This is a genomic window from Streptomyces griseiscabiei, from assembly GCF_020010925.1.
Taxonomy (GTDB): Bacteria; Actinomycetota; Actinomycetes; order Streptomycetales; family Streptomycetaceae; genus Streptomyces; species Streptomyces griseiscabiei.
In genome coordinates this window covers 1,079,133-1,136,018 of record NZ_JAGJBZ010000003.1, presented here as the reverse complement: position 1 = coordinate 1,136,018, position 56,886 = coordinate 1,079,133, and the positions used below count along the sequence as shown (strand labels likewise).

Sequence of the window (56,886 nt, the reverse complement as noted above, 5' to 3'; positions counted from 1 at the left end):
TACGTGTCCACCTTGCCCAGGCCGGTCTGCCCGGCTCGGGCCGCCTTCGTCGTCACCGAGTCGAGGCGGAGCTGCGTCCAGAAGGACGGGAAGGCGGGACACAGCTTCGACGTCGACTTGCAGTTGAGGTTGCCGGGGGTGTCCCACCAGGGGCGGTAGGCGCCCGGGTCGGAGGTCTTGGCGAAGTTCGCCGCGTCGCAGGCCGTGGCCGACTTGAGGCAGCGCTGTGCCACACCGAACTCGACGGTCGCGGAAGGCTTGGTCAGGTCCGTGCGCATGCCGTACTCGATGGTCTTCGGGTAGGCGTAACGGTCGTACTGCTCCGGGGACTTGAACTTCTTCTTCACGGCGTAGTGGTTCGTCTCCTGCTTCCAGGTGACGACCAGGGTGTTGCCGTGCACGTCGACGACCTTGTCGAGACCCCAGCGCCAGGCCTGCTTCTTGCCGGAGCCGCAGCGGGAGTCGGCGAAGGACGTGGCGCGGCAGGGCTCGCCCGGGTGGTTGCCGAACACCGGGACGGTGGAGACCGAGTCGGTGTCGGCGTGACCGCCGCCGACCTGGTTGAGGCCGTAGTAGTACTTCGTGCCGTCGGTGGTCGTGACGATCCAGTACTCGCCGTTGTTGTCGCCGTTGGTGCCACCGACGCGGTGTTCGATCCGGGTGCCGTCGTCGCTCTCGGGGCGGTAGATCTCGGTGTCGGTCTCGGGGTTGCTGCCGGAGGCGGCGTCCCGCACCAGTTCCGTGGTCTTGCCGCCCAGGGACATCACGGCGTTGTACGACACCCAGCACAGGTCGGACGTCTTGTCCTTCTTGGCGGTGTTGTTGGCGGTGCCGGACTTCATCTTCTTGCGGTCGTCCTGGCAGGCGCGGTACCGGCGCTCGATGTGGCCGGCGTCGTAGTCCCAGCCCTCGCCGATCCAGGAGGACTGGGGGGACGCCACGGCTGTACGGCCGTCCACGCTCTGGGAGTTGTAGTTGAACTCGATGTTCGGGGCCGGGCCGGCGGGTGCGGCGGGGACCGTCAGCGGATACGACCAGGTGAACGCGCCGGACGAACCGCCCGCCGACCACTTGCCGCTGGAGGCCAGCGGTGTGGCCTTGAACGTGCCGCCGGCGCCGCCGCCGGAGTCGACCGCGCCGACGACGGCCGCGTCGCCGGTCGCCGCGACCGGGGTGACGCCGGTGGCCGAAGCCCGGTAAGCCGCCTGGGCGATCGACGGCCCGTCACTCGATGACGTGCGCGCCGAGGCCGGGGTGACCGTTCCGTCCGCCGCCGTGTCGACCGTGGCGGTGATCGACTGGTCCTGGATGTCGTTGCTGGTCTCCAGTTCCTCGTACTCCTGGCACGCCTCTTCGTCGGGCGTGGTCAGGTAGCACTCGGGGAACTGGACGAAGCGCAGTCGGGAGGCCCAGTCGGCGCCGTACAGGTTCTTGAACTTCGCGTAGTCGAGTCTGACCGAGATCGGCACGGAGCCGGTCGAGGGCGCCTGGACCTTCATCACCGTGCCGTCGACGCCCTGGGACACGGCGGCCGCGCGGTCGTAGACCTGGACCTGCCAGGTGCCGGTGGGTGCCGTCTGGTCCGGAGCCTGGCCGAGGCTGATCGGGAGACCCTCGACGGGGGTCAGGGCGACCTGCCCGGCGGTCGCGCCCGCACGTGCCGAAGCGGGAGTCGTGGTCGCGGCGGAGCCGAAGTCGACCGACCTGGTGACGGCGGCCGGTACCACGACCGTGTTCGTCGGGGCCTGCTGCAGATCCGGTGGGACGTCGACCTTCAGCGTCTTCAGGTCGGGCTCGGAGACCTCTCCCGCGACCGTCTCGCCCTGGTCGAGCGCCTCCAGGGTGAGAGTCTCGCGGCCCTTCTCCGCGGTCGCCGGGTCGGGCGGCAGCGCGAGCGACTGCGCGGGCAGAAGGCCCACGAGCAGAGCCGCTCCGACGGCGGGCACGACGGCCGCGCGGACGCGGCGCAGCCGACGAGTGCGGACAGGCGACAAGCGACCGAACACGGCGAGGTCCCCCCGGACCATTCGAGGCGGGACCAGGAACGGACCACGCGTGATGGCGTATCAGATGCGGGAGATTCTGTGTCGCTCTTGTGGAGTTTCGCTAGATCGTCTGTGCGAATGTGATGATCACCACGGTACGTAGCGCAACGTAACGGTAGGTGAAGTCCGAATCTTCGTTTACCTGAGGTTTCGGATTCCTTCATCCCTCCGCGATCAAGCGCGCAATCCACCAGTTACCTTCGCAAATGCGCAGCTAAGCACGGCAGTTGTGGCACGATCTGCTGCCCTATCGACCAAAAAAGTCTACTCGCAAGGCAGTTGGCATCCTGAGTCGCCAACCACTTTTACGCACCACTCCGCTGCCCGACTCAATCGGTTCCCGTCGCTTGCGAAGCGTGACGGCAGCCCTCTCTTGGGCCATCATCGGCTGGCCCGGCCGGGCTCTGTCCCGCGCCGGTTCCATGGGGGAAGGGGAACTCGCCCGATGACGCGCAAGGAGCGCAGCCGGCGTCGCGTGCCCGGCGGACGGACGACCGCCGCCGTACTCACCACGGTGCTCGCGGCCACCGGCATCACGTTCGTCGGACTCGGCCTGGACGAACCCGGTTCACGCGGAAGGTCGAGTGACGGCCGCAAGGCGAAGCCGGTCACCGAAACCACCGCGCTCGCGCGGGCCTCGAAGACCGGAAAGTCCGTCGAGGTCACGGCGCTGCGCACCACGCGGTCCACCACCTGGGCGCGGCCCGACGGCAAGATGGCCAAGAAGCTCTACTCCTCCCCCGTCCGGGCCAAGGTGGACGGTGCGTGGAAGGACATCGACTACGACCTCCGCCGCACCGAGAAGGGCTGGGAGCCGAAGGCCACCAACACCAGGATGGTGTTCTCGGCCGGCTCGGAGGCGACGCGCGACGGCAAGCAGCGCGCCTCCCGGTCCGCGGTGCACCGGGTCTCCCTGCTCAAGGGACGCAAGACGGCTGCCGCCGAGTCGAACACCCTCGTCACTCTCACCGTCGACGGCCACGACATCCATCTCACCTGGCCCGGCGCGGTCCCCGCACCGATCATCGACGGTTCCCGGGCCCTGTACCCGGAGATCTTCCCGGGTGCCGATCTGGTCCTCACCGCCGACGACGACGGCTTCGCGCAGTTGCTCGTCCTCAAGAACCGACAGGCCGCGGCCGACCCTCGCGCCGAGCAGCTCAGTTACGGGATCACGTCGGCGGACCTGTCGTTCCGGCTGAATCCGATCACCGGCGTCCTCGCCGCCGAGGACGCGGACGGCGAAGAGGTCGCGCTGTCGCCGACGCCCCTGATGTGGGACAGCAGCGGCGCTCCGGCGGTCACCGACGGTTCGGTCGGCGCCTCCGCCCAGCCGACCGACTCCGAGAGCCCGGACCCCGTCGACTCCTCCGCACCCTCACCGAGCGACGACGCGACCGCCGGTGAAGAAGAACTCGTGGAGACCGACGAGCAGTTCGACCCGGACCCCGAGGAACTCCCGGTGGCCACCGACGGCCCCGCCCCCACTCCCTCTGACTCTCCCCCACCGACCGCCCCCGCCGAGCCGACGCCCGAGCCCTCGCAGACCGGCTCGGCCGCCACCCTCGGCCTGCCAGGTCTCGACGGTCCTTCCCCCGACTCCCGGGGGGAACTCGTCGAGACCGACCTCCGCGGGTCGAACTGGCTCCTCACACCCGACCAGGACTTCCTCGACGACCCGGCCACCACGTACCCGGTCTTCGTCGACCCGTCGGTGACGAAGCACATCCAGGACTGGACCACCGCGTACAGCCGGCACCCCAACGCGACGTTCTACAACGGCAAGGGCTTCAACAAGGGCGGTACGCACGAGGCCCGGGTCGGCTTCGAGTCGGACACCTGGGGCACCTCGCGCTCCTACTTCAACATCGACTTCGACAAGGACCTCAAGGGCACGAAGATCGAGTCGGCGAAGCTGTACATGCTGGAGACGTACTCCTGGTCGTGCAGCGCCCGCTCGATGAGCGTGCACCTCACCGGCAAGGTCAACGGGCGCACGAACTGGAAGAACGCGCCCAAGCTGCACGACGGCAACAAGATCACGACCAAGAGCTTCGCACACGGCTACAAGTCCGGTTGCCGGGATGCCTGGGAGGCCTTCAACGTGCGGTCGGCCGCACAGAAGAAGGCGGACGAAGGCCGGGACAGCATCACGTTCGGCATGCGCGCCCGGGATGAGAACTCGCAGTACGCATGGAAGAAGTTCCAGGCCAACGGCGAGTATCCGCCTGTGCTCGAACTCGTCTACAACCGCAAGCCGAGCGCTCCCACCTCACTCGACCTCGGCCCCGACGCGAAATGCACCACCACCCAGCCGTACGCCCGGATGGGATCGGGAAGTCTGACGTTCACCGCGAAGGCGTCCGACAAGGACAAGAACCTCGAGTACCTCGACTTCGACCTGTGGCCGCACGGCAAGTGGGCGACGACGGGTGACCTCCTCGGCGCGACCGGCAAAGTGTCCGTGGGATCGGACAAAGACACGGCGCTCAGGACGACGAAGGAGTTCGCCACCAGCAAGCTGACCAACGGCACGCTCTACTCCTGGCGGGTGCGAGCCTGGGACGACGCGGGATCGTCCTCCCCCTACTCCCCGGCCAAGACACCGTGCCGCTTCGTCCTCGACACGGCCGCTCCGAAATCACCCAAGGTCAGCTCCACGGACTTCCCCAACGCCGACACCGACGAGAACGGCTTCGGCAGTGGCGCCGACGACGCGAAGTGGAGCACCAAGAAGTTCGGCACGGCAGGAGCCTTCACCGTGCGTGCGCTCAACACGGATGTCGTGCGGTACGAATACGGGTTCAACGCGCCCAGCTATCCCTTCCAGCTGGAACGGAAGGCCGGTACCGCGACCACCGTCAGTGCGACCCTGGCCAACGCCAAACCGCCCACCGCCGGTCCCAACGTCCTGTACGTACGGACCGTGGACGGCGCGGGCAACGTATCGCAACCCACCAAGTACTTCTTCTACGTCAGCCCCCGTGACCAGGCCGACTCCCCCGGTGACTTCACCGGGGACAAGCTCCCGGACCTGATGGTCGTCACCGAGGCCGGCAACCTGGCCCTCTACCCCTCCCAGGCCACCAACGACCTCACCAAGGGCTCCGGCGACCTGGACTATTCGATGACCGGTGCCTATCGGTCCAATCCCGCCAAGGATCCGAACGGCGACGACCTGCCACCGTATGTCGCCGCGCCCTCCGGCCACTTCAAGGGCGCTCTGATCACCCACAACGGGGACATCTACGGCGGTGACGGCCTCCAGGACCTGGTGGTGCGCGTCGGCGGCAAGCTGTGGGTGTATCCCGGCGACGGCTACGGCGCCGTCAACATCGACAAGCGCGTGGAGATCCTGCTGCCCGAGGGGGCGCCCAGCCCGTCCTCGCTGACGCAGATCGTGTCCACGGGCGACGCCACCGGCGACGGCCGTACCGACTTCTTCGCCACCTCGGGCGACGAACTCTGGGCTTTCACCGGCTACCACGGCGCCACCATCGACCAGGCGACACGCCTGTCGGCATCCGCCTGGACCGAGCGCGACATCGTCACCGTCCTGGACATCACCGGCGACGGTGTGACGGACATGGTGTACCGCACGGACGTCCACGCCCAGCTCATGCTCCGCAAGGGCAAGGCGGCGAGCGGTGGCGGCACCGACCTGGACTCCCTGTCCTCCGGCGCCGACTCCTCCGGCGGCACCGACCTCGAGTACGGTTCCGCCGGCTGGTCCAACGCCAACATCCCGCTGCTGATCGGGACCCCGGACGCGAACGGGGACACCGTTCCCGATGTCTGGACGGTGCGTTCGGACGGTTCGGTCCGCTTCTACGCCGGTGGCAAGGCTGTCCTGGCGGGCTCGGGTACGGAGATCGTGGCTCCCGCGAGCTACTGGAAGACCCGCATCGCCATCGGCTGACCACAGCGAGCACAGGGAAAGGGGCCGAACCGCGGAAAGCCGCGGTTCGGCCCCTTTCTCGTACCCCTCCCCCGACCGCGCAGGCGCGCTGTCGCTCCCGCAGTCACGCCGACCGACGCTCTAATCTGACGACATGTCAGACAAAGAGTCATATCCGTCACACATGTCGCACGCGTCACGCGAGCCGCACGAGTCGTACGAGCTGCTCGGCTTCGACAACATCCTCCTCCCCGTCGGCGATCTAGGTGAGGCCGTCTCCTTCTACGAGCGGGCCGGTTTCGACGTGGGGTTCCGGTTGGACGAGGCCGGGATCGCGGGGCTGAAGGTGGGCAAGGAGACGCCGGGGCTACTGCTGCGGGTGGAGGAGGAGCTGCGGCAGCGGCCGCCGGCGTGGGCGTCCGCGCGGGTGTGGCTGGAGGTACCCGACGCGCGGGCCGCCGCGCGGGCCCTCACGGCGGCCGGGGTGGCGCCGCTCGACGCGCCGTTCTCCGTCGCCACCGGGTGGACCGTCGAGTTCGCCGACCCCTGGGGGAACGTCATCGGGCTCACGGACTACAGCAAGCGGCCGGAGCTGGCCCGTACCGGATGATCTCCGTTCCGCAAGGGACACCCCCCGCTTGAACACGTTCAAAAACAGGGATACAGTCTCACCCAGAGCATTTGAACGTGTTCAGGAATCCCGGAAGGGGTGGGGGCATGGACCTCACGGTCGTCGCGTATGTCATCTATCTGCTGGTCGGCGTGGGGCTGACGGTGTGGGTGGCGCGGACGTTGAGCAAGAACGGGCGGATCTTTCTCGCGGATGTGCTGCGGGGGAACGAGCAGCTCGCGGACGCGGTGAACCACCTGCTCGTGGTCGGGTTCTATCTCGTGAACCTGGGCTTCGTGGCGCTGTATCTGAACGCGGACGGCGCCGTCAGCAGCCCGCGCGAGGTGTTCGAGGAGGTCGCGGCGAAGCTCGGTGTGGTGCTGCTCGTGCTCGGGGCGCTGCACCTGGGGAACGTGTTCGTGCTGAACAAGTTCCGGCGGCGGGGCGTCATGGAACGGGAGCAGCTGCCGCCGGTCCCGCCGCAGGGCTGGGTCGCTCCGGCGGGGCGGGTGTGACCACCACGGCCGGGGCGGCCACCGAGGACCGGGGCGCCGAGCGCGTCCCGGTCCTCGGGCTCACGGTGTTGTACGACGCCGGGTGCGGGCTGTGCGCCTTCCTGCGGCAGTGGCTGGGCCGGCAGCGGCAGTTGGTGCCGCTGGGGTTCGTGGCGGCGGGGTCCGAGGAGGCGCGGCGGCTGTTTCCCTCGCTCGACCACGGGGCGACGCTGGAGGAGATCACCATCGTGGGGGACGGCGGGCAGGTGTACCGGGGGTCCGCCGCCTGGATCGTGTGTCTGTGGGCGCTGCGTGAGCACCGCCCGCTCGCGCACCGGCTGAGCACCCCGGCGGGGGCCAGGCTCGCGCGCACCGCCGTACTCACCGCCGCGAAGTGGCGGGGCGCCCACCGGCAGCCCGGCTCGGGCTGCGGGAGCGGTGGGGCCGAGTTGACGGGATGGGCGTACGACCGGCGGTACGGGTGGGTGTACCGGCCTCCCGGCGGCTGCGACACCGGTACCTGCGCGACTCGTTAGGCTCTGCCCGTGGCCGCACTGAACGACAACCCCAGCCCAGAGCCCGGCGCCGACCTGCCCGACGCGGGGGCGGCCCGCCCCCGGGACGACGCGGAGCAGCCCGGGCCCAAGGGCACCGCCAAGTCCGAGCAGACCCGCGCGCTGATCCTTCAGACCGCGCTGCGGCTCTTCCAGGAGCGCGGGTACGACAAGACGACGATGCGGGCCATCGCCAAGGAGGCCGGGGTCTCCGTCGGGAACGCGTACTACTACTTCGCCGGCAAGGAACACCTGATCCAGGGGTTCTACGACCGGATCGGCGCCGAGCACCTCGCGGCGGTGCGGCCCGTGCTGGAGCGGGAGAAGGATCTGGAGGCGCGGATCGCCGGGGTGCTGAAGGCGTGGCTGGACGTGGCGGAGCCGTACCACGAGTTCGCGGCGCAGTTCTTCAAGAACGCGGCCGATCCGGAGAGCCCGCTCAGCCCCTTCTCCCCCGAGTCGGAGGGGCCGCGCGCGGAGTCCATCGCCATCCACCGCGAGATCCTCGCCGGGTCCAAGGCCAAGGTCCCCGAGGAACTCCGGGAGATCCTCCCGGAGTTGATGTGGCTCTCCCTGATGGGGCTCGTCCTGTACTGGGTCTTCGACCGCAGCGAGGGGCGCGCCCGCAGCTACCGGCTGGCCGAGCGCGGCGCCCGGCTGACGACCCGGGGGGTCTCGCTGGCCCGGTTCCGGGCCCTGCGCCCGCTGGTCCGCGAGGTGCACGAGCTGTTCACGGACTTCCTGCCGGGGATGACGAAGGTGCTGCCGGATCCGGGGGACAGGGGGCGGGCGGCGGAATGATCACTTTCGGGTGAACGGGATCGAACGGGACATCCCTCACCGCGCCTGCTTACCATGATGGTCTCGACACCAGCCCATGGGAGGCACCTGATGTCCGCAGCAGCTGTCGAGCGGTCGCACGAGGAGCGGGCGCTGATCGCCGAGGCGAACCACATCATGGAGAGCGTTCCGGGCCTCCGCGTCGAGATCATCGGAGACCAGATCCTCGTGAGCCCAGCACCGGACGGCCCTCACTCCGAGGCGCTGATGCTGTTCGCAGCCCCCTTCATGAGTCTGGGCCTCGTACGTGCGCTCCCCGGCATCGGTCTCTGGCTGCCCAGCGGCCCGGAGGACTACGCCATCCCCGATCTGTCGGTGGTCGACGACGACTACCGTGATCACCTGGTGGAGAACAGCTGCTACGACCCGATGTGCTTCCGCCTGGTCATGGAGGTCACCTCCAGCAACTGGAAGACGGACCTTCAGACCAAGGTCACGCACTACGCCAAAGCCCGCGTCCCCGTCTACGTGATCATCGACCGCAAGCACCAGCGCCTCCACGTGCTCACCGAGCCGGCGCGCGGAAGCTACGCGAAGCACGGCATCCACATCCCCGGGGAGCTGGTCACGCTCCCCGAGTCCGTGGGTGGCAAGGTCGTACTCGACGTCGAGCGTCTACTCAAGGCCGGTCTGTCGTGAGCTGGCCGACCACGTCCACCTCCCCCTCGGCCACCCCCGCCACCTCCACGTCGTACACCAGCGGCTCCTCCCCCACGGTCACCTGACGGGCGCGCGAGGCGGACATCGGTGCGGTCGTCGCCAGCAGATACGGCCCCGGGCCCGGTACCGCGACGATGTACGAGCCGTCCGCCAGTGAGGTCACCCGGTCGAGCTCCCGCCCACCCCGCGACAGCAGCGTCACCTCCGCGCCCTCGACCGCCTCGCCCTCCGCCGTGCGGACGAAACCGTGGATCACGGAAGCCGGACCGTGCCAGCCGACCGGCGGCGCGACCGCCGCAAGCTCCTCCCCCGGCTCCACCGCCAGATGCGGCAACCGCCGCTCCAGCCCGGCCGGCAGCCACCAGTTCGCCTTCCCCAGCAGATGCATCACGGCCGGGACGAGGGCCGTACGGAGGACGAACGCGTCCAGGGCGACCGCGGCGGCCAGGCCGATGCCGGCCATCGCGGCCTCCAGTTCCCCGCTCAGCACGAACGCGCCGAAGACACACATCATGATCAGGGCCGCGCAGTTGATGACCCGGCTGGTCTCGGCGAGACCGACGCGGACGGCGCGGGCGTTGTCCTTGGTGTGGACCCACTCCTCGTGCATCCGGCTGACCAGGAAGACCTGGTAGTCCATGGAGAGGCCGAAGAGGAGCGAGAGCATGATGACCGGGAGGAAGGCCGCGATCGGGCCCTCCTTGCCGATGCCGAGCAACTCCGTCCCCCAGCCCCACTGGAAGATCGCCACCAGCACACCGAAGGACGCGGCGGCGGCCACCAGGTTCATCACCGCGGCCGTCAGCGGCACGAGCAGCGAGCGGAAGGCGACCAGCAGGAGCAGGAAGCCCAGGGCGATGATCGTCGCGATGAAGTAGGGCAGGCGCTCCCCCGTCACCGAGGCGAAGTCCTTCGACACCGCCGTCACCCCGCCCACATGCGCTTCCAACCCCGACTCCGGGATGACGTCCTCGCGCAGCCGGTCGATGAGCCGGTCCGTCGCCTCCGCCTGCGGGGACGTCGTCGGGACCACCTGGATCACCGTGACACCGTTCGCGGGTGGTACGGCGGCCACCTGGGCGACGCCCCGCGTGGACGCGATGCGCGCGACCAGCGCGTCGGTGTCGGTGCCGTCCACGACCACCTGGAGGGGGCCGTTGAAGCCGGGGCCGAAGCCCTCCGCGAGGAGGTCGTAGGCCTCGCGGGTGGTCGTGGTGTCGCGGTGGTTGCCCTGGTCGGAGGTGCCGAGGCGGATCGACAGGACCGGGATCGCCAGGACCAGCATGACGACGAGGGCGAGGACGGCGGTGGAGCGCGGGCGGCGCTCGACGTAGGCCGACCAGCGCGCCGCGAGGCCGGTCGTCGACTCCGGTTCGGGGCCGGTGGCCGCGAGACGGCGGCGCTGGCGGCGGCTGAGGACGCGCGGGCCGAGGACGCCGAGGAGGGCCGGCAGCAGGGTGACGGCGGCCAGCACGCTGAGCACCACCGTCAGCGAGGTCGCGATGACGACGCCGTCGAGGAAGCGGAGGTTCATCACCAGCATCCCGGCCAGCGCGATACAGACCGTGCCGCCCGCGAACAGCACCGCGCGCCCGGAGGTGTTGAGCGCGGTGACGGCCGCCTCCTCCGGCTTCATGCCGCGCAGGATGCCGCGCCGGTGCCGGGTGACGATGAACAGGGCGTAGTCGATGCCCACGCCGAGGCCGATGAGGGAGCCGAGCAGCGGGGCCACGTCCGGGATGTTCGTGACATGGCTGAGCAGGGCCGTGGCCATCATGCCGGTGCCGACCCCGGCGACCGCCACGACGATCGGCAGCACCATCGCGAAGAGCGAACCGAACGCGAGGAAGAGGACGACGGCCGCCGCGAGAATGCCGACCGCCTCGGAGGTGCCCTGCGAGGCCTCCTGCGCCCGCGCGATCGCCTGCCCGCCCAACTCGACCTGGAGACCGTCCCGTTCGGCGCCCTGGGCGGTCTCGATGACGTCGTCGAGGAGCCCCTTCGGCACGGAGTTCGCCTGCTCGGTGAAGGTCACCTGGGCGTAGGCGATCGTCCCGTCCCGGCCGACCCCGGCGCCGCCGCCCGCCCGGTCCCCCTCGTCGTAGGGGCTGGTCACGTCCCCGACGCCCGCCATCCGGCCGATCTCCGCCAGCGCGGGCTCGATCCGGGAGCGTACGGAGTCGTCGTCCACCGACCCCTCGGCCACCTTCCACACCACCGTGTCGGTGTCGCCCGCGCGCTCCGGGAAGGCCCTGTCCATCAGGTCGTACGCGTGCTTGGAGTCCGTGTCGGGGAGGGAGAAGACATTCGCGTAGTCCGTGCCCGCGCTCGTGCCGGCGAAGCCGACGCCGAACACGGTCCCCACCCACAGCAACAGGACCACCAGCCGGTGCCCGTAGCACCACCGTGCCAAGGTCGCCACGATCAACTCTCCTTGTCCTACGGTTCGTTCACGGATCGGTCGGTCCCCCAGGTCCTGGGATCACCTTTGACCGCGGCACGTGGACGGCGACATGGCCGGGCCATGACTCTCAAGGAACTCCAAGGCGGGATCGGCTGCCCCCGGACAACCCCGCGCGGATACTGAGGACATGACCGCAACCGAGGGCACGACAGCGGGCGACGGCACGACCACCGGCCGCGCGGGCGCCACCGTGCTCGTCGTCGAGGACGAGCCGAGCATCGCGGACGTCCTCACCATCGCCCTGCGCTACCACCGCTTCGAGGTGATGACGGCCGGTACGGTCCGCGAGGCGCTCGCGCTCGCCGAGCGCACCCGGCCCGACGCGGCCCTGCTGGACGTGATGCTCCCGGACGGCGACGGCCGCGCCCTGGGCCGCGAACTGCGCGCCCGGCGGCCGGAGTTGGCGGTGGTCTTCCTGACCGCCCGGGACGCGCCCGCCGAGATCGTGGGCGCCCTCGGCTTCGGCGACGACTACATCACCAAGCCGTTCGACATCGAGGTGGTCGTCGCCCGCCTCACCGCCGTGCTGCGCCGCACCCGGCGCGCCGACGTCCTCCCGCAGCGCCCGCCGCTGCGCTACGGCGACCTGGAGCTGGACGAGACGACGTACTCGGTGCGCCGGGCGGGCCGCACGGTGGAGCTGACGCCCACCGAGTACGCGCTGCTGCGGTTCCTGGTGCGCAACGGCGGCCGGATCGTGCCCAAGGACCAACTGCTGCGCCACGTATGGCAGTACGAGCACGCGCCGGCCGAGTCGACCGTCGTCGAGACCTACATCAGCTATCTGCGGCGCAAGCTGGACGCGCTCGGCCCGCCGGTGATCACCACACGCCGGGGTGTCGGATACGGGCTGGCATGAGGCGTCCGCGTCGGCTCGTGGCACGGCGTCCGCGTCGTTTCGTGGCGCGGCCTCTCCGCAAGGGCGGCCTGTACTCGCTGCGCGCCAAGCTCACGCTCGCGAACGTCGTGCTGCTCGCCGTGGGCGTGGTCGCGGCGACGGCGTTCAGCGCGATGGGCATGCGGCTGTATCTGCTCGACAGCGTCGACCGGGAGCTGATGTCGACCCGTGACTCGATCGGGGCCGCGCGGATCAGCATGGAGCAGATCGACGCGCTGAGCGCGCTGGTCGCCCTCAGCAACCGGGCCTCCGGCGGGCACGGTGCCGAGAGCGCCGACTCCCTCGTCCAGGGCGCCGTCTTCACCGCGCTCGACGACCGGGGCGAGCCGCTGACCATCGCCGGTTTCCCGCCGACCGACAGCCAGCGGGACCTCGCGGCGGCGGTGGGCGACCCGGCCGCCATGGTCACGGACGACGAGCCGTACGACGTGGACGTGGCGGGCTCCCCGCATCGCGTCACCGCGGCCCGGATGGACGACGGGACGACCGTCCTGCTCGCCACCTCGACCGAGTCGCTCCACCAGGTCATCGCCAGGGCCCTCAAGCTGGACTTCGCGGTGGGCGGGCTGCTCCTCGCGACGCTCGCCTGTCTGACCCTGTTCAGTGTGCGCCGCCGGATGCGTCCGCTGGAGGACATGGTCGAGACGTCGTCGGCGATCGCCGAGGGCGACCTCACCCGCCGTGTCCCCTCCAGCAGCGAGGCCACCCTGGAGGTCGAGCAGCTAAGGCTCGCCCTCAACTCCATGCTCCAGCAGGTCGAGACGGCCTACCGGACTCGTGAACTCAGCGCCGCCCAGCTGCGCCGCTTCGTCGGCGACGCCTCCCACGAGTTGCGTACGCCGCTGTCCGCGATCCGCGGCTACCTCCAGCTCTACGGCAAGGGCATGCTCACCGACCCCGGCGAGCGCCGGCGCGCCTGGGACCGGATGAACAACGAGGTCGACCGGATGGGCCATCTCGTCGACGAACTCCTCACCCTCGCCCGTCTCGACCAGCGCCCCGAACTCCGCCTCAGGAACGTCGACCTCACCCGTCTGGCCCGCGACGCCGCCGCCGACCTCCGCGCCCAGCAGCCCGAGCGGCCGGTCACGGTCCACGCCGACGGCACCCTCCTGGTCCGGGCCGACGAGTCGGGTCTCCGTCAGGTCCTGGGCAACCTGGTGAGCAACGTCCGTACCCACACCCCGGCGGACGTGCCGGTCCGCATCGGGGTCGAACGGGAGGACGGCGTCGTACGGCTGTACGTGTCGGACGGGGGTCCGGGCCTGTGCGAGGAGGACGCGGCCCGGGTCTTCGACCGGTTCTTCCGGGCGGGCGGCGGTGCCGGCAGCGGTCTGGGCATGGCGATCGTGCAGGGCGTGGTGGAGGCCCACGCGGGCGAGGTCACGGTGACCACGGCCCCCGGCGATGGCCTGAAAGTGACGGTCACCCTGGGGGCGTCCCCACCAGCGCCCAGACCGTCTTGCCGTGCCGTCCCCGGCTCCACACCCCCCAGGCCGCCGCGAGATGCTCCACCAGCCGCAGCCCCCGGCCCGTCTCCGCCCACTCCCCCACCTCTCTGAGCCGGGGTGCGGCCATCCCCTCGTCCGAGACCTCGATGAAACAGGACCCGTCCGCCAGCGCGGTCACCGCGACCTCGAACTCCCGCTCCAGCAGAGGGCCGTGGCGTACGACGTTGGTGGCCAGCTCGGAGACGACGAGCACGATGTCCTCCAGGGCCGGGGAGTCCTCGCCGTGCCCCCAGTCGACCAGATGTTCCCGTACGCGACGGCGGGCGAGCCCCACGGACGCCGGATGGCGGGGCAGCCGGAAGGAGTTGCGTCTCACCACGTTCGCTCCTCACCCCGATCACATCCCCGACACAGAAGATGCGGGGGGTGAGCGCGTCCTGTCACTCCCGCGAACGTCCGGCCCGCGAGTTCGCGTCAGCTGTCACGCGGCGTCTGTCATATCCAGGGCCGGACGCGCCGCCGCGATCCCCGTCAGATCCATTCCAGCCGCCACAGCCGGAAGACCCCGGTCCCGTCGGACAGATACTGGGCCCCGCCGACGTCCTCGCTGCTGAGCACGTAGTCCTTGCGCTGCCAGAGCGGGATCATCGGCACGTCCTGGGCCACGAGGTCCTGCAGCTCCTTGAAGTCCGCCACGGCCCGGCCGCGGTCCTCGTAGCGCCGGCTGTCCCTGATGAGCCGGTCGGCCTGCGCGTTGCCGTAGGCGTTGTTCAGGGGGCCGCCGGTGCCGACGAGGGGCCCGCCGAAGGTGTCGGGGTCGGGGTAGTCGGCGACCCAGCCCACCCCGTACGCGTCCAGCTTGCCCTCGGCGTACCGCTGTTGGAAGGCGGTCCACTCGTACGCCTTGGTCGTCACGTAGAACAGCCCGCTCGCCTCCAGCTGTTCCTTCAGCTCGGCGGCCTCGGCGGCGGACGAGCCCCGGCCCTCGGCGTAGCCGTAGGTGAAGCGCACGGGCATGGAGACGCCGGCCTCGTCGAGGAGCCGGCGGGCGCGCTGCGGGTCGGGCTTGGGGTTGGCGTCGAAGAACGAGGTGGTGTGGCCCGTGATGCCGGCCGGGATGAGCGAGTAGAGCGGGTCGGTGGTGCCCCGGTAGACGTCGGCGACCAGCTTCTCGCGGTTGATCAGCGCGGCCAGCGCCTGCCGTACCCGGCGGTCCTGGAAGGGCGAGTTCACCCGCACGTTGAGGACGAGGTTGCGGGTCTCGGTGCTGTCGACCTCGGTGACCCGCTGGTCGGGGTCGCTGGGCGACAGCGCGGCGAGCGTGGCGGGCGGCAGGGTGCGGGTGACGACGTCGATCCGCCGCGCCTGCCACGCCTTCCGCAGCGCCGCCGAGTCCTTGTAGTAGCGCATGAGGACAGGGTTGCCGAGGTTGCGGACGGCGCCCCGGTAGCCGCTGTTCGGGGTCAGCCGGGCCTGTCCGGCCGTGTACGAGGCCAGGGTGTAGGGCCCGCTGCCGTCGGCGCCGCCGTCCGTGCGCAGCCCGTTCACCGGGTACTTCGTGCGGTCGACGATCGCGCCGGCGCCGGTGGCCACCTTGAACGGGAAGGTGGCGTCCGGCGAGGAGAGGCGGAAGTCGACGGACAGCCCGTCCGCGGTCACCGACTGGAGCGTGTCGAACAGCGCGGCGGGGCCGGTGTCCGCGTCGATGCGCTTGACCCGGTCGAAGGAGTACTTGACGTCCTTGCCGGTGACCTCGCGTCCGCTGGGGAACGTCAGGCCCGGGCGCAGGGTGCAGCGGTAGACGGTGAGGGCGTTGCCGGCGAACTCGCAGCTCCGCGCGGCGTCCGGCACCGGGGTGGCGCCGCCCGGCTCGAAGGTCAGCAGGGACTGGAACACATTGCTGAACAGGGCCCAGGAGCCCGTGTCGTAGGCGCCGGCCGGGTCGAGCGAGGTGACCGGGTCGGTCGTGCCGACGGTGATCGTGCGGCCCTCGTCCCGCTGGGCCGGCAGCAGCTGCCAGCCGCCGATCGCCGCGATCGCCAGCACCAGCAGCGACGCGAGAATCCGTAAGCGAACCGACCGCACCGGCGCCCCTCCCAAGGATTCCCACCCGGCCCACTACGCACAGTGGTTCCTCGGTGGCGCGGATCACCTAACCACAGTCGCCTGTGTTGACGGAAGGCAGGTTTTGTTGAGTTGAGAAAGAACTTAGTAAGCGCACCGCGCATATGTGACCGAAGGGCCCCCGCGGTCGCCGCAGGAGCCCTTCTGACGGCCTGTCACGCCTGCTTCGACGCCAGCTCCACCACGGTGATGTCCGAGGGCGCCCCGACCCGCACCGGCGGGCCCCAGGCGCCCGCGCCACGGGTGACGTAGAGCTGGGTGTCGCCGTAGCGCTCCAGGCCCGCGAGGGTGGGGTTGGCGGCCTGGGCGACATAGGTCATGGGCCACATCTGGCCACCGTGGGTGTGCCCGGAGAGCTGGAGGTCGACGCCGTGCTCGACGGCGTCGTGGATCTGCACGGGCTGATGCGCCATCAGCACCACGGCCCGCGAGGTGTCCCGGTCGCCGAGCGCCTTGGCGAAGTCGGGGCCCTGGCCCTCGTCCTCGCCCGCGATGTCGTTCACCCCGGCGAGATCGAGATACGGCAGCTCGCGGCGGGCGTTCTCCAGCGGGGTCAGGCCCAGCCGCCGCACCTCCTCGACCCACTGCTCGGCGCCGGAGATGTACTCGTGGTTGCCGGTGACGAAGAAGCTGCCGTGTCTCGCCTTCAGACCGGCGAGCGGTGCCGCCACCGGACCGAGGTCCGCCACGTCGCCGTCGACCAGGTCACCGACCACCGTGATCAGGTCGGGCTGCGTCGAGTTGATCGTGTCGACGACCTTCTGGGCGAAGCCCCGGCCCAGCATCGGCGAGAGGTGGATGTCGCTGACCACGGCGATCCGGAAACCGTGGGCCGCGCGCGGGAGTCTGGCCAGCGGCACGGTGACCCGCTTGAGCTTCGGGCCGCGTACGACGCCGTAGGTGCCGTAGCCGACGGTGCCGACGGCCGCGGCGGCGACGGCCCCGCCGACGACCCGGGAGACGAAGAGCCGGCGGGAGGGGTCGAGCGGGGACGCGGGGGCGGCCGGGGCGGTGGAGGCGGGCGGGGCCGGGGGCTCCGTCCCGGCGGGCGCGGCGGGCGCCGCCGGCTGTCCGGCACCGGTGGCCCCGGCGGTCCCGGCGGCCTCGGCGGGCGGGCCGCCCGCCGGGACCGGCTGCGGCTCGGGCTCGCGCACCACGGGCTCCTGGTCCGGCTCCGGCGCGGACGCCGGGGCGCGCCGCGCCACCAGACGGAGCACGAGGGGCCGTACGAGCTCTCCCACCAGCAGGGCCAGCAGCAGATACAGCGCGAGGGCGAGCCACATGAAGCCCGGCCAGGTGAGCGTCTGCTGGAGCCAGAAGGGGGCGTGGGCGCGCTCGGCCGCGAAGCCGCCGACCATCAGCAGCGGCCCGGCGATGAACACCACCGTTCCCACGCGTCTGGCGAGACCCGGCCCTCGTGTCGTGTCGCGCACCAGGCGGCGCCACGCGTACCAGTGCAGCGCCCCGAAGGCGCTCAGCACCAGCAGGGCGACGAGGACGAGGACAGCGGTCATCACGTCGTACTCCCGGTCACACGATCCTGGCGAAGGGCGCGCACGCCGCGCAACCCGATGACCCCGATGCCCGTCCCAAGAGCAAAGGAGACGACGGCGAGCGTCAGATGCACCCAGAAGTACGCCGTCGGATCACCCGCGTCGTCGAACGCGAGCCCGCTGCCGTCCTTCCACAGGTTTTTGATGAAAGTGGTCCAGATGACCCAGCTCCACACCCCGAAGGCGAGCAGGAACCAGGAGAGGGGGCGGCTGAGCTTCATGCGTTCAGTATCGCCGTCGGCCGCGTGGTCCTCGCGCCGGGGTGCGAGCGGGGGCGCGAGCAGAAGAGGGAAAGCCACGGTGTGCTCCGGTGGGATTTACCGGTCGGAGCCATGTACTTTCTCGATCGTGCCCGCCTCCAAGAAGACCGCCAGGCGCCCCCTGCTGGTCACCTCAGCCACCCTGCTGTCCCTGTCCCTGACATCGCTGTCGGCGCTGTCGGCCGCCCCGGCCTTCGCGGCGAAGCCGTCGCCCAGTCCGAGCACCTCGCCCTCCGCGACTCCCCCGGCGGACATGTCGACCGTCGGCGGCGAACTGCTGGGCGAGCCCGGCACCCAGGCCAGCCTCGGCAGCGACGCGCCCGTCCTGCCCAAGGGCATCAGCGCCCGCTCCTGGATCGTCGCCGACGCCGAGTCGGGCGAGGTGCTCGCCGCGCACAACGCGCACTGGCGGCTGGCCCCCGCGAGCACGCTGAAGATGCTGTTCGCGGACACGCTGCTGCCGAAGTTCAACAGGGACGACGAGCACAAGGTCGTGCCCGCCGATCTGGCGGGCGTCGGCTCGGGCTCCAGCATGGTCGGCATAAAGGAGGACGAGACGTACACCGTCCACGACCTGTGGCTCGGTGTCTTCCTTCGCTCCGGCAATGACGCGGTACACGTCCTGTCGGCCATGAACGGCGGGGTGAAGCAGACCGTCGCGGACATGAACGCGCACGCCGAGGAGCTCCAGGCCCTCGACACGAACGCGGTCAGCCCCGACGGGTACGACGCCAAGGGGCAGGTGTCCTCCGCCTACGACCTGACATTGATCGCCAGGTCGGGGCTGCAGAAGAAGGACTTCCGGGAGTACTGCTCCACCGTGCGGGCGAAATTCCCCGGCGAGACGAAGAAGGGCAAGAACGGCAAGAAGAGCCGCTCGTCCTTCGAGATCCAGAACACCAACCGGCTGCTCACCGGGGACAGCGGCCTCGACTCCTACCAGGGCATCGCGGGTGTGAAGAACGGCAACACCACGAACGCGGGCGCCACGTTCACCGGGGTCGCCGAGCGCGACGGCCGGGTCCTCCTGGTCACCGTCATGCATCCGGAGAAGCAGGAGCACAACCAGGTCTACAAGGAGACCGCGAGCCTCCTCGACTGGGGGTTCAAGGCGGCGGGCAAGGTGACGCCGGTGGGTGAGCTGGTGCCGCCCAAGGGCGCGGACACCTCCGGTGGGGGTGCCGACGAGCCGAGCGCGCAGCCGGGGGCCACGGCGTCCGCGTCGGCCTCCGGCGGGGCGGGCGGGAAGTCCGTCGCCGCGGGGGCCTCCGGCGGGGGTGGCGGGGTGGGGGTTGCCCTGGGGGTCATGGGGGGCGTGTTGGCGCTGGTGGCCGGGGCGGTGTTCCTGGTGAACCGGAAGTGGCCTCTGCGGGGGAAGAAGTAGGGCGGTCCGGGGAGGGGGTGCCTGGTCGGTGTCCGATGCGGGGCGCGGGTCTCGTCGTGGCTTGTCGCGCCGTTCCTCGCGCCCCTCAGTCGTCCGGGGTCTCCTTGGTGCCCTCCGCCGTCCAGGACGCGCAGTACAGCAGGAGCTTGGTGGTGAAGTTGATCCAGAGGAGGAGGGCGATGGGGACGCCGAAGGCTCCGTACATGCTCTTGGCGGCGATGCCCTGCATGTAGCCGCTGAGGAGGAGCTTGAGGAGTTCGAAGCCGATGGCTCCTATGAGGGCGGCGACGATCAGGCGGCGGCGGGGCGGCTGGACGCCGGGCAGCAGGGTGAGGACGTAGAGGAGCAGCAGGAAGTCGGCCAGGACGGCGACGGCGAACGCGGCGACGCGCAGCAGGATGCCGCCCCAGCCGTCGCGGTCGATGCCGAGCTGGTCGGCGAAGCGGCCGACGGCCCACGAGGCGGAGGTGGAGGCGGCCAGCGAGACGAGGACCGCGCCGCCGAGGCCGACCAGGACGCCCGTGTCCTTGGCCTTGGCGAGGAAGAAGTTCTCGTCGGGGTCCTCCTTCTCCCAGACCGCGCGCAGACAGCCGCGCATCTCGCTCACCCAGCCGATGCCGGTGAACAGCAGCAGCGCGCCGGCGATGATCCCGATCGTTCCGGCGTTGTCGACGAGGCCCGCGATGTCGAGCTGGTCGGAGATGCCGGGCACCTGCTCGGCGAGCCGGTCCTCCAGGTCCCGCTGTCCGTCCTTGCCCAGGGTGGCCGCGGTGATCGCGGCGGCCACGGTGAGCAGCGGGAACAGCGTCAGGAAGCTGATGAAGGTCATCGCCGCGGCCAGCCGGGTCCACGTCACCCGCTCCAGCCGCTCGTACGACCGCCACGCGTGCGTGGTCATCAGGTGCTCCACCAGGGGACCGATCCCGGGGAGCTTTTTCAGCCAGTCCATGATCCGAACTCTGCCCCACTCGTCGACGACCGATACACCGACGGCCGATACGCCGGCAGCCGGTACACCGATACCGGATACCCCCGGACCGGCCCGGGACCCGCTCCCCGGCGGTCGTGCGTCTCGACCGTCATACCTGTCGGCGCCCCGGCCGCGCTGTCACCAGTCCGCCACGGCTGCCGCGTACATCGTCATCCACGCCGCCACGACGAGGGTGAGGGGGCGGTCGTGCAGGACGACGTCCTCGGGCTCGCCCGCCGTGCCCCGGTCGGCGAAGACGGCGTAGCGCAGGACCCCCAGGACGAAGGCGACCATGGAGAGTTGACGCCAGGGCAGGACGCCGGTGCTCGGCACCCCGCCCTCCTCCAGGGCCCAGAGGCAGTAGCCGAGGACGGCGACCCCGGCGGCCAGCTGCCAGACGAAGCGCAGGTATCCGGCCGTGTACTCGGTGAGCAGCGCCCGGGTCGCGCCGGGCCGGTCGGCCATCTGGACGGCCTCGGAGTAGCGCTTGGCCGCGACCATGAACAGCGCGCCGAACCCGGTGGTGATCAGGAACCAGCGCGACAGCGGGATGCCCAGGGCGAGCCCGCCGATCATCGCCCGCATCAGGAACCCGGTGGTGACGACCGCCAGATCGACGACCAGGACGTGCTTGAGGCTGACGCAGTAGGCGAGTTGGAGCCCGAGGTAGGCGATCAGCAGCGCGGGGACGTACGGCGGGCAGAGCCAGGCGGCGGCCACCGGCGCGAGCACGGCCAGGACGCCGCCGACGCCGTACGCGACGGGTACGGGGACCTGTCCGGCGGCGACCGGGCGGTGGCGCTTGACCGGGTGCGCGCGGTCCGCCTCGGCGTCCCGGGCGTCGTTGACGAGGTACACGGCGGCGGAGCAGGCCGTGAAGAGGGCGAAGACGAGCGGGAGTTGGGTGAGGGCGCGGGGCGTGAGCAACTGCCCGGCGGCGGCGGGCGCGGCGACCACCAGAAGGTTCTTGATCCACTGGCGGGGGCGCGCGGCCCGGAGGAGGCCGCGGGCGAGACCGGCCTTCGGGGGCACCTGCCAGGGGAAGGCCCGGCGCTCCAGGACCACCGTGCGCTCAGCCACGACCGTTCACCACCCAGCGTGCGCCGAGCCGCGCCGTGAGCGCGCCGAGGGCCACGCCCGCCGCCACGTCCGACGGGTAGTGCACACCGGCCACCAGCCGGGAGAGGCACATCGCGGCGGCGAGCGGGGCGACCACGGGGAGCAGCAGCGGGGCGCCCAGAGCCCCGTGGGCCACGACGGCGACCGCCGCCGCGGCCGAACTCGCGTGCGAGCTGGGGAAGGAGTGCCGTCCGGCGGTGCGGACGAGGGGCGCGAGAGGGGCGAAGGGCGCGCGGGGCGCGGGAGGTGTGACGAGCGCGCGGGACGCGAGGGGTGCGGCGTGCGCGGGGCGGGGACGCCGTACGACCCGTTTGACGCCCATGCTGGCCAGGTGCGCCCCGGCGGTCAGGGCCGTGCCGCGCAGCCACACCCCGCGCCGCTCCCGGTCGACGGCGGCCCCGGCCAGCCCCGCCGCGAGCCACAGCAGACCGTGCTCCCCCACCCAGGACAGCCCCCGCGCGGCGGTCGCCACGCGTGGGTCGGCGGCACGGGAGTGGAGCACGGAGAGCAACCGCCGGTCCAGACCGCGCACACCGTCGACGACGTCACCTTCATCCATGCCACGTCACTCTTCTAGGCGGCCGTCCGAGAACTGCGGCAATCTTGAACGACATCCCCTTAATCACCCTTCGATCGCCCACGGCTCACCCATTTCGGTGAGGCGGCAGAGCGGCCGGACCGAAGCGCCCGGCTCCTCCGCATACGCGGCGATACGGTCGCGGTCATGCCAGCCGACGCCGTCCCCGCCCCTCCGGCTCCCGCGCGCCCCGCCCCCGGCCGGCCGGTCCCGGTCACCGGCTGGGGCCGCACCGCCCCGACCACCGCCCGGCTGCTCCGCCCGCGTACCTACGACGAGGCAGCGGAAGCCGTACGGGCGTGCGGGGCGCGCGGCGGGATCGCCCGGGGGCTCGGGCGGGCGTACGGGGACGCGGCGCAGAACGCGGGCGGGACCGTCCTCGACATGACGGGTCTCGACCGGATCCACGCCATCGACGCGGACGGCGGCACCGTCCTGTGCGACGCGGGGGTCTCGCTGCACCGGCTGATGGAGGTGCTGCTGCCCCTCGGCTGGTTCGTGCCGGTGACGCCCGGGACCCGGCAGGTGACCGTGGGCGGCGCCATCGCGGCCGACATCCACGGCAAGAACCACCATGTCTCCGGGTCGTTCGCCCGGCACGTCCTGTCCCTGGACCTGCTGACGGCCGACGGCGCGATCCGCACGGTGGTCCCCGGCACCCCGCTCTTCGACGCCACGGCCGGCGGCATGGGCCTGACCGGCGTCGTCCTCACCGCGACCGTCCGGCTCCTGCCCGTCGAGACGTCCTGGATGTCCGTCGACACCGAACGCGCCCGCGACCTCGACGACCTCCTCGCCCGCCTCACGGCCACCGACCACCACTACCGTTACTCCGTCGCCTGGATCGACCTCCTCGCCAGGGGCGCGTCGACCGGCCGCGCGGTGCTGACCCGAGGCGACCACGCGCCCCTGGAGGCGCCGCGCGGCCCCCTCGGACGGCCACTGGAGTTCCGCACCCCACGGCTTCCGGCCGCCCCCGCGCACCTCCCGGACGGGCTCCTCGGCCGCACGGGCGTACGCCTCTTCAACGAGCTGTGGTACCGCCGCGCGCCCCGTGCCCGCACCGGCGAACTCCAGCGGATCCCCGCGTTCTTCCACCCCCTCGACGGCGTCCCGCACTGGAACCGGATCTACGGCCGCTCCGGCTTCGTCCAGTACCAGTTCGTCGTCGGACACGGCCACGAGGAGGCCCTGCGCCGGATCGTGCAGCGGATCTCGGCGCGCCGCTGCCCCTCCTTCCTCGCCGTCCTGAAGCGGTTCGGCGAGGGCGATCCCGGCTGGCTGTCCTTCCCGATGCCCGGCTGGACCCTCGCCCTGGACATCCCGGCGGGTCTGCCCGGCCTCGGCGCCTTCCTGGACACGCTGGACGAGGAGGTCGCGTCCGCCGCCGGCCGCGTCTACCTGGCGAAGGACTCCCGGATGCACCCCGAACTGCTGGCCGCGATGTACCCCCGCCTGCCCGAATTCCGCGCGCTGCGCCGGGAGTTGGACCCGGGCGGGGTCTTCGTGTCGGACCTGGCCCGCCGTCTCGGCCTATGACGGCCCCCGGCGCCCGCGGCGGCCGGAGCAAGACCACCGGACACACCGGACACACCGCAAACCCCTGTCCCCACACCCAGGAGCTGTCATGAAGGACGCCTTCGGCACCCCCCAGTCCCTGCTGATCCTCGGCGGTACGTCGGACATCGCGCTCGCCACCGCCCGCCGGCTGATCGCCCGCCGGACCCGCACGGTGTGGCTGGCGGGGCGCCCCTCGCAGGACCTGGAGAACGCGGCCGTCCATCTGCGCGGACTGGGCGCGCAGACCCACACCATCTCGTTCGACGCGCTCGACTCCGAGTCCCACGAGGCGATCCTCGGCAAGGTCTTCGCCGAGGGCGACATCGACATGGTCCTGCTCGCCTTCGGTGTGCTCGGCGACCAGGCGAACGACGAGCGCGACCCGGTGGCCGCCGCGCGCGTCGCCCAGACCAACTACACGGGCGCCGTCTCCTCCGCCCTGGTCTGCGGGCGGGCCCTCCAGGCGCAGGGGCACGGCTCGCTCGTCGTCCTGTCGTCCGTGGCCGCCGAGCGGGCCCGCCGCTCCAACTTCATCTACGGCTCCAGCAAGGCCGGCCTCGACACCTTCACCCAGGGCCTCGGCGACGCGCTGCACGGCACCGGCGCCCACGTCATGCTGGTCCGCCCCGGCTTCGTCCGCACCGGCATGACCGCGGGCCGCCCGGAATCACCCCTGTCGACGACCCCGGAAGCGGTCGCCACCGCCATCGAGCTGGGTCTGCGCCGCCGCTCGGAGACGGTCTGGGTACCGGGGTCACTGCGGCTGGTGATGACGGCCCTGAGGCATGTCCCCCGGGCGCTCTTCCGCCGCCTGCCGCTGTAGCGGGAGGGTCACCGGGCCGGAAGGGTCGTGTCCCCGACGGGCGCCCCCGCCTGCGGCGGAACGACGGACCCGCCGAAGGTGAACTCGCGCAGCTTCCGCCAGACCCCGTCGGGCCCTTGCTCGTACAGCGCGAAGCCGGTGCAGGGCCACTGGGCCTCGTACCCGGCCAGTTCCTCGAACGCCCGGTCCATCGCCTCCTCGGCGATGCCGTGCGCCACGGTGACATGCGGGTGGTACGGGAAGTTCAGCTCGCGCGCCACCGGCCCCGAGGCGTCCCGGACCTGCTTCTGCAGCCAGGTGCAGGCCTCGGCGCCCTCCACGACCCGGACGAACACGACGGGTGACAGGGGCCGGAAGGTGCCGGTGCCGGACAGCCGCATCGGGAAGGGCCGGCCGGCCGCCGCGACCTCGGCGAGATGCGCCTCGATCGCGGGCAGATCGACGTCCGCGACCTCTGTCGGCGGGAGCAGCGTGACATGCGTGGGGATGCCGTGAGCAGCGGCGTCGCCGAAGCCCGTGCGCCGCTCCTGGAGCTGGCTGCCGTGGGGCTCCGGGACCGCGATCGACACACCGATCGTTACGGTCCCCACGTCGTCTCCTGTCGTCGTGTCATGCGCGTTGTCGTATGTCCTTGTGGGCGGCGCCCCGTCGCACCGCCGTCGACCGCACCGGTCGCGTCGACCGCACCGGCTATCGACTGTACGGCCACGGCGGTGTTCCGGGCAGGCGCAGCGGGAGTGATGTGCGGCGCTGTCGGTGGTGCGACCGGTGGTGCGATCGGGCGCTCGGGGGCAGAGGTGGTGCGGCTCAGTGCTTGGCGGGCAGGAAGCCCACCCGGTCGTACGCCTGGGAGAGCGTCTCCGCGGCGACCGCGCGCGCCTTCTCGGCCCCCTTGGCCAGGATCGAGTCGAGCGTCTCCGGGTCGTCCAGATACTGCTGGGTGCGCTCCCGGAAGGGCGTCACGAAGTCGACCATGGCCTCGGCGAGGTCCGTCTTGAGCGCACCGTAGCCCTTGCCGACGTACTTCTCCTCCAGTTCCGCGATACCCGTCCCCGTGAGGGTCGAGTAGATGGTCAGCAGATTGCTGACGCCCGGCTTCTCCGCGGTGTCGTAGCGGATCACCGTGTCGGTGTCGGTGACCGCGCTCCTGACCTTCTTCGCGGTGACCTTCGGATCGTCGAGCAGGTTGATCAACCCCTTCGGGGTCGACGCCGACTTGCTCATCTTGATCGCGGGGTCCTGGAGGTCGTAGATCTTCGCCGTCTCCTTCAGGATGTACGGCTTCGGGATCGTGAAGGTCTCGCCGAAGCGGCCGTTGAAGCGCTCGGCGAGGTCACGGGTCAGCTCGATGTGCTGGCGCTGGTCCTCGCCGACCGGCACCTCGTTCGCCTGGTACAGCAGGATGTCGGCGACCTGGAGGATCGGGTACGTGAAGAGGCCGACGCTCGCACGGTCGGCGCCCTGCTTGGCGGACTTGTCCTTGAACTGGGTCATCCGGGAGGCCTCGCCGAAGCCGGTGAGGCAGTTCATGACCCAGCCGAGCTGCGCGTGCTCGGGGACGTGGCTCTGGACGAAGAGGGTGCAGCGCTCCGGGTCGAGACCGGCGGCGAGCAGCTGCGCGACGGCGAGTCGGGTGTTGGCGCGCAGGTCCGCGGGGTCCTGGGCGACGGTGATCGCGTGCAGGTCGACGACCATGTAGAAGGCGTCGTGGGACTCCTGCAGGGCCACCCACTGGCGGACGGCGCCGAGGTAGTTGCCGAGGTGGAACGAGCCGGCGGTGGGCTGGATGCCGGAGAGCACGCGGGGTCGGTCGAGAGCCATGCTCACCATTCTCTCAGGTGTCGGGGGCCGTTCCGGAACCGACCGGAAACAGATGTGACACAGGTGGGCACCGGCCGGCCCCGGGCGGTGCACCCCTTTGGTGAGGACGCGGGAGGGGGCCGTGTCGTCGACGAGGCCGCGGTGATCGCCGCTGCTGTCGATCGTGGCCGATGAGACGAGGAACACAGTGCGGACAGCGGGGCGCCGGCGGTCGCCGTGCCGGGCACCCAGGACATCCGGATCCCCACGACGCTCACCACCGGTGAGGGGGCCTTGGGCGATCCGGGCCGAGCGGGTCCACCGGTCGCGGGCCTGCTCCCCGGCTCCGGCGGTGCCACGCTCCTCCCGCGCCGCGCGGCGGCCCGGAACGGGTCCGGGCCGCCGCGGGAGGCCTGTCAGGAACTGCTGGACGTCTCGGCGACGCCGACCGGAAGGTCAGCCGAGGTCGATCTCCGGGTACAGGGGGAAGCCGGCGACGAGGTCGGTGGCGCGGCGGGAGATCTCGTCGGCGACCTTCGTGTCGAGGACGTGCTGGGCCTTGGAGGGGGCGCCCGACTTGGTGGTGCCGGCCTCGGTGGTGGTCAGGACCCGGTCGATCAGGCCCGCGACCTCGTCCATCTCGGCGGTGCCGAGGCCACGCGTGGTGAGCGCGGGCGTGCCGATGCGGATGCCGGAGGTGTACCAGGCGCCGTTCGGGTCGGCCGGGATGGCGTTGCGGTTGGTGACGATGCCGGAGTCGAGCAGCGCGGCCTCGGCCTGGCGGCCGGTGAGACCGTAGGAGGTGGCGACGTCGATCAGGTTGAGGTGGTTGTCGGTGCCGCCGGTGACGAGGGTGGCGCCCCGGCGCATCAGGCCTTCCGCGAGCGCCCGGGAGTTGTCGACGATGCGCTGGGCGTAGTCCTGGAAGGCGGGCTGCCGGGCCTCGGCGAGGGCGACGGCCTTGGCGGCCATGACGTGCGGGAGGGGGCCGCCGAGGACCATCGGGCAGCCCCGGTCGACCTGGTCCTTGAGGGAGTCGTCGCACAGGACCATGCCGCCGCGCGGGCCGCGCAGCGACTTGTGGGTGGTCGTGGTGACGATCTGGGCGTGTGGCACCGGGTCGAAGTCGCCGGTGAGGACCTTGCCGGCGACGAGGCCCGCGAAGTGCGCCATGTCCACCATGAGCGTGGCGCCGACCTCGTCGGCGATCTCGCGCATGATCCGGAAGTTCACCAGACGGGGGTACGCGGAGTAACCGGCGACGATGATCAGCGGCTTGAAGTCACGGGCGGAGGCGCGCAGGGCCTCGTAGTCGATGAGGCCGGTGGCGGAGTCGGTGCCGTAGGAGCGCTGGTCGAACATCTTGCCGGAGATGTTCGGGCGGAAGCCGTGGGTGAGGTGGCCGCCGGCGTCCAGGGACATACCGAGCATGCGCTGGTTGCCGAAGGCCTGGCGCAGTTCCGCCCAGTCGGCCTCGGTGAGGTCGTTGACCTGGCGGGCGCCGGCCTTCGCCAGGAAGGGGACCTCGACCCGGTCGGCGAGGACGGACCAGAAGGCGACGAGGTTGGCGTCGATCCCGGAGTGCGGCTGGACGTAGGCGTGCCGGGCGCCGAAGAGCTCGCGCGCGTGCTCCGCCGCCAGCGACTCGACGGTGTCGACGTTGCGGCAGCCGGCGTAGAAGCGGCGGCCGACGGTGCCCTCGGCGTACTTGTCGCTGAACCAGTTGCCCATGGCCAGGAGCGTGGCCGGGGAGGCGTAGTTCTCGGAGGCGATCAGTTTGAGCATCTCGCGCTGGTCGGAGACCTCCTGGCCGATGGCGTCGGCCACGCGCGGCTCGACGGCGCGGATCACGTCGAGGGCGGCACGGAAGGCGGTGGACTCGTGGGAGAGGGGCTCGGCTGACATGGGGACCTCCGGACGTCGTGTTCAGCGTTCACGGTACGGCCCAGGCGCACGGCACTCATCTGTCCCGGGCCGCTCCCCGATGGTCCGTCCCATCCCAGCGCGCCAGTCACGGCCCTGCGGGTCACCCTATCGGGCGCCGGAGACAGCGGAGCCCCGGCGTCCACCATACGAACGACGGCGCGCCGGTCCGCTCCGGGGCGCGCCGTCCGGTGTGCTGTCCGGCGCGCTAGTGCCGCGACAGGCAACGTTCGCCCCGTCGCGACGCCCGGCACGCTCCCCCACTCTCGGCTTCGCTCGAGCGGGAGGGGCCCCCACCGCCGCACCGGGCACAAGCCCAAGTACATCCAGTACGAGGGCTCGCACCCGGCACGCCGAGAGCACGCACCGGACGCCGCTCCTTGACGGGCAAACGTTGCCTGCCGCGGCACTAGAGGATCACATGGGGCAGGAAGCGGGCGTATTCGTCGGTGACGAGGCCCGAGGACTCGCGGATGCCGAGGCCGGCGGACTCGTTCTCGACGACCCAGGCGCCGAGGACGACATGGTTGCCGTCGAAGGCGGGCAGGGGTGCCAACTCCTGGTAGCAGCAGGGCTCTTCACGGAGGACGGGGTCGGCACCCGGCGGGTGGAGGGTGACGCCAGCGCCTTCGCGGCCGAGCAGCGGTTTGGCGACGTAGCCGGTGGTGGCGGCCAGTTCGCGGGGGCCGTCGAGATGGGCGGGGAGGAGGTTCGGATGGCCGGGGTACAGCTCCCAGAGGATGGCGAGGAGGGCCTTGTTGCTGAGGAGCATCTTCCAGGCGGGCTCGATCCACATCGTGGTCCCGGTGCCGCCGCCGTTGTCGAGGGTGGCGAGGACGTGCGGGGCGAAGCGGTCGGTGGTGAGCCACTCCCAGGGATAGAGCTTGAAGACGCTGCGGATGAAGCGGAGTTTCCTGTCGACGAAGCGTTCGGAGAGCCGGTCCCAGCCGATGTCCTCCATGGAGATCCAGTCGGTGTCGAGGCCGGCCTGCTCGGCGGTCTCCTTCAGATAGGCGACCGTCATCAGGTCCTCGCCCAGCTCGTCCCCGGCGGAGTGCGCGAAGTACAGGGGACTGCCGGGCGGAAGGAGGGGCGCCTGCTTCCTCCAGGCGTCGACGAGGCGTTCGTGGAGGGAGTTCCACTGGTCGGCGCCCGGGAAGCGCTCCTCCATCCAGAACCACTGCGGGCTCGCCGCCTCGACGAGCGAGGTCGGGGTGTCGGCGTTGTACTCCAGCAGCTTGGCGGGGCCGCTCCCGTCGTAGCGGAGGTCGAAGCGGCCGTAGACGGACGGCAGTTCGGCCCGTCGGCGCCATGCCTCGGCGACCAGACCGGCGAGGCGCGGGTCGGTGATGCCGAGGTCGGCGAAGCGGTCCTCGGCCACGATGTGCTCGGCCGCCGCCAGGCACATGCCGTGGAGTTCCTCGACGACCTCCTCCAGCGCCTCGACCTCGGGGAGCGAGAAGACGTAGTACGCGCTCTCGTCCCAGTAGGGGCGCAGGGAGTCGTCCGGGTGCCGGGTCAGCGGGTAGATGAGCCCCTGGTCCTCGACGGTCTTCTGCCAGCCGGGGCGGGGTTCGATGGTGCGGCGTTCCATGACTCTGTCTCGTCCGCCTCGTCCGCCGGGTCAGCCGCCGCCGGAGCCGGAGCCGTCGCCCGAGCAGCCGAAGCCGTCCCGGTCGACGGCCTCGCTGCGGCTGAAGGTGCCGTGGTCGGCCCGGCCGCCGCTGACCTCGGCGTCGTAGTACCAGGCGGCGTCGGCCGAGTCGCCCCGGCCGCGGTTGCCGCTGCTGTTGCTCTTGCGGTTCTTGCCGTACGACGACGAGGAACTGGAGCCGGAGTTGCAGTTCTTGTCGGCGATGACCTGGTAGCCGTTGGCGTAGTCGTAGCTGTCACGGTCCACGCAGCGGCGGTCCGGATCGGAACCGCAGGAGGTCAGGGCCGCCGCGACGACGCCCATCCCGCCGAGTACCACTGTGCTGGACCGCAGCCGCCTGCGCTGTTCTCCCATGTGTGCTCCCCCGTCGGGCCCGAAGGCCCTCTTTATGTGCGCTTTATCGGCGCTCAGACTAGTGATCGACTCCCGTCCGGGGCCAACCGGGTGTGCGGGCACGGTCAGAGGCGTTCGATCGCCTTCAGGGACCGGGTCGCCTGGGCCCGCAGGGCGTCGACGAGTTCGGGTGGCGCGGAGCCGTCGAGGGTGAAGTCGGCGTCCATGGTCGTGATCATCCACGCGAGGTCCCGGGGGGTCTCGGCGCCCAGATGCAGCAGACACCGGTCGTCGCCGAGGGGTTCGAGCACACCCATGCCGGGCCAGAGCCGCTCCCCTGCCGACGCGGCCGGTTCGTGCAGGGTGACGGTGGCGCGGAAGGGCCAGGCCCGGGACGACAGACGGTGGGCGAGATAGGTCGCCGCGTCGCCGTCGGGCAGTGCGCGCGGGGTGAAGCGCGGCCCGGTCGGGGTGCGGGGCACGAGGCGGTCGACCCGGAAGGTCCGCCAGTCCGCGCGGTCGAGGTCCCAGGCGACGAGGTACCAGCGCCGGTCGAAGCTGACGAGACGGTGCGGTTCGACGGTGCGGACGGGTGGGGCGAGGTGGGTGTCGGGGGTCGTCGGGTGAGGGCCGGCGTAGTCGAACCGGAGCCGTTCGTGGCGACGGCAGGCCTCGGCGACGGTCAGCAGGGTGTCCGGCGAGACCCGGGGAGCCGGGGCCGCGCCGGCTCGTACGGTGGTGGTGCGCAGGGTGGTGACCCGGTGGCGCAGACGGGAGGGCAGCACCTGTTCCAGTTTGGTGAGGGCGCGCAGCGAGGCGTCCTCGATACCGGTGACCGTGCCGTCGGCGGCGGTGCGCAGGCCGACCACGACGGCGACGGCCTCCTCGTCGTCGAGCAGCAGCGGCGGCAGGCTCGCCCCGGCGCCCAGCCGGTAGCCGGCGGCGCCCCGGACGGCGTGCACGGGGTAGCCGAGTTCGCGCAGGCGCTCGATGTCCCGGCGCAGGGTGCGACGGCTGACGCCGAGGTGTTCGGCGAGTTCGGCGCCGGAGCGGTCGTGGTCGCGGTGGGTCTGCAGCAGGGCGAGCAGTCTCAGCAGTCTCCCGGAGGTCTCCAGCATGGTCATGAGGGTGCCGCAGAGTTAGGACCGAAGGTGACCCAACCGGTCCGTAGCGTCGACGCCATGGAGAAGACGAACACGCCGGCACCCGGCACGGCCCCTCTGTCGGCACCGGAGACGGCTCCCCCGCCCGCACCCCCGCTCGACCCCGCACCCTTCCGGATCGCGATCCCACAGGACCGGCTCGACGACCTGCGCGAACGGCTGGCCGGGACCCGCTGGCCCGACGAACTGCCCGGTGTCGGGTGGAGCCGGGGTGTGCCGGTGGGGTATCTGAGGGAACTCGCCGAGTACTGGCGCACCGGCTACGACTGGCGGGCCGAGGAGGCGGCGGTGAACGCCTGCGCCCAGTACACGACGGAGATCGAGGGGCAGAACCTCCACTTCCTGCATGTGCGGTCGCCGGAGCCGGGGGCCACGCCTTTGATGTTGCTGCACGGCTGGCCGGGCTCGGTGGTGGACTTCCTCGACGTCATCGGGCCGCTGTCCGATCCCCGGGCGCACGGCGGGGACCCGGACGACGCGTTCCACGTGGTCGTGCCCTCGCTGCCGGGGTTCGGTTTCTCCACGCCGCTGGCGGGGCCGGGCATGAACGCGGCGCGGACGGCCTCGGTGCTCACCGGCCTGATGTCCCGGCTGGGGTACGAGCGTTACGGCGTCCAGGGATACGACACCGGGTCGTGGATCGCCCCCGAGATGGGCAAGCAGGCGCCGGAGCGGGTCATCGGGGTCCATGTCAACGGCCTGATCACCTTCCCGGTCGGGGCGGAGGGCGAGACGGACGGCCTCAGCGAGGTCGAGCAGCGGCGCTGGCAGACCATGCAGGACTTCAACGACGGCTACCTCCAGTGCAATTCCAAGCGGCCGCAGACGGTGGCGTACGGGCTCACGGACTCCCCCGTGGGGCAACTGGCCTGGATCGTCGAGAAGTTCAAGGAGCTCACCGACCCGGAGGACGGTCTGCCGGAGGCCGCCGTCGACCGGGACCGCATGCTGACGAACATCTCGCTGTACTGGTTCACCGGCACGGCCGCCTCGGCGGCGCAGATCTACTACGAGGAGGTCTCCGCGAGTTCCTGGGGTGACGAGGGTGGCGGTGGCTGGGACGAGCCCGCTGGCGGGCGGGTGCCCACCGCCGTGCTGGTGTCCGCGCATGATGTGACGATCCGGCGCTGGGCGGAGCGGGACCACGACGTCGTGCGGTGGACGGAACTCGAACGCGGGGGCCACTTCCTCTCCATGGAGGCACCGGAGCCGCTCGTCGGGGACGTACGGGAGTTCTTCCGGCAGCTGCGAGAGGCTCGGGCCGTCGCGCCGGCCGAGGCTGGGCCCGCGCTCACCCCCGTACGCAGGTCGCCCCCGTCGGGCACAGGGTCGTGACGACCATGGTGACCGGCTCGCGCAGTTCGGCGAGCGGGGTCGGCTCGGGGGCGCTGAGGCGGACTCCGTAGATCGTGCCGTCGGCCGTGCGGAAGCGGTGGTCGACGACCCGGCGGGGGCCCCGGTCGCCTTCGCCGTCGAAGCGGTAGACGACCTCGGAGTAGCTGTCGTCGTCGGCGGCGGAACGCTCCAGGACGCGGTAGCCGGGGAGGCGGGCGAAGCCGTAGTTCTCGTTCTCCGCCAGGTCCATGGACTCGGCGGGGGTGTCCTCGCTGACCTGGAAGAGCTGAAGTGTGCGGGCGCCGTCCGGGGAGTCGTAGGTGACGACCGTGGGCTTGCCGCTCGGCGTCCTGGCGGTGCGGTCCCAGCCGGAGGGGACGTCGACGGTGAAGCCGGCCGGGTCGTCGGAACGCACATAGCCCGGTGCGCCACCCGCGTCGGTGTCCCCGCCCGGGTCGGAGCCCGTGTCCGATGCCTCGGGTGAGGCCTGGTCGCCGCTCCCGCCGCTCGCCCCGCCGCCGCTCGCGTCCTTCTTCGGGTCCGCCGCCGGGGCGGAGGGCGCGGATCTGGACGGGGAGTCGTCGGCGGAGCTGTCGGTGGAGCTGTTCGCGGAGGTCGTACGGGTCGTGCCGTCGTCCCGGAACAGGGTCCACACCCCGAAGCCGACGCCACCGCCGAGCAGCGCCGCGAGGGCGATGACGGCGATCGTGCGCGGCCACGGGCCGCCTCGTCCGGGAGGGTCGTCCACCCAGCGTCCTTGGTGCGGGTCCCAGCGCGTCATCATCTCCCCCTCGCTGCCGTCGGCATCCTCACGACGTGCGTGAACCGACGATAGCGGCGTACACGCCCAACAGGCCCCGTCCCGGCGGAAACCGGGACAGGGCCTGCGTGGGTGAGCTAATGCCGCGGGGGCGGACTCGGGACGGCTCAGATGAGGCCGAGCGCGCGGACCGCGTCGCGCTCCTCCGCCAGCTCCTGGACCGAGGCGTCGATCCGGGCGCGGGAGAACTCGTTGATCTCCAGGCCCTGGACGATCTCGTACTTGCCGTCCTTGACGGTGACCGGGAAGGAGGAGATGAGGCCCTCGGCCACACCGTAGGAGCCGTCGGACGGGATGCCCATGGAGGCCCAGTCGCCCTCGGCGGTGCCGTTGACCCAGGTGTGGACGTGGTCGATGGCGGCGTTGGCGGCGGAGGCGGCCGACGAGGCGCCACGAGCCTCGATGATGGCGGCGCCGCGCTTGGCGACGGTCGGGATGAAGTCCTCGGCGAGCCACTTCTCGTCGCTGACGACCTCGGCGGCGTTCTTGCCGGCGACCGTGGCGTGGAAGATGTCCGGGTACTGGGTCGCGGAGTGGTTGCCCCAGATCGTGAGCTTCTTGATCTCGGAGACCGGGACGCCCGTCTTCTTCGACAGCTGGGTCAGCGCGCGGTTGTGGTCCAGGCGGGTCATCGCGGTGAAGCGCTCGGCCGGGACGTCCGGCGCGGCGGCCTGGGCGATGAGGGCGTTGGTGTTGGCCGGGTTGCCGACGACGAGGACCTTGATGTCGTCCGCCGCGTTGTCGTTGATGGCCTTGCCCTGCGGCTTGAAGATGCCGCCGTTGGCCTCCAGGAGGTCACCGCGCTCCATGCCCTTGGTACGGGGGCGGGCGCCCACGAGCAGACCGACGTTGGCTCCGTCGAAGGCCACGTTCGGGTCGTCGGTGATGTCGATGCCCTGAAGGAGCGGGAAGGCGCAGTCGTCCAGCTCCATGGCGGTGCCCTCGGCGGCCTTGAGCGCCGGGGTGATCTCCAGGAGGCGGAGCTTGACCGGCACGTCCGCGCCGAGCAGCTGGCCGGAGGCGATGCGGAAGAGCAGGGCGTAACCGATCTGGCCGGCCGCGCCGGTGACGGTGACGTTCACGGGAGTGCGGGTCATGGCGTTCTCCGTATGACAGCTGGCGGTGGGGCGTCCCTGCCCCTGTGGGACGTACTACGTACTGCGTACTGACGTACAAATGATCGATATCTTGGCATCAAGAGAGATCGGTGGTCAGGCTATCGCGCATCCGGGATGCCGGACGGCCGGGGTTCGTGTGGCCCACCCCACAAGTCGTTCCGCGGCCGGACCGCCTGACCACAGGGGGGCCGGACCGCGTCACCGCAAGGGAAAGGCGGCCGCCGGTCCGGGAGAGAGGGACCAGGGCGGCCGCCTTGGGGGATGCCGGGCCGGGAGGGTCAGATCTCCCGGGCGGGCCGGACTCCCGTGGGGGTACTGTCCGCATGCCCCGGAGTCCGCCGGGCATTCCCCTTACGCCGTGATTACTTTTCCGGTCGGAGCGATTACGGTGCGTCGCTCGCCCCCCGGGTCGGGCCTAGGGCCTGTCTTCAAATTCCCGCCTGCCCCGCGACGCCATGCACGCACTCTCACCGCACCGGGCCCTGACCCGAGTACGTCCAGTACGCGGATCAGGGCCCGGCACGCCAAGAGCACGCTCCCCCAGTCTCGGCTTCGCTCGACCGGGAGGTACCCCCACGACGCCGCGGGGCCGCCCTTCGGGCGACGACGGGAATTTGAAGACAGGCCCTAGCCCGTGCAGCCCTTCTGCCCTGAGGCCAGCGTGGCGCAGGCCGTGGCCTCGCCCGCGTCCTTCACCGCGACCATCTGTGTGTAGGCGATGTTGTCGCCGGCCGCTTCGATGGCGGCGGTCTGCTTCTTCGTACCGACCGTGACCTGGACCTCGTCGCCCTGGGCGGCGCCGGTGATCCGGGCCCAGGCGGCCTGGCAGGTCTTGCTGTAGCGGACCTCGACCCTCGTGGTGCCGATCGTGGCCTCGTCGGTGGTCCGGACGAGGTTGCCGATGCATCCCATGGTCTCCGGGTCCTTGCCCTCGCAGCCCTCGCCGCTGCACTTCACCCCGGCCGGGAGGTCGGGGTCGGTGCCGATCGACGTCGACGGGGACACGGACGGCTTGTCCCCCGCCTGCCCCTTGCCGCCACCGTCGGTGAGGAGAAAGGCGGCCGCGATCACGACGAGCGCGCCGACGGCTCCCGCGAGGAACATCGTCACCCGCCGCTTCGGCCGGGAGTCGCCGTCGTCGGGACGACCGCCGCCACCGGGCGGCGGACCGAAGACCCCGGACGGCGCCGGGACGCCGCCGGAGCCCTGCGCACCACCGGGGCCCTGCGCACCGCCGGACGACGAGGTGGAGACCGAGGCCGGCGAGGACGACGGCACCGATGGCGACGACGGTGCCGCCGACGGGAACGAGGCCGACGGGGACGAGGCCGACTGCGGGGGCTTGGCGCCCCAGCTGACGCGCGGCGCGCCGCCGGCGACCGCTCCCGTGCCGCCGCCGTACGGCGGAGCGGAGGTGGAGGACGACGAGGAGGACGAGGAGGCCGAGGGCGGGGCCGTCCCGGGGACCGCTGTGCTCGAACCCCCGTACGGCGGGCGCGAGTTGCGGTCGCCGCCGGAGGAACGCGGCTGCGGTGGGACGGTCGGCGAGACGCCCGCCGGGCCCGCCACCCCCGGGGTCGCGGTGGCGCTGCGGCCCGCCCTGCCGTTGCGGCCGCCGCCCTTGACGGTGGCCTGACCGCCCGTCTCGCCCAGGGCGGCGCGCGCCTGGGAGATACGGATCGCTTCCATGGTCATGTCGTGGCGCATCTCCGAACGGCTCCACGCGCGTTCGGCCAGCTCCCACATGGTGGTCAGATGGACGGGATCGGTACCGGTCACCTCGGCCAACGCGACGATCGCGCCTTTCGGCGCGAGCAGTCTGCCGTTGAGATACCGCTCCCAGGACGTCTTGCTGTAGCCCGTGCGGTCGGCCACCGCGGCGATGCTCAGCCCACTGCGGTCGACGAGCCGGCGCAACTGGCCCGCGAACTCCCTGACCTGTGGATCGAGCTCATCCGGCAAGGCCCTCCAACGAGGCATTGCTTCCCCCCTCTTCCCCCCGTACGGATCTCCGTACGCGTCTCCGTACGGCTCTGGATTGTCCCCCCGCGCCCACTGTCCCTATCTCCGTACCGCGCATGACACCCTCGCTGAATCCTGGTCCGGGACCTGCTCCGGGCCCTCCGCGGAGCCCCGTTCTGGCCTACCCACTGGGATGCGCCCGGTCGGGATGTCAGTTCCCGGGAAAGGGGCGTGCGGGAGCATTTCGGGCTGATCGCGCGCCGTCGCGCGCCCCCTCGACGGTCCGCGGTCCAGTGTCCCACCGGCGTCCCGCCGGTATCCCGGCTGTCCGGGCGGAATCGCAGGTCCCCGCACGGGACGTCCCGGACCGTCCCAAATGCTCACTTTAGCCCTGGTGTTGAGCGAGTCGATGGCAAATCCTCGAACTTGTCAACACATCGACACACCGACCACACAAGCACAGTCACGCGAATCGAGCACAGAGACGAACAGGGGCTCGTGCGAACCCTGTGCGTCGGTGAAGGTCGGAAGGTCAACGGGGACCAGGGGGATCACATGCAACTCAAGGCCAGGCTGCTGCTCGGAGCGGTCGCCGTGACGGCGTCGGCCGGACTCGCGCTCGGAGTCACCGCCCCGCTCGCCACGGCTTCCGGGGCGTACGTCGTCGACGGCTCCGGAGCCGCGTACAACGACTGGGGCGACGAGGGCACGCTGTCCGTCGGCTCGCACGCGAAGAGCAACGCCACGCGGCTGTGGCAGAGCGTCCTGTACGCCGACGGCGCCAAGTGGAAGGACTCCGGCGGGGGTCTGCACACCTTCACCCAGGGGGACATCGACGGGATCTTCGGCTGGAAGACCCGCTCGGCGACCAAGTACTGGCAGGCGCGGGAGGATCTGGAGGACGTCGACGGCATCGTCGGCAAGGAGACGTTCGGCCAGGCCGACGGCTTCCTGGACGGCCCCTACGGCGACGGCGGGGTCACCTACACCGGTCTGGAGCACGACGTCGCCTTCAAGCGCCTCGACGGGGAGTACTACGTCCGCATCGGCTCGAAGTGGAAGGTGGCCGCGTACGACTGGCGCGGCTGAGCCGAAGGGTGTGCCGGCTCCCTGCCTGCGCCGGCACACCGGGCCGGGGGCCGTCATCGCAGGGTGACGGCCCCCACCAGCGCGGCGCCGACGAGGGCCAGGGCGAGCAGGACGGCGAGGGCCGCGTAGAGGGCGATACGGCCGGGCGGGCGGGGCTTCGGCTCGTCGGCGGGGGTGTCCCACCAGGGGAGCGTGGGCTCGTCCTGGTACGCCTCCGGGTCGGCCTCCGTCCCGGCCGGCTCGACCGCTCCGGCCCTCACGGGGTTCGGCGACGGCGGGTGCGGGGGCACCGTCTGGGGCACCGGGCGCGGCCAGGCACGTACGGCCAGTTCCCAGCGCGCGCCGAAGCGGTCGGCGTCCTCCCCGGCGACCCGGCACAGGGCGACGACCGCCTGGCGGGGCGGGGGCTGGGTGCCGTTGAGATACCGCTGCCAGGAGGACTTGCTGTACGCGGTGCGCGCGCCGAGCGCGACGAGGCTGAGTCCCGTGCGGTCCTTCAGCAGGCGCAGCTGCTCGACGAAATGCCGTACCTCCGGGGGGAGTTCGTCCGGCAGCGGCTGCCAGGCGCTCATCGGCTGCCTCCTCGGCTCGCGGGCGGGTCTGAGCAGGTGACGACGGTCGCGGGTGCACCGGTTCCCACCGGAACGGGCGCCGGTGGGGTGGCGTTCGGGCAGTACGAGGGAGTGACGCGGGCGGTCTTGTGAGGCGAGGTGAAGGTGCGCGGAAGGGGCGCGCGCGGCGTCCCGCGCATCCCCCGAGGACGGTGACGCCCGGGTGCCGTCGTCGTCGCCCGGTACGGACACCTCGGCGGAATGGTCACTTCCGTGCCACAGCGGGCTGACAGGTGTTGAAGTGGGCGTTCGTCGTGCAGGAACGTGGAACGCGAGACGGCGGTCCGTCCTTACTCGGGGGAGGGGACGGACCGCCGTCGTGTGTGCGGTGCTGGGCGTGACCGGGCGGTGCGAGGTGGTCTCAGCCCGCCTCTTCGCCGACCGTGAAGTGCAGGGTGTCCTTGAGGAACGGGATCTCCAGCAGCGGCTTCGGCTGGGCCATCAGCGCGAGGAGCACGATGGCGGTGCCCAGCACGATGTACGTGGCCATGTCGGTGAAGCGGGAGCGGACGGCGAGCATGCCGACGTCCCGGACGGCCCAGCGCAGCACCGCGCCGGCGAGCAGCGCGGCACCGATCAGGATCGTGCCGACCCGGAACGCGTCGAGCGCGGTGAGCAGCAGGCCGAGTCCCACCGTGCACAGCACGGCGAGGATCGGCCACTGCCGGACGGGCGCGGGCGCCTCGCGCGGCGCCGCCCGGCCACCGCCCTCGGGCCGCGCGGTGTCCTTGGTGAACATCGGGAACCGCCGGGTGCCCCGAACGGGCTTCCCCTCGGCGTCGGGCACGCTGACGTGGTCCCGCACCTCGACCTCGTCGGCCGACGAGGTCGATGGGGTGGACGAGGTCGGCGGGGTGGACGGGGTCGACGAGTCCGAGGAAGGCGCCTCGGCCGACTCAGTCACCTCAGCGGGCACACCCACCTCAACCGATGCACCCACCCCCGTCGATTCACCAGTCCCAGCGGCCCCAGTGGTCCCGGCCGCCCCAGTGGTCCCAGTGCCCCCGGCGGCCTCCGTCGGCCCGGCCGTATCCGTCGTCCTCGCCATCTGCACCCTCTCCGACACCGCAGCCCCGTCCGCCGGACCGGATCGCCGCGCGGCTCCCGGTCCGTCCGCCGTCTCCCCGGACCTGCCGTCAGCCGGCACTGCGCTCCGCCGCCTCGACCACGTTGACGAGCAGCTGGGCCCGGGTCATGGGGCCGACACCGCCGGGGTTGGGGGAGATCCAGCCGGCGACCTCCGCGACGCCGGGGTGGACGTCGCCGACGATCTTGCCCTCGGCGGAACGGGAGACACCGACGTCGAGGACGGCGGCGCCCGGCTTCACGTCCTCGGGCCGGATCAGGTGGGCGGAGCCGGCCGCCGCGACGATGATGTCCGCCTTGCGGAGGTGCGAGGCCAGGTCACGCGTGCCGGTGTGGCACTGGGTCACCGTGGCGTTCTCGCTGCGCCGGGTGAGCAGCAGCGGCATCGGACGCCCGATCGTCACCCCGCGCCCGACGACCACGACCTCGGCGCCCTTGATCTCGACGCCGTACCGGCGGAGGAGGGTGAGCACGCCGTTCGGGGTGCAGGGCAGCGGCGCGGGCTCGCCCAGGACGAGGCGCCCGAGGTTCATCGGGTGCAGACCGTCCGCGTCCTTGTCGGGGTCCATCAGTTCGAGGATGCGGTTCTCGTCGATGCCCTTGGGCAGGGGCAGCTGCACGATGTAACCGGTGCACGCGGGGTCCTCGTTGAGTTCCCGCACCACCGCCTCGATCTCCTCCTGGGTGGCGGTCGCGGGCAGTTCACGCTGGATGGAGGCGATGCCGACCTGCGCGCAGTCGCGGTGCTTGCCCGCGACGTACTTCTGACTGCCGGGGTCCTCACCGACCAGGATCGTGCCGAGTCCGGGCGTGACGCCCTTCTCCTTCAGCACCGCCACGCGGGCGGTCAGATCGGACTTGATCGCGGCTGCGGTGGCCTTGCCATCGAGAATCTGGGCGCTCATGGCACCAATCTTCGCGGATGACCGGTGCCGGGTTCCAATCCGGTCACCCTGCGGACGCCCGCCACCCCCTCCCCGCGCTCCCCCGGCGTTCCTCCCACCCCCCTCCCCACAAGATCGGATGTGTTGCACTTGCACAACACCCGCTGAATCTCCCTGGACATCCCGTCGGGCATATAAAACGATTGGGACACAGTGCCGCGGGCACTGCCGGGGGGCGTGACCATTTCAGAAGTTTCAGGGCATTCCTCCGTACCGTGCCGCGCGTCCCCGCACCAGGCAACGGAGGAAACCCCGCATGAGCTTCGGCGACCCGAACAACCCGTACGGCCAGCCCCAGCAGCAGCCGCCCGCCCAGCCCTACGGCTACCCGCAGCAGACCCCGCCCCAGCAGCCGGGCTACGGCTACCCGACCGCCCCGCCGGTCTCCCAGGGCTACGGCGGCTACCCGAACGCGCCCGAGACCATGCCCAGCACGGTGAACGCGGCCCGCATCATGCTCTGGGTCATCGTCGGCCTGCAGGTGGTCGGCGTGCTCCTGTACGGCATCGGCGCGATCGGTGTGGCCGCGGCCAGCGACAGCACCGAGGACCCGGCCCTCGCGGAGGCGCTGGGCAACATCCCCACCGGCCAGATGGTGGCGATCGCGATCTTCGCCACGGCCTGGCTGGTCTACGCGATCATGCTGGCGGTGAAGTTCAAGTCCGGCGGCAGCGGCGTACGTGTCGCCGCCCTGGTCTTCGGCGTCATCACCGCGATCCTCGGCGTCTTCCCGTTCCTGCTGATCGGCCTGGTCCACCTGGTGCTGGGCATCCTGATAGCCGTCTTCGTCGGCAACGCGAACGGCAAGGCGTGGTTCAACCGCCCGCGTCACTGAGCGGCGGGCACCGCGGAACGCCCGGCCGGGCAACCCCGGCCGGGCGTTCCGCTTTTCGTGGTCAGGGTGTGGCCACCGGGCAGGTCCCCCCGCTCGTCCGAGGCGTCACGAGGTTCACCCAGCTGGGCTGGGTCCGTGTCTCGCCGGGCCGCAGCACATAACTCACGCTGCCGATCACGCAGTAGTCGACGGTCGTGCTGTTGGTGGCCTCGCCGACCCGCGCCGCGGGAACGAACCTGGCCACCGCCCCCTGCGCCAACGAATAGCTCCGGCCCGTGCCGCTCGGGTTCTCGGACAGGCACACCCATCCGCTCGCACAGGGCACCGCCGAAGCCGCGGCCCCGGCGGTACCCGCCGCAGCCGCAGCGAGCACTCCGGCCAGTGCCACGCCGATCACGGCGATCCGGCCGCTCCCTTTGACACCGCTCCGCATGACAGGCCCCCTGAGACCCGAGGAAATCACCGACCGCTCGACCCTCGCAGCGCAACGACGGGCTCTGAACCGGGGTATCGGCCATTCCGCGGACACGGCTTCCCGGCAGTCGTCCGGGCCGACCGGCAGTGGTTCCGCGGTGAAGACTGCCGGGTTCCGGCAGTGATCCGGGACAGCGGCGCGTGCCACGATCCTGCCTCCGGGCGGCCGACTCGCGATGCCTGGCGAAAGGTTCGCAGCCGCACAGTGGGCTCGCCTAATCTGCCCCCCGGTCCGTCGGATCGGGGTGAGTGAGCGGCCCTCCTGGGCCCGGGGGAAGGGGACAACCCTTGCACAGCATCATCGTCGTACCGCCGCTCTGCGGCGGTCCGGACGGCCAGATCAGGATCGGCAGCGGGGAACGGCTCGTCTTCGGCAGGACGGAGACGGAAGGCGGCCTCGTCATCGCGCACGAGGGAGTGCCCCGGATCGCCGGGGAGATCACGGCGCTCCGGAGCTACTGGTTACTGAGCAATCTGAGCGCGGACCAGACCTTCGTGGTGGAGAACCCGGAGGGCGCCGGCGAGCATGTCAAGGTGGCGCCGGGCCGGGTGGAGGCGCCCGTGCCGTTCGAGTTCGCCCGGGTGGTGCTGCCCGCCTCCGGTGACCTGCTCTCCTTCGATGTCTGGGCGCCCCGGCACACCTTCCGCGACACCGACCGCCGGCGTCAGGGCCTGACCGGCGCGATGACCGCGCCGGCCTTCACCCTGGACCGGGCCAGCCGGTACTTCGCGGTGCTGGTCGCCCTGTGCGAGCCCCGGCTGCGCGGCGAGCCGCACGCGCCGCCGCCGACGGTCGAGCAGTTGGTGGAGCTGCTGCGCCCGGCCTGGCCGCGGGTCAGCCGCTCCGCCGTCTACTGGAACATCGACTATCTCGCCCTCAAACTGCGGCTGAGGCCCGGCCCGGAGGCGGCCGGGCCCGGCCGGCGCGTCAACGGCAAGAAGGAGTCGCTGGTCTCGCTCGCGCTCCGCTTCGATCTGGTCCGCGAGGACGACCTCGTCGTGCTCGCCTCCGGCGCGCCGGGTGGGGTGGTCCGCCGATGACCGGGAGGCCGTACGCCGTCACCGTCCCCAAGGGCTACCGGGTCGGCCCGTGGGAGGTCCGCGAGCCGCTCTCCTCCGGCGCGTTCGCCACCGTCTACGCGGCCCGGCGCGTGGCCGACGGCACGCGGGAACCGGGGGCGGGACCGCCCCGCCGAGTGGCCCTGAAGTTCCTGCCGACCGGCACCCGCACCCCACGCCAACTGCGCCACCTGCGCGAACTGGCCGACCGCGAGGTGCGGTTGCTGAAGCGGCTGCGCGCGCCGCGGCTGATCCGCATGTACGAGACCCTGACGGTCGACGATCCGGGCCACCCGGAGTTGGACGGTGCGACCGTGCTCGTCCTGGAGCGGGCCGAGGGCTCCCTGGACGCCGTGCTGGACCGGACCCCGGTCCCCGACGCGGGCCCCGCGCTGCTGGCCCAGATCTGCGAGGGCGTTCACCAGCTGCACCACGCGGGCTGGATCCACGGTGATCTGAAGCCGGCCAACGTGCTGCTGATGAAGGACGGTTCGGTACGGCTGGCCGATTTCAACATGGCGGCCGAACTGCGCGGCACCCACGCCTACGCCCCGGCGTTCGCGACCCCCGACTACACCGCGCCGGAGCTGCTGTGGCCGGAGGCCGACGAGCGGGGCACCCTGGTGCGTCCCACCACCGACGTCTGGGCGTTCGGGGTGCTCTGTCACGTCGTCCTGACCGGTACGTTCCCACTGCCGGGCACCTCCGTGGAGGCCCGCGCCGACGCGGCGACCCGGTACGCGCGCGGCGCCGAGGAACTGCGGCTGTCGCCCGGACTCCCGGAGGCCTGGCAGGCGATCGTCCGCGACTGTCTGGCCGCCACCCATCGGGAGCGGGTCCTCGACACCGGCTCGCTGCTGCGCCGGGTGGAGCGGGCCTCCGGTGCCGCCGCGTCGGCCCGTCTGCCGAGACTGCGGCCCCGGCGGTGGCGGCGCCCCGTACTGGCGGGTGCGCTCGCCGCCGCGGCGCTCGGGGCGGCGGCGTTGACGTACACCGGACTGCGGGCCCCCGAGGCGCCGACGGTGGCGGCGGGGCCGCCGACCTGCGAGAAACCCGCCGTGTACGAGGATGACGCGTACGGCCGGGGCTACACGGCCGGCTGGAACGGCACCTGGGACTTCGTCATCAGGCGGGGCGACGGTGGCAGCCAGGTCAGAGAGGCCCAGTGCCTGCTCCGGCATCGGCACGACATCCCCGAAGTGGGGCGGGTGGACGGCGACTTCGGCCCCCTGACCCATGCGGCCGTCGTCACCTTCCAGAAACGCGCCGGCCTGGACGCGGACGGCGTCGTCGGCCCGGCCACCTGGCAGGCGCTCCGCGACACCGACAGGCCCTGACGGCTTCGGGCCCCGGCGGGGCGGTCTCACCGCTCCACGCCCACGGGCGTCCGCGTCGCGGCCCGCAGCACGGACGCCCCGGCCGGTGTGAGGGTGTGCAGCACGGTGGGACCGTGCCGGACACTGGTGATCAGGCCCGCGTCCCGCAGCGCGGTGGCGTGCCGGCTGGCGGAGGAGGCGGCCACACCCGCCGCCCGGGCGATCTCGCCCGTCGTGGCACCGGCCGCCGCCACCGCGCACAGGGCCGTGGCGCGGGCCCGCCCGAGCAGGGCGGACAGCGGCTCGGCGGGAGCGCCGTCCCGCTCCCCGCGCCGCGGCGCCGACGGCTCGTGCAGCAGCGAGTACACCAGCACCGGCGGCAGGCCCGGGTCGGCGAAGGTGACGGGCCGCTGCCAGTTGAAGTACGACGGGACCAGCAGCAGCCCGCGTCCGCCCAGGTACAGATCACGGTCCACGGCCGGCTGGTAGTCGACGTGCAGGACGGGGCGTTCCCAGCGCATACCGGCACCGAGTCCGGCCAGCATGCCCTCGACCCCGCCGTCCATGAACACCCGGCAGCGTGCCACCCGCTCGGCCTCGACACAGGCCTGGATCGACTCCTCGTACGGGGCGACGGCGGTCTCGTGGTAGGCGCGCAGCACCCGCACCAGTTCCCCGCGGGCCGTCGGCTCGGCCAGGCGCGGGCCCCAGGAGGGCGCTCCGACGAGCCGGTCGAGACGGGCCAGCTCCGCGAGGACCCGGCGCGGTGGGGTCGCCAGGATGGCGTCCAGGCCGGCGTCGAGACCGTCGGCGGCCTGGAACGGTGTCAGGAAGTCCGGGAAGTAGGCCGCCCGTGGCACCAGCGGCAGCAGCACGCTGCGCACCGCGCGTTCCAGGCCCTTCTCCCGTAACCGCCGGCGGGTGGTGCGGTACCACTCCGCGTAGGCCCAGCGGCCCTGTCGGGTCTGGAGCCGGTGCAGGCTGGCGGCGGTCTCCCAGAGCGGGTCGGGCTTGGCGGCCAGTCTGGTTCTGCCCAGGTCGGAATCGCTGAAATGAACGCGTAGCACGTCGTTCTCCCCCGATGAACTCTGCTCGTGCGAGGGGCCGACGCTAACCCGTACGCCGTCGTGGGTGTCCCTGAAGAGTTCCAGGTACCACGGCCCCCACCCCTTCCGTCACCCGGTCGGCGGCCTCGGCGGAGCAGTCCCCTCTCCCCCGGTGAACTGGCCTTTTGTGTTCAGCCGCAAGAGCGTGGCCGAGCACGGCACCACCGGGCGATGGTGAGGGGACACGCCACCACGGGGGGTGGCGCCGAACCGGACGGGGGTCGTCCAGCATGAGCCGAGCATCCGCCGCCGCCTGGGTCAGCGCGGTGATCGTCGCCTTGACCGCGGCCGGCTGCACCGCGGACGCGGGCTCCGAGCACGGCTCCGCCGCCGACCGGGAGCGGGGCTCGCGGAGCGAGACGCTTCCGGGCCGTGAACTGACCGACGCCGAGCGGCTTCTGATCCAGCGCGCGGAAGGACTGCTCGTCAAGAAGTGCATGGAGGCCGCGGGCTTCGCGTACTGGGTGGAGAGGCAGCCGAGCCCCGACGAACTCAAGGGCGGCGGATACGTACTGACGGACGCCGACTGGGCGAAGCGGCACGGTTACGGCAGCCGGATCACCGCGAAGCTCCTGGCGGCCCAGCGCGACGACCCCAACCACGACTACGCCGACGCCCTCCCGGACAAGGAGCGTGTCCGCTACGGCAGGACACTCGAAGGCGGCCCGTCGGCCGGGATGGTGACGGCGAGACTTCCGGGCGGCGGCGGCACGGTCCAGACCCCCCGCGCGAGCTGTCAGGTCGATGCCAAGAGCGAGCTCTACGGCGACTTCGAGCGCTGGTTCCGGGCCGAGAAGACAGCCACGAACCTCACCTCGCTGTACGTACCGAAACTCCTCAAGGACGAGCGCTTCGTCGACGCCGTCGCCCAGTGGTCCGCGTGCATGCGCGAGGCGGGCCACGACTACGCCGACCCGCCGGCCGTCCAGGAGCGTCTGCCCCGGCTCACCGAGGGACTGAGCGCCGACCGCGCGTACGCCACCGAGGTACGGCTGGCGGTCGCCGAAGCCACCTGCGCCACCGGGACCCCGCTCGCCGGCACGGCTCGCGCGCTGGACACCGAGTACCGGGAGAGGGAACTCGGCACCTACGGCGAGGACGTCGCCGCCTACCGGCGGATGAGCCTCACCGCCCTGGACCGCGCCGAGGACATCACCGGCTCGACGACCTGACACCACCCGGCCCGGACTCCCCGGGCCCACACCGGACTTCCGCGGCATCACGGCCCCGGACGATCCAGCACGACCACCGACACACCCACATCAGCACCCACATCAGAAGGAGCGATCCACCATGCGCAAGATCCTCGCCACCGCCGCCGCACTCGGTCTCGCGGGCCTCGGCATACTCGTCCCCGCCGGCAGCGCGCAGGCGTCGGCGGCATGCGACACCGCGTGGAACAACGCCACCTCGGGCTACTTCTACGCCTACGCCAACGACAACTGCAGCGGCGTCCTCGGCAAGGACGACGGCTCCGACGCCAACTGGGTCGACCGTGCCGGCGCCTTCCAGGGCAACGACAACGACGACGCGGAGTCGATCCTGCACAAGGGCACCTCCGGCCTGGCCGTCAAGGTCTACCAGCACATCAACAACGGCGGCGGCCACACCTGCATCAAGAAGTCCGAGTACTACATGAGCAGCCTCGCCGGACACACCTACACCAACGGCGCCAGCGCGGACCTGAGCATCAGCGCCCACAAGTGGGTGGCGAACTCGGAGTGCGACAAGTTCCTGGACTCCTGACCGACCGCCCCGCCACCAGGAAGGAAGGAGCGAAGCGCCATGCGGAAGATCCTCGCCACGGCCGCCGCGCTCGGCCTCGCGGGCCTCGGGGTACTCGTCCCCGTCGGCGGCGCGCAGGCCGCCACACCGTGCGACGCCGTGTGGAGCAGCGCCGTACCGGGCTATCTCCACGCCTATGACGGCACGGACTGCGCCGCTGTTCTCGGCAGGGCGAGCGGCGACGACGCGAACTGGGGCGACAGCTCAGGCCCGTTCCAGGGCGGAGACACGAACAGGGCGTCCTCCGTCCTGCACAAGGGCGCCTCCGGCCTGGCCGTCAAGGTCCTCGACGGCACGGGACAGGACTGGGACGGCGGCCACGTCTGCCTCACCGGATCCCAACGCTATGCGAGCGATCTGTCGGAGCACACCTTCTCCGACGGCACGGGCGCGGACAACGCGATCAGCTCCCACACGTGGGTGCTCGCCGCGGACTGCGGCACGTTCCTGTAGCCGTGGCAGCACGGCGAGGGCCCGCCGGTCACGATCGGCGGGCCCTCGTTCGCGTGTGCGGGACGGCTCAGTGGAAGAAGTGCCGCGTGCCCGTGAAGTACATCGTCACGCCCGCCTTCCGCGCGGCCTCGACGACCAGTTCGTCGCGGACCGAACCGCCCGGCTGCACCACGGCCTTGACGCCGGCGGCGGTGAGGATCTCCAGCCCGTCGGGGAAGGGGAAGAACGCGTCGGAGGCGGCGTACGAGCCCCGCGCGCGCTCCTCGCCGGCCCGCTCGACGGCGAGCTTCGCGGAGTCGACGCGGTTGACCTGCCCCATGCCGACGCCGACCGAGGCCCCGTCCTTGGCGAGGAGGATCGCGTTGGACTTGACGGCCCGGCAGGCTTTCCAGGCGAAGGACAGCTCGGCCAGCTCGTCGGCGGAGAGGGCGTCCCCGGTCGCGAGGGTCCAGTGGGCGGGGTCGTCGCCGTCGGCCTGGAGCCGGTCGGTCACCTGGAGGAGCGCGCCGCCGTCGACCGGCTTGAGCTCGACCGGCGCCCCGGGCGCGCCCGGGGCCTTCAGGACCCGGATGTTCTTCTTCTTGGCGAGAGCCTCCAGGGCCCCCTCCTCGTAGCCGGGCGCGACGATGACCTCGGTGAAGATCTCCGCGACCTGCTCCGCCATCTCCTTGCTGACCGGACGGTTGACGGCGATCACACCGCCGAACGCGGACAGCGGGTCGCAGGCGTGCGCCTTGCGGTGCGCCTCGGCGACATCCGCGCCGACCGCGATCCCGCAGGGGTTGGCGTGCTTGATGATCGCGACGGCCGGCTCGTCGTGGTCGTACGCGGCACGGCGCGCGGCGTCCGTGTCCGTGTAGTTGTTGTACGACATCTCCTTGCCGTGCAGCTGCTCGGCCTCGGCGAGACCGCCGCTCCCGGAGACGTACAGCGCGGCGGGCTGGTGCGGGTTCTCGCCGTACCGCAGGGTGTGCGCGCGCTCCCAGGTGGCCCCGAGGAAGTCGGGGAACTGCGAGTCGTCGGCGGGGGCGTACGAGGAGGCGAACCAGGAGGCCACGGCGACGTCGTACGCGGCCGTGTGCTGGAAGGCCTCGGCGGCGAGCCGCTTGCGGGTGGTCAGGTCGAAACCGCCGTCCTGCACGGCGTTCAGGACATCGGCGTACCGCGCCGGGCTGGTGACGACGGCCACCGACGGGTGGTTCTTCGCCGCCGCGCGGACCATCGACGGGCCGCCGATGTCGATCTGCTCGACGCACTCGTCGGGGGTGGCCCCCGAGGCGACGGTCTCGCGGAACGGGTACAGGTTGACGACGACCAGGTCGAAGGGGGCCACGCCCAGCTCGTCGAGCTGCTGCCGGTGGCTGTCCAGGCGCAGGTCGGCGAGGATGCCCGCGTGCACCTTGGGGTGCAGGGTCTTGACCCGGCCGTCCAGGCACTCGGGGAAGCCGGTCAGCTCCTCGACCTTGGTGACGGGGACGCCGGCCGCGGCGATCTTCGCGGCGGTGGAGCCGGTGGAGACCAGCTCGACACCGGCCTCGTGCAGCCCGCGCGCGAGCTCTTCGAGACCGGTCTTGTCGTAGACGCTGACGAGCGCCCGGCGAAGGGGCCGCTTGTTGCTGTCGGCGGTCACTGGATAACTACCTTTCGTCCCTCAATGCGATAGCCGTTGCGGGCGAGCCGCCCCACGACATCGACGAGCAGCCTTCGCTCGACTTCCTTGATGCGCTCGTGCAGAGCGCTCTCGTCGTCCTCGTCCCGGACCTCCACCACGCCCTGCGCGATGATCGGCCCGGTGTCGACGCCGTCGTCGACGAAGTGGACGGTGCAGCCGGTGACCCGGGCGCCGTACGCGAGCGCGTCCCGCACCCCGTGGGCCCCCGGGAAACTGGGGAGCAGCGCCGGGTGCGTGTTGACGAACCGCCCGCCGAACCGGGCCAGGAACTCCTTGCCGACGATCTTCATGAACCCGGCCGAGACGACGAGATCGGGCTCGTACGCGGCGACGGCCTCGGCGAGCGCCTTGTCCCACTCGTCGCGCGTCTCGTGGTCCTTGACCCGGCGGACGAAGGTCGGCAGCCCGGCGCGCTCGGCGCGGGCGAGCCCCTCGATGCCGTCGCGGTCGGCTCCGACGGCGACGATCTCGGCTCCGTAGGCCTCGGCGCCGGTGGTCTCGATGCCGTCCAGCAGCGCCTGGAGGTTGGTGCCTGATCCGGAGACCAGCACGACGAGGCGCTTGGCCACGGGCTTGGCGGCCACGGTGGGGCCCTTTCTACGGGTACTGCGGGCGACGTTCGGTCCGTCGGCCACCTACGCACACGCGTCCCGCGCACTTGTATGTTCATACGAATGCTTCGCGTCCCCCAATACGGGGAAGTCTACGAAGCGGCCGACCGTCAGCAACGATACCGGCACACCGGACGGCCCCCGTGGGACGGGGGCGTGGCCGGAAGGTAGCGTCTGCGAGGAGTGGGCTCGGGAACGCGGTCGGTATGCGGGGCGTTCACGGAGTGACAGCTCATGCGCCACCAGTAGATTTCACCGCCGAGCACACCTCCCAGTTCCTTCATCGCCCTAGTTCTCCATCGCCCTAGTTCTTCATCGCCGTATTCACCAAGGGGAAGACGCACTCCTGATGCCGGACCGCAGCCTCCGCCTTCCTTCGCTCCTGTCGCGCGAGCGGAGTTCCTCGCCCACGCCTCCGCGCGAGAGCGAGGACGCCCCCGAGCAGTCCGGGCAGCCCGGACGGGGCCGGGGCGCGGGCTCTTCGGACGACAACCCGTTCGCACCGCCGCCCGAGGGCGCGCCCGACCGGCCGTGGCAGCCGCGCCGGCCCGACGGCCGGGATTCCGACGACGGATCGGGGCGGGGCGGTGGTCGTTCGCCGTGGGGCAGTCAGTGGAGCGACCGGCAGCCCGGCCGCTCCTCCGGCGGACCCTTCGGTGAGCGTTCCGGCGGCCAGGGCGGACCGGGCGGTTCCGGCCAGGGGCCCGAGGGCGGCCCCGGCGGCAGACTGCGCTGGGACCCGACGGACCCCGCCCAGCGCCGCGCCCGGTACGCACTGCTCTGCGGCATGTGGGCCTTCTTCTTCGCGCTCTTCGCCTGGCCGTACGTCGCCCTGCTGCTCGGCTCGCTGGCCGTGTACTGGGCCGTCAGCGCGCTGCGGGCCAAGCCGCAGACCCCGGACCCGTCCCGGCCCGCGGCGCCCGAGCCGAGTGGGCGCCCCCAGCGGACGGCGGCCATCAGCGGGCTGGTGACCTCCACGATCGCCCTCGCCATCGTCGTGATCACGTTCACGGCCCAGTTCGTCTACCGCGACTACTACACCTGCGTCGAGGACTCCCTCACCACCACCTCCGCGAAGTCCTGCAAGGACCTCCTCCCCGAGGGCCCGCTCCGCGACATCCTGGGCGCGCAGTAGCCCCACGCCCCTGACCCACTTCTGAAGGCGCCCCCGGACACTCCGGGGGCGCCTTCACACCATCAGGGGGCTTCGTCGGGGGTGGGGTCGGGGACGTCCCGGTGCTCGTGCCGGTCGGTGGAGGCCGCCTCGCGCAGTGCCGCCCAGCGGGCCGTGCGGGAGCCCGGGTCCCAGACGGGCGGGGGTGCGGGCGGCGTGGGAGCGGTGGGTTTGGAGGCGTACGGGTCGAGGGCGTCGTACGGCGTGAGGGCGTCGGAGGGACGGTCGCCGTCGCCGGTGCCGGCCCCAGCGCCAGCGCCACCCTCAGCACCCGCACCCGCACCCGCACCTGAGCCCGAGCCCGACCCCATGTCCGGTTCAGACCCTGGTCGTGAACCGGTTTTCGCACCGGTGTTCGCGATCGGCGCCGAATCCCCCGGCATCGGCCGCTCGCCGGAACGCCTCCTCGGTCTGGAGAGCCATGCCGGGAGCCGGCGTGGGCGTCCCGGGAGAAGCGGGAGCCGCTGACCACGAGGCCGCGTCTTCGGCTCCGACGACACCGACGACACCGATGCCGCTGACGACCCTGCCGGCCCCGTCGGCTCCGTCGACCCCGTCGGCTGTGCGAGGACGGCCCCGGCGGTCGTCACCCTCAGGTCACCGGAGTCACCGGAGGCCGTCCCGCCCTTCCGCGCCCCGTGCCGGAACACCCTCGCCAGAGCCCCTCTCCCAAACCGCCGCCCAGATCTCTCCCCGGCGGACACCCCTGTCCCCGCCGCACGCTCCGCGCCCGCGGCCACCCCGGCGCGCGCCCCAGGCACCCCGCCCGTACCCGTCCGCCCGGCCTTCTCCGCCGCTTCCGCCCGCTTGCGCGCCCGCACCCGCGCCCACCGCGCCCCGAGGGCGACCGGTACTCCCACCGCGCTCACCCAGGCCACGGTCGCGCCGCCCGTCCGCCACCACACGGGTCCGAAGTCGGCCAGGGCGGCGAGACCGAGGGGGCCGCCGGAGAGGAGGGTGAGCAGGGCGAAGGCCATGGCGCAGAGGAGGGCCGCGAGGAGGGTCGCGCCGACCGTCCGCCACGGGGACCACGGCGCCGCCCGGTCGGCCGCGGCCCGCGCCCCGGTGAACCATCCGACCGTCGCCCCCGCGGCCAGCGGCACCGCGCCCACCGCCCAGTACACCGGCGTGCCCCCGCCCTCCGGGACGGCCGCGAGCAGGGGAAACGGCGGCAGCAGGACCGCCACGGCCGGAGCCGCCGCCGCCAGCGGCTCGACCGTGTCCCCGGCGCCCAGCACGAACCCGGGACCGAGCGCGTACGCCGCCGCCCACAGCGCCGCGTTCGGTACGAGGGCGAGGCAGAGCAGCAGTACGGCGAACCGCCCGGACAGCGCCTCGGTGAGCTGGAGGAAGGAGTCGCGGGCCGCGCCGCCGTGCCAGACCAGGGACACGCCCACCAGCAGAGCACCACCGCCGGCCAGCACGAGCATCCCCGCCCCGGCGGCCCGCCCGGCGGCTGCCGCGAGATGCCGTCGCCATGCCGTCGCCGGGGTACCGCCGAGGAGCGCGGGCAGGGGCAGCCGGGGGCGCCCGCGCCCCGCCCACACCCCGGTACCCGCCGCGAGCGCCGCGAGCAGCGGTACGCACAGCGCGGCCCACAGCCACCGGGGCCGCAGCACTCCACCCGAGGCGTACAGCGTGACCACCGCGCCGACCGCCGCGTAACCGATGACGAGCCCGGCCCACATCGCGCGGGCGCTCACGGCCGAGCCCTCACCCGCGTGGTCACGGGCCGACCGGTGCAGCAGCACCGCCGGAAGGGCGAGCAGGAGGAGGGGGACGAGGCCGACCGGGGCGGGGGCACCGGAGAGCGTGTCGACGCGGACGAGTTCCACCCCGTGGGAGAGCAGCCACAGGGCCGCCGCCACGTGCAGCGCCCCGCCGGGCCCGCTGTCCGGGTACGGCGAGCTGATCCACAGCATCATCACCAGGGCGACGAACGCCCCGAGCCCGAGCCCCGCCGCCAGGGCCCCGCCCAGCATCCCGGCCACCAGCTTGGACGACCGCCGGCGCGCCCGCCTGATCAGAGGCGACAGCGGAGACCTCGGTGAGGACGCGTACAGGGACGCCGTCGGTGACATGGGCCTCGGCTCGTTCGGGTCGGTCGCGTGAGTCACGTCGGCCATGCTCCCAACGACACGCGCTTTACCGGCGTAACAAAGGATTCGTGCACGTGTCGCCCAATATGTGCTTATGTGCTTTTTCGTACGAGGGTTGCTCCGACAGAGGTCGCTACGGCGGGAGGCGATCCGGTGACCGGGCCTGGGACCGAGTGGTACCAGCAGCCCCTCGGCACGGACGGCGCCCCCGCCGCCGACGATCCGGCCCGGCCCCGCACCCCGGCCCCCCTGACCCCCGCTCAGGCCTTCGACGCCCTGTACGCGTACTGCGCCCCCACCCTCGTCCAGCAGACGTACCTGCTCACCGGGCAGCACCGACTCGCCCGCGAGGCCGTGGAGCGCGCCTTCCAGCTCGCCTGGCACCGCTGGCCGGAGGTGGCCGTCGACCGGGACCCGGCGGGCTGGGTGCGGGCCGCCGCCCATGACTACGCCCTCTCCCCCTGGCACCGGCTGCGCCCCCGCCGGCACCCCGAACCCCCGCCGGCCGACCCCACCGGCCGCGCCCTGCTGACCGCGCTGCTCGAACTGCCGCCCCCGTACCGGCGCACCCTGCTCCTCTACGACGGCGTCGGTCTCGACCTCCCCGACACGGCCGCCGAGACCGAGGCCAGCACGCCCGCGGCGGCGGGCCGCCTCCTCTACGCCCGCGCGACCGTCGCCGCGCGCCTGCCCGAGCCGGTCGCCCCCGACGACCTCAACCGCCTCCTGGCCACGCTCCCCTCCGGCATCCGCCCGGGACCCACGAAGCCCCCCGCCCTCCGCGCCCGGGCCGATCTGCGCGCCCGCCGCTGGATCCACGCCGCCATCGCCTTCACCACCCTCCTCCTCGCCACCACCACCCTCACCCTCCACACCGCCCCCGACCACTACGAGCCCCCGGTCCCGCCGGGCGCCCCCGTCCAGGGCATCCCGCCGAAGGCGGCCCCCGGCCCTCTCTCCAAGACCGAGCAGAAGCTCCGCGCCAGGCTCAGATCGGCGGCGGCCGCGGGCCCGGAACGCCTGCACCCGGAAGCCCACTGAGCCGATACGCCAGCGGGCCCGCACCCCACGTGGGGTGCGGGCCCGCAAAGGCTCAGCCGGGCTGAAGAGCTCAGCCGTTGAGGATCTCGCGCGCGAGCTTCGCCGTCTCGGTGGGCGTCTTGCCCACCTTGACGCCGGCGGCCTCCAGGGCCTCCTTCTTCGCGGCGGCCGTACCGGAGGAGCCGGAGACGATGGCGCCGGCGTGGCCCATGGTCTTGCCCTCGGGCGCCGTGAAGCCGGCGACGTAGCCGACGACCGGCTTCTTCACGTTGGCCTTGATGAAGTCGGCCGCGCGCTCCTCCGCGTCGCCACCGATCTCACCGATCATCACGATCAGGTCGGTGTCGGGGTCGGCCTCGAACGCGGCGAGCGCGTCGATGTGCGTCGTACCGATGACCGGGTCGCCACCGATGCCGACGGCCGAGGAGAAGCCGATGTCACGGAGCTCGTACATCATCTGGTACGTCAGCGTGCCGGACTTCGAGACCAGACCGATGCGGCCCGGCTTGGTGATGTCGCCCGGGATGATGCCGGCGTTCGACTGACCCGGGGTGATGAGACCGGGGCAGTTCGGGCCGATGATCCGGGTCTTGTTGCCCTGCGACACGGCGTACGCGTAGAACGCGGCCGAGTCGTGGACCGCGATGCCCTCGGTGATGACGACCGCGAGCGGGATCTCGGCGTCGATGGCCTCGACGACGGCGGACTTCGCGAAGGCCGGCGGTACGAAGAGGACGGACACGTTGGCGCCCGTCTTCTCGATCGCCTCGGCGACGGTGCCGAAGACCGGGATCTCGGTGCCGTCGACGTCGACGGACGTGCCCGCCTTGCGGGGGTTCACGCCACCGACGATGTTCGTGCCGTCGGCCAGCATGAGCTTGGTGTGCTTCATGCCCGTGGCACCGGTCATGCCCTGGACGATGACCTTGCTGTCCTTGTTCAGGAAGATAGCCATGGCTGTTCTGTCCCTCTTCCCTTACTTCGCAGCCGCGAGCTCGGCGGCCTTGTCGGCCGCGCCGTCCATGGTGTCCACGCGCTGGACCAGCGGGTGGTTGGCGTCGGAGAGGATCTTGCGACCCAGCTCGGCGTTGTTGCCGTCGAGGCGGACGACGAGGGGCTTGGTGACTTCCTCGCCCTTGTCCGCGAGCAGCTGCAGCGCCTGCACGATGCCGTTGGCGACCTCGTCGCAGGCGGTGATGCCACCGAAGACGTTGACGAACACGGACTTGACGTCCGGGTCGCCGAGGATGATCTCCAGGCCGTTCGCCATGACGGCGGCGGAGGCGCCACCACCGATGTCGAGGAAGTTGGCCGGCTTGACGCCACCGTGGTTCTCACCGGCGTACGCGACGACGTCCAGGGTGCTCATGACGAGACCCGCGCCGTTGCCGATGATGCCGACCTCACCGTCGAGCTTGACGTAGTTGAGGTTCTTCTCCTTGGCGGCGGCCTCGAGGGGGTTCGCGGCCGCGTGGTCGACGAGCTCCTCGTGGTCGGGGTGGCGGAAGTCCGCGTTCTCGTCCAGGGAGACCTTGCCGTCGAGGGCGAGGACGTCACCGGAGGCGACCTTCGCCAGCGGGTTGACCTCGACGAGGAGGGCGTCCTCGTCGATGAAGGTCTTCCACAGCGTGACGAGGATGTCGGCGACCTTGTCGGCGACCTCGGCCGGGAAGTGCGCGGCCTCGACGATGCCACGGGCGACCTCGGGGGTCACACCCACGTTGGCGTCGATCGGCGTCTTGGCGACGGCCTCGGGGCGGGTGGCCGCCACCTCCTCGATCTCCATGCCGCCCTCGACGGAGGCGATGGAGAGGAAGGTGCGGTTGGTGCGGTCGAGGAGGTAGGAGACGTAGTACTCCTCGACGATCTCCGGAGCGGTCTCGGCGATCATCACCTTGTGGACCGTGTGGCCCTTGATGTCCATCCCGAGAATGTCCGTCGAACGGGCCACGGCCTCGTCCGGGGTGGCGGCGAGCTTGACGCCGCCGGCCTTGCCTCGACCACCGACCTTCACCTGCGCCTTGACGACAGACTTGCCGCCCAGCCGCTCGGTGATCTCGCGCGCCGCCTCAGGCGTGTCGATGACTTCACCGGCCAGCACCGGTACACCGTGCTTGGCGAAGAGGTCCCTCGCCTGGTACTCGAACAGGTCCACGCGCTTCCGTCCCTATCAGTGATCGCGGTTCGTCTGATGCGTGGGCGTGCCGCGAAGGGCAACGTGACGTCCGCCGAGAGTCACAAGGGAGGCGCACACGGTGTCCGAGCGCGCGGCATGTCCGTCTCGCAGGTTATCGCTGCTTCCGGAGGGCCCCTAAATCGAGGGTCACACCTGAGCGGTGATACCTGTCACATGATGCCGCGCTCACTGGCACCGCGTGCCGCGCGTGCGGGATCTCACCGGACGGGGGTACGTCCGGTGAGATCCCTCCGAGGCCCTTCACCTCTTCCGAAGGGCCCCTCGGCGGGGGATCCCCTCCCCATTCGGGGACCCTCCGCCACCGCCCCCGGCTCCCACCCGGACCAGGCCGACGGCTTTCGGCCGTCCGGGTTTCAGCCGATGGGCGGTCGTCCACCACCGCCTGCGGGCTGCTGCCCGCAGGCGACCGCCCGCGCGGGGTCAGGGCCCGCGGGCGGCACGGCCGACGGCCATCACGTCGGAGCGGCGGGGATCGCGGAGTTCGCTGTTCATACGAACGTCAGTTCCTTGGGGAATCCGAGTACGGGGGAGCCGTGCGGGACCGGGGCGGTGCGCGGCCGGCGCCGAGAGGCCGGGCTCAGCAGGGCGAGGGCTCAGCAGGGCGAGGGCACCGGGACGGCGGGCAGCCCTCCCTGTGCCGCCCCCGCGCGGCGGTGCGGCGGGGGTGGAGGAACCGGCTCTAGCCGGGGAACTCGGGGATGTCCCGGTGCCGGTCCCGGGTCCCGTCCGTGGCGTCGGCCACGGGGGCGCCGGGCACGAGGCTCAGCGGCGCCCGGTCGAAGGAGGCGACGGTGTACGGCTCGGCGTGCCGGTCGGCAGACCGTCGGGGTGCTGCTGCGCAGGCACTCGCACGAGGGACGCGACCCCGGCACCGGTGTCCCGGCGCGGAGCCGACACGGCCACCGCGCCGAGGGCGGCGGCATGCGGCCCGTACCCGACGGC

The 56,886-nt window shown here is 71.8% G+C and carries 49 protein-coding genes, 1 pseudogene and 1 riboswitch (2 of these 51 running past the window's edge); of the genes and pseudogenes, 21 read left to right on the top strand and 29 right to left on the bottom strand.

What is annotated here, in order from left to right:
• A protein-coding gene (locus tag J8M51_RS39010) for a NucA/NucB deoxyribonuclease domain-containing protein (RefSeq protein WP_143673416.1) crosses the window boundary here: on the bottom strand, window positions 1–2,006 show its beginning. Its footprint begins 4,672 nt before the window's first position; the window shows 2,006 of its 6,678 coding nt (coding positions 1–2,006); its start codon is at window positions 2,004–2,006; its stop codon lies off the left edge, out of view.
• A 484-nt stretch (window positions 2,007–2,490) separates the two neighbouring features.
• Here J8M51_RS39010 and J8M51_RS39005 point away from each other — a divergent pair, with 484 nt between their 5' ends.
• From J8M51_RS39005 to J8M51_RS38980, 6 genes are all read left to right on the top strand, one after another.
• Complete coding sequence (locus J8M51_RS39005; protein ID WP_267299886.1) at window positions 2,491–5,964, top strand: DNRLRE domain-containing protein; 3,474 nt, start codon at window positions 2,491–2,493, stop codon at window positions 5,962–5,964.
• 163 nt (window positions 5,965–6,127) lie between these two features.
• Window positions 6,128–6,553, top strand: a complete 426-nt coding sequence (locus J8M51_RS39000) for a VOC family protein (RefSeq protein WP_086762768.1) — start codon at window positions 6,128–6,130, stop codon at window positions 6,551–6,553.
• Window positions 6,554–6,660: 107 nt separating this feature from the next.
• Window positions 6,661–7,068, top strand: a complete 408-nt coding sequence (locus J8M51_RS38995; protein ID WP_086762766.1) for a hypothetical protein — start codon at window positions 6,661–6,663, stop codon at window positions 7,066–7,068.
• The gene (locus J8M51_RS38990) at window positions 7,065–7,583 is read left to right on the top strand and encodes a thiol-disulfide oxidoreductase DCC family protein (RefSeq protein WP_267299885.1); all 519 of its coding nucleotides are present in this window, start codon (window positions 7,065–7,067) and stop codon (window positions 7,581–7,583) included. Before J8M51_RS38995 ends, J8M51_RS38990 begins: the two co-directional genes overlap by 4 nt.
• Before the next feature lie 18 nt (window positions 7,584–7,601).
• A complete protein-coding gene (locus tag J8M51_RS38985) occupies window positions 7,602–8,402 on the top strand; it encodes a TetR family transcriptional regulator (RefSeq protein WP_398857801.1) in 801 nt (266 codons plus the stop codon).
• Between the two features lie 90 nt (window positions 8,403–8,492).
• Complete coding sequence (locus J8M51_RS38980; RefSeq protein ID WP_267299884.1) at window positions 8,493–9,080, top strand: Uma2 family endonuclease; 588 nt, start codon at window positions 8,493–8,495, stop codon at window positions 9,078–9,080.
• Here J8M51_RS38980 and J8M51_RS38975 read toward each other — a convergent pair.
• The gene (locus J8M51_RS38975; protein ID WP_267299913.1) at window positions 9,061–11,514 is read right to left on the bottom strand and encodes an MMPL family transporter; all 2,454 of its coding nucleotides are present in this window, start codon (window positions 11,512–11,514) and stop codon (window positions 9,061–9,063) included. The two genes, J8M51_RS38980 and J8M51_RS38975, sit on opposite strands and share 20 nt — an antisense overlap.
• Before the next feature lie 241 nt (window positions 11,515–11,755).
• Between J8M51_RS38975 and J8M51_RS38970 the strand changes: the two genes are divergently transcribed.
• Both J8M51_RS38970 and J8M51_RS38965 read left to right on the top strand, forming a co-directional pair.
• On the top strand, window positions 11,756–12,424 hold the full coding sequence (locus J8M51_RS38970; protein ID WP_179203454.1) for a response regulator transcription factor: 669 nt from the start codon (window positions 11,756–11,758) through the stop codon (window positions 12,422–12,424).
• A 41-nt stretch (window positions 12,425–12,465) separates the two neighbouring features.
• Window positions 12,466–13,902, top strand: a pseudogene (locus J8M51_RS38965) (ATP-binding protein); the annotation flags it as partial.
• Here the strand turns inward: J8M51_RS38965 and J8M51_RS38960 are convergent.
• From J8M51_RS38960 to J8M51_RS38945, 4 genes are all read right to left on the bottom strand, one after another.
• Window positions 13,889–14,293 carry an ATP-binding protein gene (locus J8M51_RS38960; RefSeq protein WP_086762743.1) on the bottom strand — a complete coding sequence of 135 codons (405 nt, stop codon included), beginning with the start codon at window positions 14,291–14,293 and terminating at the stop codon, window positions 13,889–13,891. The pseudogene J8M51_RS38965 and the gene J8M51_RS38960 overlap by 14 nt on opposite strands.
• Before the next feature lie 152 nt (window positions 14,294–14,445).
• Window positions 14,446–15,999, bottom strand: a complete 1,554-nt coding sequence (locus tag J8M51_RS38955) for an ABC transporter substrate-binding protein (RefSeq protein ID WP_086762741.1) — start codon at window positions 15,997–15,999, stop codon at window positions 14,446–14,448.
• A 194-nt stretch (window positions 16,000–16,193) separates the two neighbouring features.
• Window positions 16,194–17,552, bottom strand: a complete 1,359-nt coding sequence (locus J8M51_RS38950) for a metallophosphoesterase (protein WP_267299883.1) — start codon at window positions 17,550–17,552, stop codon at window positions 16,194–16,196.
• Window positions 17,552–17,812, bottom strand: coding sequence for an SCO4848 family membrane protein (locus J8M51_RS38945; protein ID WP_086763997.1), 261 nt, complete (start codon window positions 17,810–17,812; stop codon window positions 17,552–17,554). Before J8M51_RS38945 ends, J8M51_RS38950 begins: the two co-directional genes overlap by 1 nt.
• A 127-nt stretch (window positions 17,813–17,939) precedes the next feature.
• Between J8M51_RS38945 and J8M51_RS38940 the strand changes: the two genes are divergently transcribed.
• A complete protein-coding gene (locus J8M51_RS38940) occupies window positions 17,940–19,235 on the top strand; it encodes a D-alanyl-D-alanine carboxypeptidase family protein (RefSeq protein WP_398857750.1) in 1,296 nt (431 codons plus the stop codon).
• Window positions 19,236–19,320: 85 nt separating this feature from the next.
• Here J8M51_RS38940 and J8M51_RS38935 read toward each other — a convergent pair whose 3' ends face one another.
• From J8M51_RS38935 to J8M51_RS38925, 3 genes are all read right to left on the bottom strand, one after another.
• Window positions 19,321–20,184 carry a YihY/virulence factor BrkB family protein gene (locus tag J8M51_RS38935; protein WP_086763003.1) on the bottom strand — a complete coding sequence of 288 codons (864 nt, stop codon included), beginning with the start codon at window positions 20,182–20,184 and terminating at the stop codon, window positions 19,321–19,323.
• Window positions 20,185–20,343: 159 nt separating this feature from the next.
• A complete protein-coding gene (locus tag J8M51_RS38930) occupies window positions 20,344–21,285 on the bottom strand; it encodes a decaprenyl-phosphate phosphoribosyltransferase (protein WP_086763001.1) in 942 nt (313 codons plus the stop codon).
• Window positions 21,278–21,883, bottom strand: a complete 606-nt coding sequence (locus tag J8M51_RS38925) for a phosphatase PAP2 family protein (protein WP_086762999.1) — start codon at window positions 21,881–21,883, stop codon at window positions 21,278–21,280. Before J8M51_RS38925 ends, J8M51_RS38930 begins: the two co-directional genes overlap by 8 nt.
• Window positions 21,884–22,048: 165 nt before the next feature.
• On the opposite strand from J8M51_RS38925, the gene J8M51_RS38920 reads away from it, so the two are divergent.
• Together J8M51_RS38920 and J8M51_RS38915 are read left to right on the top strand one after the other, a co-directional pair.
• Window positions 22,049–23,440 (top strand): FAD-binding oxidoreductase, encoded by a 1,392-nt coding sequence (locus tag J8M51_RS38920; RefSeq protein WP_267299881.1) that lies wholly within the window; start codon window positions 22,049–22,051, stop codon window positions 23,438–23,440.
• 88 nt (window positions 23,441–23,528) lie between these two features.
• Window positions 23,529–24,284 (top strand): decaprenylphospho-beta-D-erythro-pentofuranosid-2-ulose 2-reductase, encoded by a 756-nt coding sequence (locus tag J8M51_RS38915; protein ID WP_086762494.1) that lies wholly within the window; start codon window positions 23,529–23,531, stop codon window positions 24,282–24,284.
• An 8-nt stretch (window positions 24,285–24,292) separates the two neighbouring features.
• Here the strand turns inward: J8M51_RS38915 and J8M51_RS38910 are convergent, their stop codons facing one another.
• From J8M51_RS38910 to J8M51_RS38885, 6 genes are all read right to left on the bottom strand, one after another.
• A complete protein-coding gene (locus J8M51_RS38910) occupies window positions 24,293–24,874 on the bottom strand; it encodes a 2'-5' RNA ligase family protein (RefSeq protein ID WP_086762492.1) in 582 nt (193 codons plus the stop codon).
• A gap of 217 nt (window positions 24,875–25,091) precedes the next feature.
• The gene (gene trpS / locus J8M51_RS38905) at window positions 25,092–26,105 is read right to left on the bottom strand and encodes a tryptophan--tRNA ligase (RefSeq protein WP_086762501.1); all 1,014 of its coding nucleotides are present in this window, start codon (window positions 26,103–26,105) and stop codon (window positions 25,092–25,094) included.
• A 435-nt stretch (window positions 26,106–26,540) separates the two neighbouring features.
• The gene (locus J8M51_RS38900; RefSeq protein WP_086762490.1) at window positions 26,541–27,989 is read right to left on the bottom strand and encodes a glycine hydroxymethyltransferase; all 1,449 of its coding nucleotides are present in this window, start codon (window positions 27,987–27,989) and stop codon (window positions 26,541–26,543) included.
• A 31-nt stretch (window positions 27,990–28,020) separates the two neighbouring features.
• A riboswitch (ZMP/ZTP riboswitch) is annotated at window positions 28,021–28,109 on the bottom strand.
• A 307-nt stretch (window positions 28,110–28,416) separates the two neighbouring features.
• A complete protein-coding gene (locus J8M51_RS38895) occupies window positions 28,417–29,601 on the bottom strand; it encodes a glutathionylspermidine synthase family protein (RefSeq protein WP_086762488.1) in 1,185 nt (394 codons plus the stop codon).
• 30 nt (window positions 29,602–29,631) lie between these two features.
• On the bottom strand, window positions 29,632–30,015 hold the full coding sequence (locus J8M51_RS38890; RefSeq protein ID WP_086762486.1) for a hypothetical protein: 384 nt from the start codon (window positions 30,013–30,015) through the stop codon (window positions 29,632–29,634).
• Between the two features lie 104 nt (window positions 30,016–30,119).
• Window positions 30,120–31,112 (bottom strand): helix-turn-helix transcriptional regulator, encoded by a 993-nt coding sequence (locus J8M51_RS38885; RefSeq protein ID WP_086762498.1) that lies wholly within the window; start codon window positions 31,110–31,112, stop codon window positions 30,120–30,122.
• Between the two features lie 63 nt (window positions 31,113–31,175).
• On the opposite strand from J8M51_RS38885, the gene J8M51_RS38880 reads away from it, so the two are divergent.
• Window positions 31,176–32,492: an epoxide hydrolase family protein gene (locus tag J8M51_RS38880; RefSeq protein ID WP_086757531.1), complete on the top strand. Its 1,317-nt coding sequence runs from the start codon at window positions 31,176–31,178 to the stop codon at window positions 32,490–32,492.
• Here J8M51_RS38880 and J8M51_RS38875 read toward each other — a convergent pair.
• From J8M51_RS38875 to J8M51_RS38865, 3 genes are all read right to left on the bottom strand, one after another.
• Window positions 32,449–33,240: a hypothetical protein gene (locus J8M51_RS38875; RefSeq protein ID WP_256965184.1), complete on the bottom strand. Its 792-nt coding sequence runs from the start codon at window positions 33,238–33,240 to the stop codon at window positions 32,449–32,451. The two genes, J8M51_RS38880 and J8M51_RS38875, sit on opposite strands and share 44 nt — an antisense overlap.
• Window positions 33,241–33,419: 179 nt before the next feature.
• Window positions 33,420–34,409, bottom strand: coding sequence for a malate dehydrogenase (locus J8M51_RS38870; RefSeq protein WP_086757527.1), 990 nt, complete (start codon window positions 34,407–34,409; stop codon window positions 33,420–33,422).
• Between the two features lie 648 nt (window positions 34,410–35,057).
• A complete protein-coding gene (locus J8M51_RS38865) occupies window positions 35,058–36,410 on the bottom strand; it encodes a helix-turn-helix domain-containing protein (RefSeq protein ID WP_216589986.1) in 1,353 nt (450 codons plus the stop codon).
• Window positions 36,411–36,947: 537 nt separating this feature from the next.
• Here J8M51_RS38865 and J8M51_RS38860 point away from each other — a divergent pair.
• Window positions 36,948–37,481, top strand: a complete 534-nt coding sequence (locus J8M51_RS38860; RefSeq protein WP_086757524.1) for a peptidoglycan-binding domain-containing protein — start codon at window positions 36,948–36,950, stop codon at window positions 37,479–37,481.
• Window positions 37,482–37,534: 53 nt separating this feature from the next.
• Here J8M51_RS38860 and J8M51_RS38855 read toward each other — a convergent pair whose 3' ends face one another.
• The 3 genes from J8M51_RS38855 to J8M51_RS38845 form a co-directional block, all read right to left on the bottom strand.
• The gene (locus J8M51_RS38855) at window positions 37,535–38,053 is read right to left on the bottom strand and encodes a helix-turn-helix domain-containing protein (protein ID WP_086757520.1); all 519 of its coding nucleotides are present in this window, start codon (window positions 38,051–38,053) and stop codon (window positions 37,535–37,537) included.
• A 400-nt stretch (window positions 38,054–38,453) separates the two neighbouring features.
• Entirely contained in the window at window positions 38,454–38,996 is a 543-nt protein-coding gene (locus J8M51_RS38850; RefSeq protein ID WP_267299880.1) for a DUF3017 domain-containing protein, read from the bottom strand.
• Window positions 38,997–39,228: 232 nt separating this feature from the next.
• Window positions 39,229–40,083, bottom strand: a complete 855-nt coding sequence (locus J8M51_RS38845; protein WP_216589989.1) for a bifunctional methylenetetrahydrofolate dehydrogenase/methenyltetrahydrofolate cyclohydrolase — start codon at window positions 40,081–40,083, stop codon at window positions 39,229–39,231.
• A gap of 295 nt (window positions 40,084–40,378) precedes the next feature.
• Between J8M51_RS38845 and J8M51_RS38840 the strand changes: the two genes are divergently transcribed.
• A complete protein-coding gene (locus J8M51_RS38840; protein WP_216589990.1) occupies window positions 40,379–40,957 on the top strand; it encodes a hypothetical protein in 579 nt (192 codons plus the stop codon).
• 61 nt (window positions 40,958–41,018) lie between these two features.
• Here J8M51_RS38840 and J8M51_RS38835 read toward each other — a convergent pair whose 3' ends face one another.
• Window positions 41,019–41,390, bottom strand: a complete 372-nt coding sequence (locus tag J8M51_RS38835; protein WP_179203207.1) for a hypothetical protein — start codon at window positions 41,388–41,390, stop codon at window positions 41,019–41,021.
• Window positions 41,391–41,719: 329 nt separating this feature from the next.
• Here J8M51_RS38835 and J8M51_RS38830 point away from each other — a divergent pair, with 329 nt between their 5' ends.
• Together J8M51_RS38830 and J8M51_RS38825 are read left to right on the top strand one after the other, a co-directional pair.
• Window positions 41,720–42,472: an FHA domain-containing protein gene (locus J8M51_RS38830; RefSeq protein WP_267299879.1), complete on the top strand. Its 753-nt coding sequence runs from the start codon at window positions 41,720–41,722 to the stop codon at window positions 42,470–42,472.
• On the top strand, window positions 42,469–43,827 hold the full coding sequence (locus tag J8M51_RS38825) for a serine/threonine-protein kinase (protein WP_086755258.1): 1,359 nt from the start codon (window positions 42,469–42,471) through the stop codon (window positions 43,825–43,827). Before J8M51_RS38830 ends, J8M51_RS38825 begins: the two co-directional genes overlap by 4 nt.
• 26 nt (window positions 43,828–43,853) lie before the next feature.
• On the opposite strand, the gene J8M51_RS38820 is transcribed toward J8M51_RS38825, so the two are convergent.
• Window positions 43,854–44,873 carry a helix-turn-helix domain-containing protein gene (locus J8M51_RS38820; protein ID WP_086755257.1) on the bottom strand — a complete coding sequence of 340 codons (1,020 nt, stop codon included), beginning with the start codon at window positions 44,871–44,873 and terminating at the stop codon, window positions 43,854–43,856.
• Window positions 44,874–45,142: 269 nt separating this feature from the next.
• Between J8M51_RS38820 and J8M51_RS38815 the strand changes: the two genes are divergently transcribed.
• From J8M51_RS38815 to J8M51_RS38805, 3 genes are all read left to right on the top strand, one after another.
• A complete protein-coding gene (locus J8M51_RS38815) occupies window positions 45,143–46,084 on the top strand; it encodes a hypothetical protein (RefSeq protein WP_086755256.1) in 942 nt (313 codons plus the stop codon).
• Window positions 46,085–46,205: 121 nt separating this feature from the next.
• Window positions 46,206–46,658, top strand: coding sequence for a hypothetical protein (locus J8M51_RS38810; protein WP_086755255.1), 453 nt, complete (start codon window positions 46,206–46,208; stop codon window positions 46,656–46,658).
• Window positions 46,659–46,697: 39 nt separating this feature from the next.
• Window positions 46,698–47,150 carry a hypothetical protein gene (locus J8M51_RS38805; protein WP_086755254.1) on the top strand — a complete coding sequence of 151 codons (453 nt, stop codon included), beginning with the start codon at window positions 46,698–46,700 and terminating at the stop codon, window positions 47,148–47,150.
• A 67-nt stretch (window positions 47,151–47,217) separates the two neighbouring features.
• Here J8M51_RS38805 and purH read toward each other — a convergent pair whose 3' ends face one another.
• Complete coding sequence (gene purH / locus J8M51_RS38800; protein ID WP_086755253.1) at window positions 47,218–48,780, bottom strand: bifunctional phosphoribosylaminoimidazolecarboxamide formyltransferase/IMP cyclohydrolase; 1,563 nt, start codon at window positions 48,778–48,780, stop codon at window positions 47,218–47,220.
• A complete protein-coding gene (gene purN / locus J8M51_RS38795) occupies window positions 48,777–49,406 on the bottom strand; it encodes a phosphoribosylglycinamide formyltransferase (protein WP_086755252.1) in 630 nt (209 codons plus the stop codon). The genes purH and purN overlap by 4 nt, the downstream gene beginning before the upstream one ends.
• A gap of 376 nt (window positions 49,407–49,782) precedes the next feature.
• Here purN and J8M51_RS38790 point away from each other — a divergent pair, with 376 nt between their 5' ends.
• A complete protein-coding gene (locus J8M51_RS38790; RefSeq protein WP_216589998.1) occupies window positions 49,783–50,568 on the top strand; it encodes a hypothetical protein in 786 nt (261 codons plus the stop codon).
• A 62-nt stretch (window positions 50,569–50,630) separates the two neighbouring features.
• On the opposite strand, the gene J8M51_RS46180 is transcribed toward J8M51_RS38790, so the two are convergent.
• Window positions 50,631–52,733, bottom strand: a complete 2,103-nt coding sequence (locus tag J8M51_RS46180) for a cell division protein PerM (protein WP_317853005.1) — start codon at window positions 52,731–52,733, stop codon at window positions 50,631–50,633.
• 126 nt (window positions 52,734–52,859) lie between these two features.
• On the opposite strand from J8M51_RS46180, the gene J8M51_RS38780 reads away from it, so the two are divergent.
• Window positions 52,860–53,747, top strand: a complete 888-nt coding sequence (locus tag J8M51_RS38780) for an RNA polymerase sigma factor (protein WP_267299878.1) — start codon at window positions 52,860–52,862, stop codon at window positions 53,745–53,747.
• 70 nt (window positions 53,748–53,817) lie between these two features.
• Here the strand turns inward: J8M51_RS38780 and sucD are convergent, their stop codons facing one another.
• The 3 genes from sucD to J8M51_RS38765 all read right to left on the bottom strand — a co-directional run.
• Entirely contained in the window at window positions 53,818–54,702 is an 885-nt protein-coding gene (gene sucD / locus J8M51_RS38775) for a succinate--CoA ligase subunit alpha (protein WP_086763983.1), read from the bottom strand.
• A 21-nt stretch (window positions 54,703–54,723) separates the two neighbouring features.
• Window positions 54,724–55,902, bottom strand: coding sequence for an ADP-forming succinate--CoA ligase subunit beta (gene sucC / locus J8M51_RS38770; RefSeq protein WP_086763981.1), 1,179 nt, complete (start codon window positions 55,900–55,902; stop codon window positions 54,724–54,726).
• An 804-nt stretch (window positions 55,903–56,706) separates the two neighbouring features.
• Window positions 56,707–56,886 carry the 3' portion of a hypothetical protein gene (locus J8M51_RS38765; RefSeq protein ID WP_267299877.1) on the bottom strand. The gene runs 648 nt beyond the window's last position, so 180 of the gene's 828 nt are visible here — the last part of the coding sequence; the start codon falls outside the window, past its right edge — the gene reads right to left on this strand; the stop codon is at window positions 56,707–56,709.

What these genes read in the sequence shown, in the direction of transcription:
- J8M51_RS46180 (WP_317853005.1), bottom strand. Translation starts at nt 52,733, where the DNA reads ATGGCCGACGTGACTCACGCGACCGACCCGAACGAGCCGAGGCCCATG.
- J8M51_RS38825 (WP_086755258.1), top strand. Translation starts at nt 42,469, where the DNA reads ATGACCGGGAGGCCGTACGCCGTCACCGTCCCCAAGGGCTACCGGGTC.
- J8M51_RS38935 (WP_086763003.1), bottom strand. Translation starts at nt 20,184, where the DNA reads ATGGACTGGCTGAAAAAGCTCCCCGGGATCGGTCCCCTGGTGGAGCAC.
- J8M51_RS38920 (WP_267299881.1), top strand. Translation starts at nt 22,049, where the DNA reads ATGCCAGCCGACGCCGTCCCCGCCCCTCCGGCTCCCGCGCGCCCCGCC.
- J8M51_RS39000 (WP_086762768.1), top strand. Translation starts at nt 6,128, where the DNA reads ATGTCGCACGCGTCACGCGAGCCGCACGAGTCGTACGAGCTGCTCGGC.
- J8M51_RS38790 (WP_216589998.1), top strand. Translation starts at nt 49,783, where the DNA reads ATGCCGGACCGCAGCCTCCGCCTTCCTTCGCTCCTGTCGCGCGAGCGG.
- J8M51_RS38895 (WP_086762488.1), bottom strand. Translation starts at nt 29,601, where the DNA reads ATGGAACGCCGCACCATCGAACCCCGCCCCGGCTGGCAGAAGACCGTC.
- J8M51_RS38815 (WP_086755256.1), top strand. Translation starts at nt 45,143, where the DNA reads ATGAGCCGAGCATCCGCCGCCGCCTGGGTCAGCGCGGTGATCGTCGCC.
- J8M51_RS38890 (WP_086762486.1), bottom strand. Translation starts at nt 30,015, where the DNA reads ATGGGAGAACAGCGCAGGCGGCTGCGGTCCAGCACAGTGGTACTCGGC.
- J8M51_RS38880 (WP_086757531.1), top strand. Translation starts at nt 31,176, where the DNA reads ATGGAGAAGACGAACACGCCGGCACCCGGCACGGCCCCTCTGTCGGCA.
- J8M51_RS38950 (WP_267299883.1), bottom strand. Translation starts at nt 17,552, where the DNA reads ATGACCGCTGTCCTCGTCCTCGTCGCCCTGCTGGTGCTGAGCGCCTTC.
- J8M51_RS38945 (WP_086763997.1), bottom strand. Translation starts at nt 17,812, where the DNA reads ATGAAGCTCAGCCGCCCCCTCTCCTGGTTCCTGCTCGCCTTCGGGGTG.
- J8M51_RS38805 (WP_086755254.1), top strand. Translation starts at nt 46,698, where the DNA reads ATGCGGAAGATCCTCGCCACGGCCGCCGCGCTCGGCCTCGCGGGCCTC.
- J8M51_RS38995 (WP_086762766.1), top strand. Translation starts at nt 6,661, where the DNA reads ATGGACCTCACGGTCGTCGCGTATGTCATCTATCTGCTGGTCGGCGTG.
- sucD (WP_086763983.1), bottom strand. Translation starts at nt 54,702, where the DNA reads ATGGCTATCTTCCTGAACAAGGACAGCAAGGTCATCGTCCAGGGCATG.
- J8M51_RS38915 (WP_086762494.1), top strand. Translation starts at nt 23,529, where the DNA reads ATGAAGGACGCCTTCGGCACCCCCCAGTCCCTGCTGATCCTCGGCGGT.
- J8M51_RS38865 (WP_216589986.1), bottom strand. Translation starts at nt 36,410, where the DNA reads ATGCCTCGTTGGAGGGCCTTGCCGGATGAGCTCGATCCACAGGTCAGG.
- J8M51_RS38835 (WP_179203207.1), bottom strand. Translation starts at nt 41,390, where the DNA reads ATGCGGAGCGGTGTCAAAGGGAGCGGCCGGATCGCCGTGATCGGCGTG.
- J8M51_RS38855 (WP_086757520.1), bottom strand. Translation starts at nt 38,053, where the DNA reads ATGAGCGCCTGGCAGCCGCTGCCGGACGAACTCCCCCCGGAGGTACGG.
- J8M51_RS38860 (WP_086757524.1), top strand. Translation starts at nt 36,948, where the DNA reads ATGCAACTCAAGGCCAGGCTGCTGCTCGGAGCGGTCGCCGTGACGGCG.
- J8M51_RS38925 (WP_086762999.1), bottom strand. Translation starts at nt 21,883, where the DNA reads ATGGATGAAGGTGACGTCGTCGACGGTGTGCGCGGTCTGGACCGGCGG.
- J8M51_RS38845 (WP_216589989.1), bottom strand. Translation starts at nt 40,083, where the DNA reads ATGAGCGCCCAGATTCTCGATGGCAAGGCCACCGCAGCCGCGATCAAG.
- J8M51_RS38810 (WP_086755255.1), top strand. Translation starts at nt 46,206, where the DNA reads ATGCGCAAGATCCTCGCCACCGCCGCCGCACTCGGTCTCGCGGGCCTC.
- trpS (WP_086762501.1), bottom strand. Translation starts at nt 26,105, where the DNA reads ATGGCTCTCGACCGACCCCGCGTGCTCTCCGGCATCCAGCCCACCGCC.
- J8M51_RS39005 (WP_267299886.1), top strand. Translation starts at nt 2,491, where the DNA reads ATGACGCGCAAGGAGCGCAGCCGGCGTCGCGTGCCCGGCGGACGGACG.
- J8M51_RS38840 (WP_216589990.1), top strand. Translation starts at nt 40,379, where the DNA reads ATGAGCTTCGGCGACCCGAACAACCCGTACGGCCAGCCCCAGCAGCAG.
- J8M51_RS38870 (WP_086757527.1), bottom strand. Translation starts at nt 34,409, where the DNA reads ATGACCCGCACTCCCGTGAACGTCACCGTCACCGGCGCGGCCGGCCAG.
- J8M51_RS38885 (WP_086762498.1), bottom strand. Translation starts at nt 31,112, where the DNA reads ATGCTGGAGACCTCCGGGAGACTGCTGAGACTGCTCGCCCTGCTGCAG.
- J8M51_RS38900 (WP_086762490.1), bottom strand. Translation starts at nt 27,989, where the DNA reads ATGTCAGCCGAGCCCCTCTCCCACGAGTCCACCGCCTTCCGTGCCGCC.
- J8M51_RS38980 (WP_267299884.1), top strand. Translation starts at nt 8,493, where the DNA reads ATGTCCGCAGCAGCTGTCGAGCGGTCGCACGAGGAGCGGGCGCTGATC.